This window comes from Mesorhizobium sp. M0244, from assembly GCF_040321795.1.
In the GTDB taxonomy this organism is placed as follows: Bacteria; Pseudomonadota; Alphaproteobacteria; order Rhizobiales; family Rhizobiaceae; genus Mesorhizobium.
Map to the genome: position 1 here is coordinate 114,732 of NZ_JAMYSE010000007.1, position 55,813 is coordinate 170,544.

Sequence of the window (55,813 nt, forward strand, 5' to 3'; positions counted from 1 at the left end):
CGAGGATCAGGAAGACGAAGACGATGGCGAGGCCGAAGACGACGGATGCGATCGATCCCGCCTTGAGCTCCTGATAGGTGATGCCGGTCCATTCGTAGCCGAAATCTCTCGGCAACGCCGTAGCGGCGGCACGTTCCATCGCCGCGACCGCCTGGCCGGACGAGAAACCAGGGGCGGCGCCGCCATTGATCAGGGCCGACGCATTGTTGTTGTAATGCGGCACGGTCTCTGGGCCGACGACGGGCACAAGCTTGCCCAGCGTGCTCAGCGGCACCATGCCGCCCGAAGCATTGCGGACATAGAGCCGCGAAATGTCGGCCGGACCGGCACGAGAGTCCTTGTCGGCCTGGATCGTCACCCGGAAGGTGCGGCCGAACAGATTGAAATCGTTCACATAGAGCGAGCCGAGATAGATCTGCAGCGTGTTGAAGACGTCCGGCAGGCTGAGCCCGAGCAGCTTCGCCTTGGCGCGATCGAGGTCGTAGTTGAACTGCGGCGTCGAGGTCGAGAACGACGAGAACAATTGCTGCGGATTGAGCTCTGGCTGCTTGCGCGCCTCGGCAATCACCGCTTGCGTCGCATCGTTGAGCGCCACGCTGCCGCGGCCGGTCAGGTCCTCGACCTGGAACTCGAAGCCACCGGTGGTGCCGATGCCCGGGATCGACGGCGGGTCGAAGCTCAGCGCAAAAGCCTCCGGAATTTGCAGCAGCTTGTTGCGCACGTCGGCGACGAGCTTCGAGGCGCTCTGGTCGGGGCCGCGTTCGTCCCATGGCTTCAGGATGGCGAATTCGACCGCCGAGTTCGACTGGGCGGCACTGGTCAGGAAGTTCAGGCCGCTGATCGAGCCGACGATGTCGACGCCGGGCGTGTTCTGCAGGATGTCGCGTGCCTTTTGCGCCACCGCGTCGGTGCGTTCCAGCGAGGCCCCGTCGGGGAGCTGGATGACGACGAAGAAGTAGCCCTGGTCCTCGACCGGAAGGAAGGTCGAGGGCAGGCGCTGCCAGACGAAATAGGTCGCGACAAGTCCGGCCGCGAACACGCCGAGCATGATCCAGCGCAGACGGATGAGAATGCGCACACCATTCGCATAGGCATGCGATAGCCGTTCGAAGCCCGTGTTGAACCAGCGGAACAGCACGAACTGCGTTTCCGGCCGGTGGCGCAGGAAGGCGGCGCTGAGCGCCGGAGTAAGCGTGAGCGAGACGAAGGCCGAGATGCCGAAGGAGATCGCGACCGTCAGGGCAAACTGGTTGTAGAGCCGGCCGGAAACGCCGGGGATGAAGGCGACCGGTACAAACACGGCCATCAGCACAGCGGTCGTGGCGATGATCGGGCCGGTGACCTCGGCCATTGCCGCGCGCGTGGCAGCCAGCGGTTTGAGGCCGGCCTCCAGCTGGCGCTCGACATTCTCGACGACGACGATGGCGTCGTCGACGACGAGGCCGATCGCCAGCACCATGCCGAGCAGGCTGAGCATGTTCAAGGAGAAGCCGAACATGTACATGACGACCAACGTCGACACCAGCGACACGGGAATCGCGATCGTCGGGATGATCGTGGTGCGCCAGCTTTGCAGGAAGATGAACACCACGGCGACGACCAGGATCAGCGCCTCACCGAGCGTGATCAGCACATCGTGCATCGAGGCCGAAACGAAACGCGTCGTATCGTAATGCATGGCGTAGCTGACGCCCTTCGGAAAGCGGGCCGACAGCTCCTGCATCTTGTCCTTGACGCGCTGCTGCAGATCGAGCGCGTTGGAGCCCGGCATCTGGTAGACCGCGAGCACCACCGTCGGATCCTTGCCGAAGAAGGCCGACGACGAATATTGCAGGGCGCCGAGTTCGATGCGCGCAACGTCGCGCAGCCTAACCAGCGAGCCGTTGGCGGTGTTGGCCCGCACGACGATGTCGCCGAACTCCTTGGGATCGCTTAGCCTGCCGACCGCGTTGACCTGCATCTCGAAGGCGGTGCCGGCCGGGGCCGGCGACTGCCCGATCTTGCCGGCCGCCACCTGGACGTTCTGCTCGGCGACGGCGTTTTGCACGTCGACGGCGGTGATGCCGAGATTGGCGAGCTTGTCGGGATCGAGCCAAATGCGCATCGAATAGCGCCGCTCGCCGAATATCTGCACGTCGCCGACGCCAGGCAGGCGCTTCAGCGGATCGACCACCTGCAGATAGGCGAGGTTGCTCAGCGCGACCGGGTTGACGGAACCGTCCGGCGAGGTGAGGTCGACGATCAGGACGAAGTTCGGGTTCTGTTTCATAATCGTTACGCCGCCCTGGTTGACGATGGCCGGCAACGAGGAAGCCGCCTGCGAAACGCGGTTCTGGACGTCGACGGCGGCGGTGCTCAGGGAATAACCGACCTCGAAAGTGATGGTGATCGTCGAGGAGCCGTCATTGGAGCTCGACGACGACATGTAGGTCATGCCCTGAACGCCGTTGATCTGCTGTTCGAGCGGCGTCGTCACCGTGTCGGCGACAACCTGTGCGCTGGCGCCCGGGTAATGGGCGCTGACCACGACCTGGGGCGGGGTGATGTCGGGAAACTGCGAGACGGGCAGCAGGAAATAACAGATCCCACCGGCGAGCACCATGATGATGGCGATCGCCGACGCAAAGATCGGACGATGGATGAAGAAGTTTACCATGAGATGCACGCCTCGCCCGATGCTCTGGCCCGGCCAAAGGCCCTGGCTACCCTGGACAGCCGCCGGCTGCGCGTTGAGCCGGAATCTTCGAGAAAGCCGAAATCTTCCAGAAGGCGTTGCGGCGCATTGCGGCGCTCGGCCTGCTCGTCCGCCAGTGCACGCAGCATCGCCTCGAAAGACCGCGGGTCGACGCGGTCGGCCTTCATCAGCATGCGGATCATCGGATCCTTCACGACTTCATCGATCGTCAGATCATTGCGCTGCGACATCGAAGCGGCTCCTGGTTTTGGCGATCCGCGGCACGCCGCGGATCGGGTGTTCTCTTGCTCGCCGGCGAGGCCGTAAGGTGCGGTTCGTCCCCTTGCCGATTGGGGCGGGGCTGATGGCCGGCACTTGCGAGTTTGACATGATGCAATGCGGGTGTTACAGGTAAGTAACATCTCTAACGTTACAGACCGGTAACACCCTAGTCAAGAGGTGTACCGAGGGAATTTCGGGAAACGCAAGCACGGAGGTTTTGATGACAGACGGTATTGTGGAGCGTGTTCGCCCCCGAGACAGGATCCTGGAGACGGCACGGGACATGTTTCACAAGCATGGCATTCGCGGCGTCGGCATCGACGCCATCACCGAGGCCGCCGGCACCAACAAGATGACGCTCTACCGGCATTTCGAGTCCAAGGACGACCTGATCATCGAATGTCTGCGGGCGACGGCCTGCAGCGCTAATGCGATGTGGGAAAAGTTCGAGGCCGAGCATCCGGGTGACAAACTGGCGCAACTGCATGCCTGGGTCCGGATGGCAGCCGATTGCCTGATGTCAGATCGTCGCGGTTGCGACATGGCCAACGCCGCCATCGAGTTGAGCGAGACCGATCATCCGGCAAGGCAAGTGATCAAGGAACTCAAGGAGGCGCAGCGCGAGCGTCTGGTCTTCTTGTGTCGCGATGCCGGCATCGGCCAAGCCGAACTTCTCGCCGATACGCTGTCGCTTCTGCTCGAGGGCGCCCGCGTCAGCCTGCAAAGTGTCGGCTCCGAGGGCCCGAGCGCGCAGTTCGTGCGCATGGCGGAAGGCCTGATCACGTCCTTCAGGGCCAGATAGACTCGCAAGCGGCGAAACGATCGATGGCTCGTTCGTTGCACGCCGCGCCGCCGCGTGCTCTTTTGTTCCGTTCGGGTGTGCCGTCATCACGCTCCTCCGTTGCCGGTCTGTCGCCGCACCATTCCCTGCGCGACGTGTTGGTTGTTGGTTGTCAGGCAGGATAGGGCCGATAGCGAATTGCTGAGGGTGACAAGTGTGACAGGATTCCGACGGATTCGCTGATCGCGGCTGCAGCATGCCCGGACACAGGCCGGTGGCGATCGCCGATAGTCATCGGACGCGGATTGACAATCGTGTTCGGTGATTAGTCATGACCCCAGCCTTTGCCCAATACCAGGAGCCGGAACGAAAAAGCCCGCTGCCGGGAGGAGGTGGCAGCGGGCTTGATTTTCGAATGCGGTGCGGGAGGAGGTGCACCGAATTCAACGTCGGCATCGCATCTGGGAGGAGTAGATGGCCGACGCTTATGAAGGTACTGGCTGCCCAATGATTCGGCAACCACAAAAGTTGCATAGCTGATGTGCAGATTTGCGGTATCAACCGAATTTTAACGATCGAGGCCGAGCGAACATAGCCCTCGCGCGGCATCACTGCACCGGGACATTTTCCTTGAAGATCAGGCGCGGCTCGATGAATTTCCGCGTCAGATAGGGCGCCGACGAGGCGATCGAGCCGAGCAGGCGAATGACCGACTGTTCGGCGATCAGCCGCGCATTCTGGTCGATGACGACGTCGAGCAGATCGTCGACGAGATAGCCGCGCGTTTCGCGCGTCAGATCATGGCAGATGAACACCGGCTTCTTCTGCGGCTTGGCTTCGAGCAACGCTTTCGCCACGCCCGAGCGCCCGGCGCCGATACAATAGATGCCGAGCAGCTCCGGCTCGTTGTGCAGCGCCTTCATGGTCGCGGTATAACTGACTTCCGGCTCATCATTGATCTCGACGGCGCTGGTGACGGTCAGATTGGGGAACTCTTCGCCAAGCACGGAGCGAAAGCCCATCTCGCGTTCCTCATGGCCGCGATAGGAACGTGAGCCGACCACCATTGCCAGATGGCCCTGGCGACCGCCAAGGAACCGTCCCATCAGCAGCGCCGCGGTGCGGCCGGCCACCCGGTTGTCGATGCCGACATAGGCCGAGCGGGGCGCGCCCGGAACGTCGGACACCAGCGTGACCAGGCGGATGCCGGCCTCGACGATCTCGCGCAAGATGTTGCGCGTTCTCGGATGATCGATGGCGATGACGCCGACACCGTTCGCCTTGAGCGAGAGGTTTTCGACAGCCGCCTGCAAGGCGCTCGGCGAGATGCCGGTGAGCTTGTGGATGCGGCAGGAGGCGACCAGCGGCAGGCGCGCCGCATAATCCTCGATGTGCCTGGCCAGATCGGCCATGAAGGCGTTGCTGCCGATCGGCAGGAAGAATTCGAGATGCGCCGGCCGCGAGGGCAACGCGACCTGGTCGACGACCGGTAGATAACCGAGTTGCTTGGCCGCCTCCATCACGCGCTGCCGGTTGGCGGCACTCGCCCCCGGCCGGTTGTTGAGCACGCGGTCGACCGTCGCGGTCGACAGGCCGCAGCTCCTGGCAATATCCGAAACGGTGGCTTTCATGTCGCAACCATATGGCGATGCGATCCAGTGCCTCGACGGTCAGCCGGCCCCGGCTGCTCAGCCGGGCCGTTGTGTGCCCTCGACCAGCGCGTCATGGATCTCCTTGTCCGACATGCCGGTGATGACGCGTTCGACTTCGGCGACGCTGGTCTTCTTCGGGTCGATGTCGTCGGCGACCACCTTGCCGCGGCGCATAACCACGATGCGGTCGACCACCTGAAAGACATGATGGATGTTGTGGGCGATGAAGATGCAGGAATGGCCGGAATCGCGGGCACTGCGCACGAAGCTCAGCACGCCTTGCGTTTCGGCAACGCCGAGATTGTTGGTCGGCTCGTCGAGGATGATGAGATCGCTGTCGAAATGCATGGCCCGTGCAATCGCCACCGCCTGCCGCTCGCCGCCGGAGAGCGAGCCAATCGGCGTCGTCGGCGGTATGTTCTTCGAGATGCCGACCTGCTTGAGCAGGTCGCGGGCAACCACGTTCATCGCCTCCTGGTCCATGCGGTTGAGGAAACGCGGCGGTCTGATCGGCTCGCGTCCGAGAAACAGGTTGCGGGCGATCGACAGCTGCGTCACCAGCGCCGAGTCCTGGTAGATCGTCTCGATGCCATGGGCGATGGCGTCGCTGGTGCTGCGCAGATTCACCTTCTTGCCGCGGATGAAGATGTCGCCGCTGGTCAGCGGAACCGCACCCGACAACACCTTGATCAGCGTCGATTTGCCGGCGCCGTTGTCACCGAGCAGGCCGACGATCTCCCTTTCGTTGACATGGAAATTGGCATCCACCAGCGCCTGCACGCGGCCATAGGACTTGCGGATGTTTGTCATGCGGATCAGTGGCTCGACCATCGTCTCAAGTCCCTGCCTGATGCCGGCGTTCCAGCCATGAGTGGAGCGCCATCATGCCGAGGATGATGGCGCCGATGAAGATGTTGTAGGCAAGGCCCGGCACGCCGATCAGCACGATGCCGTTGCGCATGACGCGCAGGATCAGGATGCCGAGCACCGTGCCGATGATGGTGCCGCGCCCGCCGGTCAGCGCCGTACCGCCGATCACCACCATGGCGATGACTTCGAGCTCGTAGCCGGTGCCGCTGTTGGGGTTGGCCGCCGAGGTACGCAGCGAGCTGATGACGCCGGCAAGCGAGGCCAGGATCGACGACAGGATGAACAAGCCGATCTTGACGCCGCTGACATTGACGCCGCGGGCCCTTGCAGCACTTGGGTTGCCGCCGGCCGCCTGGATCCAGTTGCCGGTCCGGCTCTGCGTCAGCACGTAGCCGAGCGCGATTGCCGCCGCGATAAACCAGAACAGCGACATATAGATACGGAACGGCCCGATGAAGAAATCGCCGACCAGCGCTTCCGCAAGCCAGCTGCCCTCGGCGCTCCAGGTCCGCTGCGGAAACCCGTTGGTGACGAACAAAGCGGTGCCGCGCACCACCAGCAGCATGCCAAGCGTCACCAGGAAGGACGGGATCTTGAGCTGCGTCACGAACCAGCCATTGACCAGGCCGATGAAGGCGGCGACCACCAGCGCAACGACGAAGCCTGCTTCAAGCGAGGTGACGCCGCTGTTGAACAACGTCCACATCAGGACCGGCGAGAAGCCGAACACCGAGCCGACCGAGAGGTCGAATTCGCCAGACGTCATCAGCAGTGTCATCGCCAGCGCGATCAGCCCGAGCTCGACCGTGAAGGCCAGCGTGTTTGAGATGTTCTGCGGCGACAGGAAGTCGTGATTGATGCCCCAGAACACGGCGATCTCGACGACAAGCAGCACGAACGGCCCGAACTCGGGCCGCGCGATCGAGCGTTGGATAAGGGAATGATTTTCCACCTTGGACCCGCGATAGGATTGGAACTGGCCGAGACCGCAGCCGGATTCGGCGGAATAATGAGGCAGTCACGGCCGCCGGAGCGGCCGTGACCAACTCGATCGCGGATTTATTTGCCGGACAGGATCTTGTCGTAGACTGCCGCGGTGTCCTTCTCGTAAAGCGCGCCGGTGATCACGTCGAAGCCGGGCGGAATACCGCTCGCCGCCATGTTGGCGAGCGAGAGCGCGACATAGCTGGTCGCCTGAGGATCCTGCCACTGCCCGGCATTGACGTAGCCGTTCAGCACTTCCTGGGTGGTGTCGAGCGAGTTGCCCCAGCCGACAACCGGGATTTCGCCCGGCTTGACGCCGACCTGGTCGAACACCCGCTTGATCGAACCGGTGACAAGGTCGCCAAGACCGATGACTGCCTTGACCTTGGCCCTGTTGGCGGTGAGGTAATCGACCATACGGTTGATCACTTCGGCCTGATCGAGCGTCGCTTCGGTGATTTCATAGGTGATGCCGAGCGGCTCGAACACACTCTTGATGCCTTCCTCTTCCTGGACGCCATAGGTGGCGCCGGGAATTTCAACCGGCATCCAGACGAAGTCGCCCTTCTTCACCAGGCCCTTGTCGACCAGGTACTGCGCCCAATGCTTGCCGAAGGTGACGTTGTCGCCGCCGACATAGGCGTTGAAGTCCGCCTTCGGGTCGGGCGTGTTGAAGTTGATGATCGGGATGTTCGCCGCCCGCGCTTCCTTGACGATCTCGACAAGGCTGCCCGGATCGGGGCTGGTCGTGGTGATGCCGTCGGCCTTGGCGGCGATTGCGGCGCGAACAGCCTCCTGTTGAGACGCCACGTCGCCATTGTGGAACGAGGTGTTGACGGTATTGCCGGTGTCCGTCGCCCATTGCTTGGCGCCGGCAAGGAAGTAGGTCCAGACCGGATCGGCCGGGCCGCCATGCGAAATCCAGTAAAACGTCTTGGCCTGTGCCGCGGCCGGAATGGCCAGCGCCACGATCAAGCCAAGTACAAGCAGTCTTAGCCTCGTCAGCATTTGATTTCCTCCCATTTGAACCGAACTCCTCCTCCGACGACGATCACGGCCAAAAACCGTGATCGCATTTTGCCAGCGTCGACCTGGGTGCATCAGAGCATCCCCTTTTTCGATTGATGGCAAGCCTCATCTGCAAGTGGTAGTTGGCGCAAACCAAGGCGCCATCAGCTCTTCCATCAGATTGCATCAGTTCGCGTGATATTTTCCAGGCAGGCGCCTGCCGGACAGCGGGAGCTTAGATCAGGTCGGCTCTGGCGAGGGCCCGCATCAGATGGCTTGCGCCATAGGTCCAGTGCGGGCAGTCGGGCGACAGCCGCACGCGGTTGACCAGGGCGCCGAACTTCTCCGACGAGATGGTGACGATGTCGCCGACCTTGTGGGTAAAGCCCTTGCCTTTTTCGCCGCGATCTTTCGACGGCACGAACATGGTGCCGAGATAGAGCGCCAGCCCGTCGGGATATTGATGGTGCGGCCCCATTGCGGCGGCGACCAACTCTTCCGGCGAGCGGCTGATCTCGGCCATCGAACTGGCGCCCTCCAGCGAAAATCCGTCCTCGCCCTCGACCTTCAGGCGCACGATCGCCTGCTTCACGTCGCCGATGGAAAAGGTCTCGTCAAACAGCCGGACGAAGGGGCCAAGTGCTGCCGAAGCGTTGTTGTCCTTGGCTTTTCCGAGCAGGAGCGCCGAGCGCCCCTCGACGTCGCGCAGATTGACGTCGTTGCCGAGCGTAGCGCCGACAATCCTGCCGCTGCTGGCGGCAATTACGGCAATCTCCGGCTCCGGGTTGTTCCATGTCGAAACCGGATGCAGGCCGACATCGGCGCCGAAGCCGACCGAGGCCATCGGCTGGCATTTGGTGAAGATCTCGGCATCGGGGCCGATGCCGACTTCCAGATATTGCGACCAGGCACCGCGAGCGATCAGCTTGGCCTTGATCTCCATCGCTTCTGGCGAGCCGGGCTTGAGCTTCGACAGATCGTGGCCGATCAGCCCGGCAATGTCGGCGCGAATGGCGTCGGCCTTTTCCGCCGAGCCGCGCGCCTGCTCCTCGATGACGCGCTCGAGCAGGCTGACGACGAAGGTGACGCCAGACGCCTTGATCGCCTGCAGGTCGACCGGGGAAAGCAGGTATGGTTTTTGTGGATCGCGCGCGGTCTCGAAACTGTTGACGGCAATGGCATCGAGCGGGCCGATCGGCCGCCCCTTGGCCGAGCGGACATGCCCTGCCGGATCCGGCAATTCGCAAACGTCGCGTATAGTCGGTGCCACAGGTGACGTAATGTCGAAGACAGTGCCGTCACGCACCGTGACCACCAGCGGGTGGGGAGCATCGCTCGTCATGGCACGGCCAAGGAAGAGGCCTTCGGATGGCAAGTGTGTGGCGTTCGTCATGGCTTACGGTTCCTGTTGTCTCGGTCCGGGTGTCGCGGTCGTTGCGGCCGATGAACGGCCGCAAAATAGGCTTGTCGTTCGACGGCGGCACTTTCACCAAATTCCCGCCAAAGGTCTATCCCGCTTCCAGGGCGAGCTTTGTCAATTCTTTCAAGCGGTCTTTGCATCGCTGGACCTTGATCGAGCCTGACGTGCGCCAATGGCGACGGAAAACGCTCTTTCAAAATAATGAAACCGTCGCTAGGGTTTTCACCGACTAAGATCCCTAGGTGACGCTTGCCCTTACGGTTTTCCGATCCAATCTGGCAGAAGTCGCGGACAGCCACCGCGTTCCAGTCGCTTTTTCCAGCCGGCCGACGCGCCGATGTCGTTATCGTCGGCGGCGGCATGATGGGGCTGTCGACCGCCGGGCACGCCGCCCGGCGCGGCCTTGCCGTCCAGGTGCTGGACGCCGGCGAAATTGGCAATGGCGCATCCGGCCTGAACGGCGGCCAGGTCATTCCCGGCCTGAAATACGATCCGGACTGGCTGCTGGAGCATTTTGGTCTCGAACGCGGCGAGGCGCTCGTCAACTTTGCCGCCTCGACCGCGAATGCCGTCTTCGAATTGATCCGCGATGAAAAACTGGCGGTGCCGTTCGTCCGCAACGGCTGGATTCAGGCCGCGCATACCGAGACCGCGTTGAAAGCGGCGGCGAACCGGGACCGGCAGTGGCGGGCGCGGGGCGCCGATGTCCGGTTGCTGAGCGCGACCGAGATTGCGACGATGACCGGCGCGCAAGGCTATCTCGGCGGCTGGCTCGACCGTCGCGCCGGTGTCATCGACCCGCTCGCCTATACGTCGGAGCTGGCGCGCATCGCTGCAGCGGCGGGTGTGAAGATCGCCGAGCGCCAGAACGTGATGCAGATCAGCAAAGATGCCGGCATTTGGCACGTTTCGACGAAAAGCGGCGCCGAACTCAAGGCCAAGGCGGTCGTCCTGGCGACCAACGCCTATACCGGCGGCCTGCTCCCCGGCCTCGCTGAGACCATCGTCCCGTTGCATTCCTTCCAGATCGCGACGGCGCCGCTGTCGTCCAATCTCGCGGCGGCGATCCTGCCGGAGGGGCAGGCGGTGTCGGATTCGCGCCGCATCCTCGTCTATTACCGCAAGAGTGCCGACGGCCGGCTGGTGCTCGGCGGGCGCGGCCGCATGGCGCTGCCGAACGGCCCGGCCGACTGGGCGCATCTCGAACGCGCACTGCTGCGGCTTTATCCGGCGCTGTCCGATGTTGCTATCGAAAAGCGCTGGTTTGGCCGGGTGGCAATGACACCCGACCATCTCCCTCACATCCACGAGCCCGAGAAGGGCCTGCTGGCGGTGGTCGGCTGCCAAGGCCGCGGCATCGGCCTGATGACCGCGCTTGGTGAGCGCATCGCCTCCTATCTGTCGAGCGGCGACATCAGGCAATTGCCGTTCCCGGTCTCGCCGATCCGGCCGATCCCGTTTCACGCCTTTCGACAGGTCGGCGTTGCCGCGACCATCGCCTGGTACCAAATGCTCGACGCGTTCGAACGCTGATTTCATACCCGAACGTGAAACAGCTTGACAGTTTCACGGATATGAAAAAGGCTTAGTCGATTTCAAATTCCGTGGGCAGTCGATGTCGACCATCGCCGTAACGCAGCCTCTGCCGGAAACCCGATCTTCGCCGGGGTTCCGTTTCGCCATGCTGCTGCCCGGCGGGCTGGTCACCTTTCTGCTGATCCTTTTCGCCCTTGGCCTGGTGTTCTTCCTCGCCTTTCGCGGCAATGACGGCTCGCTGCTCGGCGCTGGTTTCACCCTTGCGAATTTCGTCACTGTGGCCACCGATCCGCTGTACTGGACGGTGACGCTGCGCTCGCTGTGCATTGCCGGCCTGGTGACGCTGGCAACGGTCGTCACAGCCTATCCCGTCGCCTACTACCTTGCCTTCCATGCCGGGCGGCGGCGCGGGCTGCTGTTGTTTCTGCTGACCCTGCCGTTCTGGACCAGCTATCTCCTGCGTGTCTTCGCTTGGAAGATCGTGCTGGCTTATAATGGCGTACTGAACTCGGCGCTGATCGAAAGCGGCATCTGGTCGGAGCCGACATTGGCCTTCCTCAACACGCCGGCAGCGGTCGTCGTCACGCTTGCCCACGCCTATGCGCCGTTCGCCATCCTGCCTATCTACGTGGCACTGGAGACGATCCCGAAATCGCTGCTCGAAGCCGCTTCCGATCTCGGCGCCAGGCCGTTCACCAGCTTCCGCCGCGTCGTGCTGCCTAACTCGATGCCGGGCGTGCTGGCGGCTGCCCTCGTCGTCTTCGTGCCGACGGTCGGCGACTACGTGACGCCGGCGCTGGTCGGCGGCCCGGCAAGCACGATGATCGGTACGCTGATCCAGGCCGAGTTCGGCAAAGCCAATGACTGGCCGTTCGGCGCGGCACTCGCCGTCGCCGTCATGCTGGTCATCCTCGCCTTGGTGCTGGTCGTGCGCTTCGCCGACCGCAGATACGGCAGCCGCACATGAACACGGCGCGTATCGATGCAAAGCAGGGCGGCGGCTGGCTCGGCGCCTATGTCCTTGCCTATCTGGTGTTCCTGTATCTGCCGATATTGCTGATCCCGCTGTTTTCTTTCAACAATTCGATCCAGGCGGCATTTCCGCTGCAAGGCTTCACGCTTGAATGGTACGGCACGCTTTACGGCAATTCGGCGCTGTCCGGCGCGCTTGCCACCAGCCTCGTCATTGGCGCAGTTGCCGCCACCGGCGCAACGCTGTGCGGCATCACCGTGTCCTACATGGATCTCTATGGCCGCTCGCCGCTGGCCGCCACGATCAGTGCCATTGCCCGGCTGCCGATCCTGATCCCCGGTGTTATCGTCGGCATCTCGCTGCTGATCCTGGTCAACCTCATTGGCTTCGGGCCGTCACGCATTGCCATCGTGCTTGGTCACATATTGGTCGCGCTGCCGACGACGGTGGTGATCATGCGCAGCCGCTTCGCCGCCATCCCGAAGACCATCCGCGAGGCAGCACTCGACCTCGGCGCCTCCGACTGGACGACATTCAGGCGGGTGATGCTGCCGCTCAGCCTGCCCGCCATCGTTTCAGCATTCATGCTGGCCTTCCTGACCTCGTTCGACGAGTTCATCGTCGCCTTCTTCCTCGCCGGGAGCGAGCCGACGCTGCCGCTCTATATCTGGAGCCAGCTGCGCTTCCCGAAATCGCTGCCGACCGTCATGGCGCTGGGCACGGCAATCCTGGCCGTGTCCTTCGTCATCGCCGCACTTGCCGAAATCCTGCGCCATCGCGGGCTTGCTGCCGCTCAGCGGCCAGCCCCTGCTAACCTGTCAAAACCAGAAGAAACCGAAAGAGGAGAACTGCAATGGCATTCGACCTGAAATCGATGACTGCAAAGACAGCGCAAACCGGACTGGCCGCCTTCGCGCTGGCGCTTGCGTCGACCGCCGCATTTGCCGGCGACAAGCTGCAATATTTCACCTGGTCGGGCTACGAACTGCCCGACTTCAACAAGAGCTTCCTCGCCGCGCACCCTGATGGTGTGGAAGCCTCGATGTTCGGCGACGACGATGATGCCTTCACCAAGGTCAAGGCTGGCTTCCGCCCCGATGTCGCGCATCCCTGCTACGACAAGGTGGCGCGCTGGAACAAGGAAGGCCTGCTGCAGCCGATCGACACCAAGCGCATCAAGAACTGGGATTCGATCTTCCCCGTCTTCAAGAACCTGCCCGACCTGCAGGCTGGCGACGGCAAGGTCTGGATGGTGCCGTGGGACTGGGGCAACACCTCGATCCTCTATCGCGCCGATCTGGTGAAAAATCCGGAAGCCAGCTGGAACCTGCTTTGGGACAAGCAATATGCCGGCCGCATGGCGACCATCGATGCCGTGCACGATACACCGGTGGTGGCGGCCCTTCTTGCCGGCGTCAATCCGTTCGACATGACGGCGGAGCAGATGGACAAGGTTGCGGAAAAACTGCGCGAGCAGCGCCCGCTGCTCTCGAACTACACCACCGACATGACCTCGGTCGAACAGGCGCTGGCGAGTGGGCAGTTGGTCGCCGCCATGACCTGGAACGCCTCGGCCACCTCGCTGAAGAAGCAGGGCGTGCCTGTCGAGTTCATGAAGCCCAAGGAAGGCATGCTGACCTGGGCTTGCGGCTTCGTCATGCTCAAGGACGCCAAGAACGTCGATCTTGCCTATGATTTCATCAACAGCCGGCTGGAAACGGACTCGGGCAAATACCTGATCCAGGCCTACGGCTATGGCAGCTCGACCAGCTCGGCTTTCGCCGCCGTGCCGAAGGAGGAGCTGGAGAAACTGCAGCTGCCGTCCGACCCGGAAGTGATGCTGAAGACCACCGTCTTCACCGGGCCGATGAAACAGAATGACGAACTCGCCAAGATGTTCGAGAAGGTCAAGGCGGGCGGCTGAACCTGGTCTTCCCTTCTCCCCTTGTGGGAGAAGGTGGATTGGCGCGCAGCGCCAAGACGGTTGAGGGGTGTTGGAAGGAATGAGGCGTTGTTGTTTTCTGGAACACCCCTCATCCGACCGAGCTTCGCTCGGCCACCTTCTCCCACAAGGGGAGAAGGGAAGACCGCGCGGCGCCGGCCAAAAATACTGTAACGAGGTCGAACGGATGGACATGCTGGACGAAGCGGCTGAGAAGCCGAAGGACGACGCCGACGTCAGGGTCGGCCGGCGGGTGCGGGCGCTCAGGCTGGAGCGCAATCTCTCGCTGGCCGAACTTGCCGCCAAAGCCGGCGTCTCGATCGGTGCGCTGAGCCAGATCGAGCGCGGCATGTCGTCATTGCGGGTACGAGTGATCTGGCCGCTCGCCGCCGCGCTCGACATCGAGCCGTCGGCGCTGATTGCCGACGGTAACGATGCCGGCAACGATCTCTATTGCGTGCGCGCCAACAGCCGGCGGCAGATCCCGGTCAAGTCGGAAGGCATTGCCAAGGCACTGCTGTCGCCGCCGGCCGCCACGCTCACCGGCATGTTGGTGACGGTGGAAGCCGGTGGCGGCACCGCCGAAGCCTATGCTCATGCCGGCCACGAATTCGGTTTCGTCCTGTCGGGCGAGGTCGAGCTCGTGGTCGATTCAACCACCTATGGGCTGAAGGCCGGCGACAGCTTCGCCTTCAAGAGCACCTTGCTGCACGCCTTCCGCAATCCGGGCAGCGAGCGCTGCCAGATCCTGTGGGTCAACACGACCAAGCCGTCCGAGGTTCGCGATGGCGCCTGATCCTCTCGTCCGGCTGGACAAGGTCTCCAAGATATTCCTCGGCGGCATCGTCGGGCTCGAGTCTGTCGATCTCGACATTGCCCGCGGCGAGTTCCTGACCTTGCTCGGGCCGTCCGGCTGCGGCAAGACCACCAGCCTGCGGGTCATCGCCGGCTTCGAAAGCCCGTCGAGTGGCAGGGTTCTGCTCGAAGGCGGCGATATCACGGCACTCAGGCCTTTCGACCGTCCCGTCAACACCGTATTCCAGGATTACGCGCTGTTCCCGCACATGAACGTCGCCGAAAATGTCGGCTTCGGCCTGTCGCTGCGCAAGCTTTCCAGGGCAGAACAGGCAAAGCGCGTCGGCGAAGCGCTCGACATGGTCGGCCTTGCTGACAAGCTCGGCGCCCGCGTGTCGGAATTGTCGGGCGGCCAGCGCCAGCGCGTCGCGCTTGCCCGCGCCATCGTCTGCGAACCGCGCGTGCTGCTGCTCGACGAGCCGCTGTCGGCGCTCGACGCGCATCTGCGCGAACAGATGCAAGTCGAATTGAAGCGGCTGCAGTCGCAGCTCGGCACCACTTTTATCATGGTCACCCACGACCAGACCGAAGCGCTGTCGATCTCAGACCGCATCGTCGTCATGAACAAGGGCCGCATCGAGCAGATTGCGCCGCCGGCGACTCTTTACGATCGACCCGCCACCAAATTCGTTGCCAGCTTCATCGGTACCATGAACCTTCTGCAATCGCGCTTTGTCGGCCGTGATGGCGAGCGCTTGCGGTTCACCGCCGGCGCCCTGCCGCTGGAGGCCCTTTCGGAAACAGGCGAGTTGCCTGGCGAAGGCGCGGTGCGCACCATCGGCGTGCGTCCGGAGGATCTTTTGGCGGAGACCGAGGCCGCGGCCGGCACTGCACCGGTGCGGGTGAGCAGCATCGTCTTCCACGGCCGCACCTTGCGCCTGCATGCAGAGCTGGGGCAGGGGACACAGGTGGTGATCGACGCGCCGCGCCGGGCGGAGGGTTTTCAATTCAGCGTCGGCGACGTGGCGCATATCAGCCTGCGTCGTGGCGCCAACTGCCCTATGCTGCCCAGCTAGTCTGACTTTCAAACTTCCAGAAAACCGGAGCACGGCCCGTGAGCAATCATCTCAACTTCTTCATCGACGGCAAGTGGGTCGGTCCCGTGGTGGCGGCAACACTGGACGTGGTCGATCCGTCCACCGAAGAGGCCTACACGAAAATCTCGGTCGGTTCGAAAGCCGATGTCGACAAGGCCGTGGCGGCGGCCAAGGCGGCATTCCCAGCGTTCTCGCAGACCAGCAAGGCCGAGCGCCTGACGCTGCTGAAGCGCATCCTCGAAGTCTATAATGAGCGCTACGAGGATATCGCCCAGGCGGTCAGCCAGGAAATGGGCGCGCCGATCAGCTGGGCGCGCGAGGCGCAGGCCTGGGCGGGCAGGGCGCATATGGAAGCCACCATCAAGGCGCTGGAGGATTACGAATTCAGTGAGAAGCGCCGCGGCACCATGGTGGTCAAGGAACCGGTCGGCGTTTGCGCGCTGATCACACCGTGGAACTGGCCGCTCAACCAGATCGTCTGCAAGGTGGCGCCGGCGATCGCTGCCGGCTGTACCGTCGTGCTGAAGCCATCCGAGATCGCGCCTATCAGCGGCATCATCTTTTCAGAGGTTATGGAGGCTGCCGGCACGCCGAAGGGCGTTTACAACATGGTCAACGGCACCGGTCCCGATGTCGGCCAGGTCATGGCCGGCCATCCCGATGTCGACATGGTCTCGTTCACCGGTTCGACCCGGGCCGGCATCATCGTCGCCAAGACGGCGGCCGAGACTGTCAAGCGCGTTGCGCAGGAGCTCGGCGGCAAGTCAGCCAACATCCTGCTCCCCGACGCCGATTTCGAAGCGGCCGTGCTCCAGGGCGTCAACGCCTGCTTCGGCAATAGCGGCCAGTCCTGCGACGCGCCGACGCGCATGCTGGTGCCGGCCGCCCGTCACGACGAGGCGCTGACCATTGCCAAAAAGGCCGCTGAAGCGCACAAGGTCGGCGACCCGCGCTCGGAAGAGACCAGGCTCGGGCCGGTGGTCAGCAACATCCAGTTCGACAAGATCCAGCGGCTGATCGAGGCCGGCATCGCCGAGGGCGCTACGCTGGTCACCGGCGGCCCGGGCAGGCCGGAGCACCTCAATCGTGGCTACTATGTCAGGCCGACCGTCTTCGGCCACGTGACGCCCGGCATGACGATCGAAAAGGAGGAGATCTTCGGTCCGGTGCTGTCGGTCATCTCCTATGACGACGATGATGATGCGGTGAAGATCGCCAACGACACCGTCTACGGGCTGGCAGCCTACGTGCAGTCCCGGGATATCGACCATGCCCGGAAGATTGCCGGCCGGCTGCGCGCCGGACAGGTGTCGATCAACTATCCCGAATGGGACACGTTCGCGCCTTTCGGCGGCTACAAGCAGTCCGGCAACGGCCGCGAATATGCCGACTGGGCGATCCACGATTTCCTCGAGATCAAGGGCATCATCGGCTACGGCGCCTGAACCTTCGATATCCGGCAAGCTACCAACCGAAATGTGGTTGCGAGCGTTGGTGCTCCAGCACCAGCGCTCGCATCATTTCTGTTCGGCTGGGACGCTGGCAGCTGAACGGCCACGACGATTCCGTGGCCGCAATGTGAGCGCGAAGCAGGACCTCCTCAGATCGTCTTGACGTAGCCCGCCAGCTGATCCGCCACCGTGCCCCAGCCGTCGTAGAAGCCCATCTCCTCGTGGCTGTTGCGCGTGGCTTCGTCGCGGTGGATGGCGGTCGCCGTGTAGCGCGTCACCTTGCCCTCCGATTGCAGCGAGATGACCGCCGTGATGAAGGGGTCGCCTGACGGCCGGTAGCCGGGCAGCAGCGCGTCGGTCCAAACCAGCCGCTCGTTCGGGACGATCTCGAGGTAGCAGCAACGGCGGTCGTTGACCTCCTTGCCGTCCGGCGACTGCATGCGGGTCCGGAACAGACCGCCGGGCCGCAGGTCGATTTCGCAATCGGTGATGATCCACGGCTTCGGCGTGAACCATTGGCGGACATGCTCGGGCTTCGTCAGGGCCGTCCACAGCAGTTCTGGCGGCGCCTCGATCGTCCGTTCGAGCACGAGGTCGAGCTTCGGATTTAGCTGGAACAGCGGGACCATATTCATTTGTCTTTCTCCTTGAGTTTCAGGACGTAGTCGTCGAACTGATCTAGGCGGCGCTCCCACAGCGCACGCTGCTCCGCCAGCCAGTTTTCCGCGAGCTTCAGCGGCTCTGGCGCGAGCCGGTAGGTCCTGACGCGGCCGGCCTTCTCCGAACGCACCAGCCCGCAGCCTTCCAGAACCCTGAGATGCTCGATAAAGGATGGCAGGGCCATTTCGAACGGCTGGGCAAGCTCGCTGACCGAGGCGGGGCTTCGGTTCAGCCGCTCGACTACGCGCCGCCGGGTCGGATCGGCGAGCGCCCGGAAAATGCCGTCGATCGGCGGGGGGCTTTCGGTCTGCAGGCTCGTCATGGTCATTTCCTTGCGTCGGCCATTCCGCATGGCCAAAGTTAACTCGGGAATCACTTAGGGAAATTCCTTACTATTGGCAAGCGCGAAAATCACGGATGCCCGGCGAGGCCGCTGGAAAAGTGAGAGGCGCGGTTTTAGGGTGCCGCTAGATTCGACCGATCCGAGGATCCGTTTTGACGATCACCATGTACGGCATTACCAATTGCGATACGGTCAAGAAGGCGCGTTCCTGGCTGGCGAGCCATGATGTTGCCTATCGCTTTCATGACTACAGGGTCGAAGGGCTGGATGCGGATCGGCTGAACGGCTGGTCAAGCAAGATCGGCTGGGAAATCCTGCTCAACAAGGCGAGCACGACATTCCGCGAATTGTCGGACGAGGACAGGCTGGGTCTGGATGAAAAGAAAGCCAAGGCGCTGATGCTGGCCAAACCAACGATGATAAAGCGGCCGGTGCTGGAGCTTGGCGATAGGATTCTCGTCGGCTTCAAGCCTGATGTTTATCAGCAGGCGGTGAGTGGGTTGAAGGCGTAGCGGGACGGCGAGGCTTCGCGGCTTCGTTCCAGCTTGGGTTCCTCGCCCCCACGAAAGTGGGGAGAGGTGGCTCGGCGAAGCCGAGACGGAGAGGGGGAGCACTCGACGAAAACCCCCTCTCCGGCCGCTTCGCGGCCACCTCTCCCCCGCTTCGCGGAGGGCGAGGAACCCAAGTCTTGAGGGGTCGGAGGGAAGCACCCCCTCTGGCCGCCGCTACGGCTTTCGCCAATCTCCAAAGTCACGGGACGCAGGCTCGCGCTTCAATCCGTCCCGCGCAGATACGCCGCAAGCGCCACCGCATTATTGTGGTTCTCGTCATGCGCGCCGTAGAGCAGCGTCACCCGGCCTTTGCCCAGCAGAACGCGCAGCTGCCCGACCGCCTCGCCATTCCGGTCGAGCTCATCGCGGTATCGCTCCTGGAATTCTTCCCAGCGCGCCGGCTCATGGCCGAACCATTTGCGCAACGCATTGCTTGGCGCGATCTCCTTAAGCCAGACCGTTAGCGCGGCGTATTTTCCGCGGACGCCGCGAGGCCATATCCGGTCGACGAGCACACGCTGCCCGTCACCGGGCGCGGGCTGCTCGTAGATGCGCTTGACCGCGAGCTCCATTGCCAACTCCACATGGGCCAGCAGGCGCAGCTGCTTGCCGGCCCTATCTAGAGGCCCACTTGGCCTAGACCCACTCGCCCTTGCGCATCACCGGCACGCGGCTGCCATCCTTATGGACGCCGTCTATGTCGATCTTGTCCGAGCCGATCATCCAGTCGATGTGGATGAAACTCTTGTTGCCGCCGCGCGCCGCGATCTCGTCCTGGCTGAGCGAGGCGCCGTCGACGAAGCACTTCGAATAGCACTGGCCAAGTGCGATGTGGCAGGCGGCGTTCTCGTCGAACAGCGTGTTGAAAAACAGCAGCCCGCTCTTTGCGATCGGCGAGGAATGCGGCACCAGCGCCACCTCGCCGAGACGGCGCGAGCCCTCGTCTGTGTCCAGCACCTTCTGGAGCACATCCTCGCCCTTCGTGGCCTTGGCCTCGACAATGCGCCCCGCCTCGAAACGCACCGCAATGCCGTCGATCAGCGTGCCCTGGTAGGATAGAGGCTTTGTACTCGTGACATGACCTTCGACGCGCCTTGCATGCGGCGTGGTGAAAACCTCTTCGGTCGGGATGTTCGGATTGCAGGTAATGCCGTTCTTGGCGGTCGAGGCGCCGCCCATCCACTCGTGGCCATCGGCCAGCCCGACGGTCAGGTCGGTGCCGGGACCGGTAAAATGCAGCGCGTGGAAATTATGGCCGTTCAGCCATTCGGTGCGGCTCTTCAATGCCGCATTGTGTGCCGTCCAGTTACCGATCGGGTCGTCGACATCCACCCGCGAGGCGGCAAAGATGGCGTCGGCGAGCTTGGCCACGGCGACGTCTTCGGCATCGTCCGGAAATACCTGCTTGGCCCAGGCCTTATCGGGATACGCCACGATGTTCCAGTTGATGTCGAAGCCGGTGATCTTCTCCAGCGCCGGCTGGTAGGCCATCGAATTCGCCTTGTTGGCGCGCGTTACCTTTGTCGGGTCCTGCGCCGAAAGCAGCGAGGGATCCTCGCCGCGCACGGCAAGTCTCGCCGCATTGTTGGCGAAGGCTTTCGCCATGCCTTCATAGAGCCAGCCGGCGGCGCGGTCGAAGCCGGCGTCGGCGCCGTAGCGGAAGCGTGCCAATGTGATCTCGTCGTCGTTGAAGATCGGCGTCACCAGGCCCGCACCTGCCTTGTAGGCGTGCTCGACGATCCGCCGCGTCAAAGGCAGCGCCGCAATCGAGGAGGTCAGCACCAGATCCTGCCCCGGCTGCAATTGCAGCCCGACCTTGACGGCGACCTCCGCCAGCCTGTCGAGCTTCACCGGGTCGATGCTTGCGGAAACGCCGCGCGAATGTGTGGTCATGATCCTGCCTGCCGTGATTTGGGGACTGTTTCTTACATAGACCGGCATCGCGGCCCTTTCCACCGGTGATGTGTCGGCAGGCTTAGCCCGCGCTTTCGAGCGACCTGAACTGCGCCATCGTCGCCTCGATCTCTTCGCGGATCCAGATCTTGAAATCCCTGACCTTGCGGCTTTCGCTCTTGCTGGCCGAGGTCACCAGCCAGTAGCCGAGGCCGCTCTGCGCGCGCACGCCGAACGGCGCGACGAGACGGCCGTCGGCCAGTGCGTCGGCGGCCAGCAATTGCCAGCCGAGCATGACGCCGTGGCCGGCAATCGCCGATTCCAGGCACAGCATCGGATCGGTGAAGCGCGCGCCCTTCATGAAGGCGACCGGCTCGACCCCGGCTGCTTCGAACCAGCTTTCCCAGCTGATCATCGACCTTTCGTCGGTGATCGCACAGGTCAGAGCGAGGTCGTCGATCGTCTTCAGCCTGCTGGCGATCGCCGGCGAACAGACCGGGAAGATCTCCTGCGCGAGCAGCAATTCGGCCCGCCCGCCTGGCCATTTGCCGTCGCCGAGCCGGATGGCGACGTCGATGTCCGAACGATCGAGATCGGCAAGCCGCACCGAGGCATCGATGCGCAGGAGCACGTTCGGATGCCGGGCGAAATGCCGCGACAGCCGCGGCAACAACCATTTTGAGGCGAAAGCCGGCGCCACCGAAACCACCAGCGTGCATTCCGAAGTTTCGTCGGCAAGCGCCACCGCCTGCGCGAGTTCGCGAAACCCGGCACTGAGCCGCGCGGTGAAGACGGCGCCGAATTCGGTAAGCACGAGGCCGGCTGGCGTTCGTTCGAACAGCGCCCGGCCGAGCTGCTTTTCGGTCCGGTTGATCTGCTGGCTGACGGCGCTCATCGACACGTTGAGTTCGCCGGCCGCCGCCGCAAGCGAACCCAGGCGGGCGACGGTTTCGACGGCACGCAAGCCGTTGAGATGGACGCGGTTCAGCATAGCCATACAGTTTTTCTAAACTCGAACGGCTGAAATCTCAATTGCCAGACGCTGCCGAACGGCGGATTCTAGGCAGGCGATGCAAATTTGAGGAGGCGAAAGTGGTGAAGATTTTATCATGGCTCGGAGCCTTTTCCCCAATCGGAACGCAGCAGCGCCGACAAGATAGCCATGCCATCAGCTGGGTGGCCGATCCGCTGTCGCATCCGGTCCTCGATACCATGTCGGAACGCGAGCTCGCCGACATGCCGTTCCGGCTGACTGCCCGGCGAACAGCCTATGAGGAGACCTCGGCAGGAACCTGTTGCGGCTGAGCTTCGAGGAACGACGGCTCTCGGCTCGCCATCTTCTGCGCTTGGCGCCGCCGTCGAGCCCGACCGCCGACCGTGGTCGCGAACATTTCTGGCCCAACAAAAGGCGGATTGTCTCACAGGCGGGCGCACCTATTGTGCACTGCGATGAACATCGTTTCGCCTTTGCGCCTGGCAATCGCCGGCATGATTGCCCTGGCCGTCGCCATGGGCATCGGCCGCTTCGTTTATACGCCGATCCTACCCGGCATGATGGAAGAGCTTGGCCTGTCGCCGGCCGATGCCGGCTGGATCGCATCGGCAAACTATCTCGGCTATCTCATCGGCGCGCTTGCCGCCACCGGCGGCTGGGCGCAAGGCCGCGAGCGCCAGCTGATGCTGACCGGTCTGGCCGCCACTGCGATCCTCGCCGGATTGATGGGCCTGACCGGCACGATGGCCGCCTTTCTCGTGATCCGTTTTCTTGCCGGCCTCGCCAGCTCCTTCGTGCTGGTCTTCATGACCAGCATCGTCTTCGGCCACCTCGCAGCGGCCGGGCGAAACGACCTGCAGGCGCTGTATTTCGGCGGCGTCGGTCTCGGCATCGCGGCGTCCTCGGCCCTGTTGGCAGTCCTCGTCACCGAACATGCCGGCTGGGCGGCGGGCTGGCTGTGGTCCGCGGTGATTTCGGCCTGCGGCTTTGCCGCCGTTGCCTTGCTGGCAGGCAACACCTCGACCGCGAACAGCGCCACCGGCCGCGAGCCGGCGCTGCCGAAAGACAGCTCGCTGGTGAAGATCATCGTCGCCTACGGCCTGTTCGGCTTCGGCTATATCGTCACGGCAACGTTCCTGGTCGCCATCGTCCGCCAGGGCGGCGGCGGCCGCATCTTCGAGGCCGTGGTCTGGATGGTCACCGGACTTGCCGGTTTTCCCTCGGTCTGGCTCTGGCAAAAGCTCGCGGCCAGAATCGGGTTTTATGCCACCTATGCTTTGGGATGCCTGGTCGAGGTGGTCGGCGTCAGCGCCAGTGTCGCCATGGGCGGGCGCATCGGCCCGCTGCTCGGCGGTCTTCTCGTCGGCGGCACCTTCATGGCCATCACCGCGCTTGGTCTGCAGACCGGCAGACAGCTTGCTCCGCAAGCACCACGCCGGATGCTGGCGGTGATGACGGCCGCCTTCGGCCTTGGCCAGATCGTCGGCCCGATCGTCGCCGGGCTGCTTGCGCAGGCCTCGGGTAACTTTTTCCTCGCCTCGATCGTGGCTGCCGCCGTCCTGCTCGCGTCCGGTGCTATCGCCTGGTCGGCTGCGCCAAAATCGCCATGATTATGGTCTTGCTCGGTTGCGGGCATCGGGCACGGGCATTTTCTTTCCAGCTAATGTGTGACCTTATGCCCGCTGAACAGCAACGCCGCTGATTTGCGCACCGACCGAGGATTTCCCCACAGTGTTCGTATCCTTCTTCCCGCAGCCGAAGCTCTTTTTCACCTCGGCCGCCGTCTGGAGTGCGGTCATGGTGGCCGTGTGGTTTCTCGGCGGCGACCAGCTAGGCGCTTTGGTCGGATTGCCCCTTCCCGCAGTGGACGCGGCGCCGATCATTGGCGTTTCCGTTTTCTGGTCGCCTCCGTTCCTTTGGTTCTACATCTATTTTACCCTTGGTGTACTGCTCTTTTACGCCTTCTGGCATTGGTATTCCCCGCACCCGTGGGACCGCTGGTCAATCCTGGGTTCCTCGCTGATCTTGTTCACGACCTATTTTCAGGTTCAGGTGAGTGTAGCGATCAATGCCTGGTACGGGCCGTTCTGGGATCTGATCCAGGGCATTGTCAGCAAAAGTGTGAAGGCCATAGAGTATGATGTTTATGCGCAGTTAATAACTTTCCTCGGCATCGCTCTGGTGGCTGTTACTGTTTACGTTCTGACAAATTTCTTTGTGAGCCATTGGGTGTTTCGCTGGCGGACAGCGATGAACGACTACTACATGTCCTACTGGCCTAGGGTGCGGAGCATCGAGGGAGCTTCCCAGCGCGTGCAGGAAGACACGATGCGCTTTTCAAAGATCATGGAAGATCTTGGGACCAGCTTTATTGACTCGATAATGACTTTGATCGCCTTCATGCCGATTTTGCTTGCCTACTCAAAGCACATTACGGCATTGCCTTTCATCGGTCAGGTGCCGCAGCCGTTGGTTTTGGCTGCGATCTTTTGGGCAATTTTTGGGACGGTATGCATTGCCACCGCCGGCATAAAGCTGCCCGGTTTGCAATTTCGCAACCAGCGCGTCGAAGCCGCTTACCGCAAGGAACTTGTTTATGGTGAGGACGATCAGTCCCGAGCGCAGCCGCCGACCGTTTCCGAATTGTTCGGAAATGTGCGCCAGAATTACTTCCGGCTCTATTTCCACTACGTCTATTTCAATGTGGTCCGTTATCTCTACTTGCAACTAAATACCATATTCCCTCTTTTTTTGATGACTCCTTCGTTGATCGCCGGAACCTTGACGTTGGGTCTCGTCAACCAGGTCAGTTCCGCGTTCAGCCAAGTGACCAGCTCGTTCCAATATCTTGTTAATTCCTGGTCAACGATCGTTGAGCTCTTGTCAGTCCACAAGCGGCTGCGAGCGTTCGAAGCCACGATTAAGGGCGAACCGCTGCCGGAGATCGATCAGCACTATCTGGAACGGGAGCAAACTGGGCTACGGCCAGAGGACCAGCCGGCAAGCTGATGATGGCGGGCCGCGATCGCTGCGGCTCAGCCGCCCACCGCCGCTTGCTTTTCGTCTGCGCGGTGCCGCGAAATATAATCGCGAAAACTGATGCACTCGACGTCCGCCTTGACGCAGACCTCGCCGGCAAAGCGCTCCAGCGCGTTCCAGTAGGCGCCGTCGTTCATCAGCGTGAAGTGGAAGCCGAGCTCAAGCGGGATGCGCTTGCCCTGGTATTGCGCATCGAAGGCGGCGCGAAAGGCCTGATAGGTCCGGTCGGCGAACTCTTCTGCCATGCTCGGCCGCTCGAAGCCGCCGGAATGTCTGACATAGAGATTGTAATCCATGGCGATCACCCGCCTTGAACTCGGCCCTTCCGGGATCTGCGGCAGCGAAAAGCGCGTGATGCCGTTGACAGTCGGCGGCTCGACCGGCCCACGCGAAACGCCGCTTGCGTCGAGCAGGAAGCCGGCCACGGGCAGCGCCTCGTAAAGCGCCGTGTTTGCCGACAGATAGGGCGCGCGGAATCCGACCACTGCCTTGCCTGCGAAATCGCGCCAGCCCTTTGGTTCGGGTGCGATGCCGTTGATCGAATAGGCGTTTTCGAGAATGTGCTTGAACGAGCCGAACTCGCTCAGCCAGTCGGCCTTGCTCCAGTCCTTGCCATCGAAATGACCACAGCCATGGCTGCCGATGTCGTGGCCTTCCCTGGCGGCGAGGTTGATCTGCTCGAGCCGCTCGGCAACTTCCTGTTTGGAGGCGCCAAAGCCGATATTCGATTTGCCGGCCGTTTTGCCCGGCGCGGTGTATTCCTTGCGCGTCTCGGGTGACAGCAGGAACACGCAGGAGACGAAATAGGTGAAATGCGCGCCTGTGCGCTGGGCCAGCGCCCGGCTGCGCTGCCATTGCGAAATGTCGCGGGCGCTGTCGAACGAGATGATGACGGTCTGCTTCGGTTTTGCCGGCGCCGCCGGCGGGTCGGCAAAAGCCGCGCCGGTAGCAAGCGCGGCAATCGACAACGCAACAACGCGGGACAAACGGGGCAAAGGCATCTGACCGGATCAAGGAATATAGAAGCACCGCCTACCGGTGAAATATGGCACGGGTGCGATCGACCTGTGCGGCCGCCGTTGGCGGCGGCTGCCGCATGAATGGGCGATTTTCCTGCCGAACCCCTTCCATGCCGGCAAAATTTCGCTAAAACGCGGGCTCATCAACCGCCCCGCCCGGGGCATGAATGGTTTTGATCCATGTCGGACGACAGTTTTATCCGCGAAGTCAACGAAGAGATTCGTCGCGACCAGGCGCATGCGCTGTGGGACCGTTTCGGTCCCGCCTTGCTCGTGCTGGCTGTGCTGGTGGTGCTCGGCACTGCTGCCGTGGTCGGCTACCGCTATTGGGACGAGACCCGCGCCAACCGCTCGGGCGATGCTTTTTCGCAGGCGCTCAAGCTCGCCAATGACGGCAAGAACGACGAGGCGCTTGCCGCTCTGGAGGCGTTGGAGAAGGATGGCTACGGCGCCTATCCGCTGCTCGCCCGCATGCGCGCGGCAACCGTCAAGGCGGACAAGGGCGACGTCGACGCCGCCGTCAAGGATTTCGACGAGGTCGCCGCCGACACCAAGATCCCCTTCGGCATTCGCGACATGGCGCGCCTCAGGGCCGCGCTGCTTCTGGTCGATCACGGCTCTTTCGCCGATGTCTCCAGCCGCGTCGAGTCGCTCACCGCCGACACCAACACGCTGCGCCATACGGCGCGCGAGGCGCTCGGCCTTGCCGCCTGGAAGGAAGGCAAGGCGGCGGACGCGTTGAAGCTGTTCGACCAGATCGCCGCGGATGACGGCGCCCCGCGCAACACGCGCGAGCGGGCAACGTTGATGTCCGAGCTGATCCGCGGCTCGGGCGGTGTATCGTAATGCATGTCGCCCAAAAGTGCGCAGCGGTTTTGGGACAACGACATGCATAGCAGATGTAGGGCCGGATGACCTTCAAAGTCGCCATCATCGGCCGGCCTAACGTCGGCAAATCGACCCTTTTCAATCGGCTGGTGGGAAGGAAGCTGGCGCTTGTCGACGACACACCCGGCGTCACCCGCGATCGCCGTGTCCACGCCGCCAAGCTCTACGATCTGCATTTCGACGTTATCGACACCGCCGGCTTCGAAGATGCTGCTGCTTCGACGCTGCCCGGCCGCATGCGCGCCCAGACCGAGATCGCCATCCGCGAGGCCGACCTGATCTTTTTCACGATCGATGCCAAGTCCGGGCTGATGCCCGACGACAAGACCTTCGCCGAGATCGTGCGCAAATCCGGCAAGCCGGTTGTCGTCGTGGCCAACAAGGCCGAGGCGCGCGGCGCCCAAGGCGGCATGCTGGAGGCATGGGAACTCGGCCTTGGCGAGCCGATCCCGGTCTCGGCCGAACATGGCCAGGGCCTGCCCGATTTGCGCGATGCGGTGATCGCGGCACTGGGCGAGGCGCGCGCCTTCGGCGAGGACGAAGAGGCCGGCGAGGAGGAGATCGCCGCCAGCGAGGTGCTGATCGGCGAAGACATCACTGACCCGGACGCCGAGCCGAGCTATGACGATACCAAGCCGATGCGCATCGCCGTCGTCGGCCGTCCCAACGCCGGCAAGTCGACGCTGATCAACGCGCTGATCGGCGAGGAGCGGCTGTTGACCGGCCCCGAGGCCGGTATCACCCGCGATTCCATTTCTGTCGACTGGGACTGGCATGGCCGCCGGTTGAAACTGTTCGACACCGCAGGCATGCGCCGCAAGGCTAGGATCCACGAAAAGCTCGAGGTGATGTCGGTGCAGGACGGCTTGCGCGCCATCCGCTTTGCCGAGATCGTCATCATCGTGCTCGACGCGACTATTCCCTTCGAGAAGCAGGATCTGCAGATCGCCGACCTGATCATCCGCGAGGGCCGTGCCCCGGTGATCGCCTTCAACAAATGGGACCTGATCGACCATCCCCAGGAGTTGCTGGCCGAGCTGCGCGAAAAAACCGAGCGGCTGTTGCCGCAGGCGCGCGGCATGCAGGCGGTGCCGGTGTCAGCCGAGACCGGCCGCGGCCTCGACAAACTGATGGATGCGGTGATCAGGACGCACAAGGTCTGGAACAGCCGTGTCTCGACCGGCAAGCTCAACCGCTGGCTGGAAGGTATTTTGGCGCATCATCCGCCGCCCGCCGTCGCCGGACGCCGGCTGAAGATCAAATACGTCACGCAGGCCAAGACGCGGCCGCCGGGCTTCGTCGTCTCCTGCTCACGGCCGGACGCGATGCCGCAATCCTATGTCCGCTATCTCTCGAACAGCCTGCGCGAGGCTTTCGACATGCCTGGCGTGCCGATCCGCATCGCCTTGCGCACCTCGGAGAACCCGTTCGCCAGCAAGGCGAAGAAGCGCCGCTGAGCTGCGCGTCTTCTGGGCGCCAGCATCAGGCTACGCTCCGCAGGCCGCTCGCGGGCAGCGCCTGCACATTTTCGGGAAGGCGATTCCACCGACACCTGCAGCAGGATGTCGGCAAGTCGCGCCGCCACCGGGTCTGGCTCGGCCTTCCTTGCGATGCGGCAACAGGCCCATCTCAGGCAGTGCGGGCAGCCCGGCGATCTCCGGCGTCATCGCCCTGACGGTGGCCGGCGCGAGTGGGGGCAGCCTCTGCACCTAATGGGCGGTGTAAGCTCCGTCCACCAGATGGTAGCTCCCAGTGATAAAGCTGGCCTGGTCGGACAAGAGGAAGCATACAAGAGCCGCTACCTCTTCCGGTTTCCCGCGCCTGCCCATCGGCTGAAGACCTGCCATGCGCCGGCTGGCTAATGCCTCCATTTGCTCCGATAAAAGAGGCGTTTCGATCCAGCCGGGGCCGACTACATTGATCCGGATGCCCATCCTGGCATATTCGATCGCCGCAACTTTGGTTAGTCCAACGACTCCGTGTTTCGCTGCCGTGTATGCGGACGCAGTTGGCAAGCCGACGGAACCGAGAACGGAGGACATGTTCACGATGGCGCCTCCGCCTCGATCCAGCATCGCGGCGATTTCGTACTTCATGCTGTAGAAAACGCCATTAAGATTGACGTTTATCAGCTTGTGCCAGTTGTCGAGCGGATAGTCTGCCGTTGCTTTTCGAACGCCGTCGATACCTGCATTGTTTACCGCCATATCCAGTCCGCCGCATTTCTGGACAGTGAACTCGATCAGCTTTTCCACGGCTGCTGCATCCGTGACATCTACCGCAAAGTCGTAGGCCCTGCCTCCTTGCGAGCTTATTTCGGCGGCTTTGCACTGCGCGGCCTCGGCATCAAGGTCGGCGACAACAACCTCGGCTCCTCCTTGCGCGAGTTGCCGTGAAACAGCGGCTCCTATTCCGGAGCCTGCGCCGGTCACAATCGCGACTTTACTATGGAAGTCAGGCTTCATCGTCTCTGTCCTATGCCCATTTTGACATAACCGAAACAGAGGCAGACGGTTATCGCAAGAAGTTTCGCTCCAATTCGCTTGTCAATCCTGTGAATTCATTTTTGCCACCACACAGCGAGACTTGGCCCGCAGCCCTTGGAATGGTAGAGACGAGGGCGGCGGTAGATGACCAGTTTCCTAGCAGGTAGAAATGGAAGAACACCACATTGCGCGCCGGGGGCTCGTGCTGGGTAGTCTGGCTCTGATGGTCTCCGGATGTACGTCGATTTCATCCGCGTTCGGACCAAGGCGTGGCCTGAATCCTCGTTACCGACGGCAGCATGTGCGGTACGACGGAAACGAGCCGGCCGGAACAATCGTCGTCGATACTTCGCAACGTTTTCTCTATGCCGTCGAGACGGACGGGTGGGCGACGCGCTACGGCGTCGGCGTCGGCGAGCAGGGACTTTCGTTCAAGGGTACAGCGACCGTCGGCCGCAAGGCGGACTGGCCGTCGTGGACACCCACCGCCAGCATGATGAAGCGCAAGCCGCGCCTGGTGCAGTATGCAGGGGGGGTCCCTGGCGGACCAAACAACCCGCTTGGTGCGCGTGCCCTTTATCTCTATCGCGACGGGCACGACACCCACTTCCGGATACATGGTACAAACGAGCCATGGACGATAGGCACAGCGGTATCGAACGGGTGCATCCGTATGATAAATGACGACGTCATTGACCTCTACGACCGTACTCCTTTGGGCACGACGGTGGTGGTTGTTTGATGGTGGGCAGGCTTGATCTCCGTTGGATGGTGAACCCTGCCAGCACGTCACCGCAAAGGTGCCGCCGGCAACCGGGTGCCAACTGTGTCATTTCTGCACTAGGCGTTGGTGTAGATCGCAGCTAACTTGGTGGGGCTGCATATCGTTCTAGTTGTGGCGATTCTATAGGCTATTCCGCCCCCGGGGAAAGGATTGCTTGATGAACAGGATATTGATTGCAATGGTTACTGTGCTCGCCGTTGCCAGCCTGAGCGGCTGCGCGAACGACTGGATCGGCAAAGGAAAGGGTAAGGCTCCGGCACCCGCTCCGGTAGAGGAACCAGTGATTAAGTAAGGACCGGCTTGTATGGGGAAGGGGTGCCAAGCCCTTCCCCATATATACGCAGCCGGGGCTTTGGCCGGCTTCATAGCATACGGCGCGGTTGGCGGGCATAGGCCGTTATTAGGTCTGTGCTTCGTGAAGTTCGGGAATGGACGCGGCGATGACGCTTGTAAGTAGCCGTCTCTTGCTTGTGGCGTTGGTGGCCCTCCCGGCAGCGGCATGTCAGACGAAAGACCTGCCGCCCCAGCCGAATTTCGTATCTTATGCCGATGGCGGAGCTGCGCCTCAAAAAAACGACGAGCGGTACTTCATCGAGTTCCGCTCCCGCTACGCCCTAAGCTACGGCCACACCTACGCAGTTTTTGGGCGCCTGGACCGGGCCGGGAGAATGATCGATCCCCAAGTCGCGGGCCTTCACCCGGCTTCGAACAGTGCGGTTCCCTATGTTCTGGGCCATATCGTGCCGGTGCCAGCCGAAACCGGGTGGAGCGACGGTGATCTGGAAGAACCATACAGATCCGCAAGCTGGCAAATCATATTGACCCGGGCCGAATACGACAAAGTCGTTGCCTACATCCGCAAGCTGCAGGCGAGCTCGCATGTCTGGCAGGCGACGGTCTTGAACTGCAACGGCTTCGTGGCGGACATCGCTCATTCCATGGGATATAAGACTCCCGCCATTCAGCTCCGGCCGCAACAATTCATAACCGAGCTTCGGGAGATGAATACATAACCAAGATTCGAGGGATGAATGGGACCGAATGCGATCGGTACTGCCCCTCCGGCTTTCGCGTCTGCGGACTAACTCGGAGAGGATCGCTGCGCCTGAAGGTCGGCCGGTGACGAAATCGAGGCGATGGGTGAACTGGCCATACTCAGGGGCAACTGCTACAGTCGCGATCGCAGAAAGGGCGCTGGTGACCTGAAGTGAGCATTGCGGCAGCCTCACTTGGCGAGGTCATTTGGGTAATCGGCATCGTTGCTTGGTACGTGATCCGGTATCCCTTCGAGCGCCGGGCAAGGCGCGTGCGAATTGTAACTGGCTACCGCTCACGTTCCGACATCGTCGGGCTTGCATCTGCTCTGTTTGGCCTCGCAATCCTGCCTGCCTTCTATGTTGTCACCGGCATGCCCGCAGCGGCTGACCACCCGGCCAGCGCGTGGGCCGTGGCTCTCGGCACAATCATCTTCTGCTCCGCGCTATGGGTTTTTCGCAGGTCCCACAAGGAACTTGGCCGGAACTGGTCGATTACGCTGGAGATCCGCGAACGGCATGAACTGGTCAGCGCCGGGCCATACGCCTTGGTCCGTCACCCTATGTACACCTCTTTCCTGCTTATGGGGCTCGGCCAGGTCTTTCTGCTGCCGAACTGGATTGCGGGCATATCGGGTTTGATTGGGTTCGCAGTCCTTTTCCTGCTGAGAGTGGACGAGGAAGAGCGTATGATGCTGGAGAATTTCGGCCCGCAATACCGTGCCTATATGGAAAAGACCAAGCGAATATTCCCTTATCTTTATTAGAGGTACGTTTGATGCGAGGCCGAGCCCTCAAGCTTTCCGCGCCCCGGCGCCTTGTTGGCGATCTGATGAGGTTTTCGATCGGCGTGCCACGGGTCGCGGTGCAGCGTCAGATGAACCTCGGCCCACTCGTAAGGGCTAGGATGGCGCAGCAGGCCAGGCCCTCGTGGACCGCGATCTTCCTGAAAGGATATGCGCTTCTCGCCCTAGAGATGCCGGAGCTGCGGCGCGCCTATGTCAAGTTGCCCTGGCCGCAGCTTTACGAGTATCCGGCAAGCGTAGCCTCGATTGCCCACGAGCGCGAATATGATGGCGAGCCGGCCGTTCTGCTGAGCTGCATCAAGCGCCCGGAGCGCTACTCCATCACGGAACTTGAGGGATCCATCCACGCGGCTCGATCACGGCCGATCCTGGAGGTCCCGGAGTTCCGGCGTGCCTTGCGCATGGCAGGTGCGCCCGCGCCAGTCAGGTGGCTGCTTATGTGGCTAGGGTTGAACATCGCCCGGCAAAGGTCAAATTACTTCGGTACCTTCCAACTGTCCGTCTATTCTGGTCTCGGTGCGGAATCACTCAACCCGCTGACACCATTGACCACGCTTCTCAACTACGGTCCCATCGGCAAAGACGGATCGGTGAATGTCCGCATCCACTACGATCACCGGGTCATGGATGGAGCGAACGTTGCACGAGCACTGGAGAGATTCGAAAAGATCCTGAACGGCATTGTCGCCAATGAAGTGATGCTGCTCGATCAAAGTGTTGCCGCTCCTGCAGGACAGAGGAACGCGACATGATTTCGCGCTGTGAATTCCGGCCAGCCGTCGTCGTGATTGGCGGCTCGGGTGGAATTGGCCGGGCAATTGCGAGCGTCGCTGCACGGGAGCGCGGTGCGGTTGTGCTGGTTGCCCGCTCGCCCGAGGGTTTGGCCGCTGCGGCGTCTGAGGTTCGGGAGAGGGGTGGCGAGGCATTCACGCTCGAGTTGGATCTCGTGGCAGGCGATGCGCCAACGCGCCTGGAGGGCTTCCTGTCCGCACACGGCCTGGTCTGTGATGTCCTGGTCAACAGCGCCGGCTATGGCCTGCGGGGCGCGACGACGGCGCTGCCTATTGATGGTCAACTCGGCATCATCGATCTCAACATACATTCCCTCACAGAACTGACCCTCCATTTTCTGCCGGGAATGGTGGCGCGCCGACGGGGCGGGGTGCTCAATCTCAGTTCCGTGGCCGGGTTCGTTCCCGGGCCTTATATGGCTCTGTACTTCGCTAGCAAAGCTTTCGTGCGCTTCTTCTCAGAGGCGCTTCACCAGGAATTGCGCCGAACCGGTGTGACGGTCACATGCGTTGCACCAGGCCCGGTGTCGACGGAGTTTCTCGCAAGGTCAGGCGCCAATCAGACGGTGCTCTTCAACATCTTGCCCAAGGTGGATCCGGAGTATGTGGCTGAACGGGCGTGGCGAGGGTTCAAATCCGGTCGTCGCCTCGTCGTACCGGGAATCTCGGCCAAGTTGGCTGCCCTTGCGGCAGCGCTCCTGCCTTCCGCAGCGCTGCTGCCCCTGGTCGGCCGGCTGCAACGCGGCGGCAATGATCAATGTCCTTGCGGTTCAGGTATGAAGTTCAAGAAATGCTGCGGTACCCGCCAGATTCAGCTACGCCGGGGCCCTCGGGGAATTAGCCCCTGACCGCAGCACGCCACCGAAAAACCTCATTGAAGCAAGAGACCGCTCGCCGATGACGGGCGTCGGCTGAAGATCAAATATGTCACGCAGGCCAAGACGCGGCCGCCGGGCTTCGTCGTCTCCTGCTCTCGCCCCGATGCGATGCCGCAATCCTATGTCCGCTATCTCTCGAACAGCCTGCGCGAGGCTTTCGACATGCCCGGCGTGCCGATCCGCATCGCCTTGCGCACTTCGGACAACCCGTTCGCCGGCAGGGCCAAGAAGCGCCACTGAGGGGAGCTTTCAGGGGCGCTGCGCCTGCGCTCGGCTCGGGAGTAACGCAAGAGCGCCGTTGCGGTGCAGGATCTTTGCTAACGCTGGCGGGACAGCACCCCCTCTGTCCTGCCGGACATCTCCCCCGCAAGGGGGGAGATTGGATTTCGCGAATGCCTTCGCCAATCTCTAACGTTGCAAGAAAGGTGCCAAGAACGAAGCTGGCAATCTCCCCCCTTGAGGGGGAGATGTCCGGCAGGACAGAGGGGGGTGTGAAGAAATTCGACGCAGGATGTGCGGTTCTGGATCGCTGTGCCTTCGGAAGTCCTGCGACGTCGCCTCAAAACTGTCTTGTCGAAACCTAAGCGACGTCTCTTAGCCCCTCATCCATCCGCGCACCTTGCGGCAACGCTTCCAGCGCTGCCTGCAGCAGGATGTCGCCAAGCCGCGCCGCGACCGCGTCGGGCTCGGCCTCCTTGCGATGCAGGAACAGCGCCATCTTGGGCAAGGCGGGCAGCCCGGCGATCTCCGGCGTCATCGCCCTGACGGTGGCCGGCAGGCCGATATCGGTGCGGATCGTCAGTCCGAGTCCGGCGGCGACGGCTGCCCAGATGCCGCCAAGGCTCGGGCTGGAGAAGGCCATCCGCCATGACAGGCCGGCACGGTCCAGCGTTTCAGTCGCCACGCTGCGCAGCAGGCACGGCGCCTCGAGCGCCACCAGCGCTAACGGCTCGCCTTCGCGCAGGCTGGTTTCGATCTGTCTTGCCGGGCCGATCCAGCGCATCTGGACGTCGGCGACATGCCGGCTGCAAGGCAGCGTCGCGCCATTGTGCCAGGCAAGCGCGATATCCAGGCTGCCCGAGGTGATCCGTTCGGCAAGCTCGTAGCTGCGCGCAATCCTGGCTTCGATCTTGACCTTGGGATGGGCGCGGGCGAAGCGCCCGAGCACTTCCGGCAGCACCGCCTCGCCGAAATCCTCCTGCAATCCAAGCCGTACCCAGCCCTCCAGCTCCACATCGTGGATGGCGGAGGCGGCCTCGTCATTGAGCTCGATCAGCCGGCGCGCATAGCCGAGCATGGTCTCGCCCGCCTCCGTCAGCGCCAGGCCGCGTCCCGATTTGCGGAAGATCGGCGTCACCGCCTGCTCCTCCAGTTTCTTCAATTGCGCGCTGATTGCCGAGGTCGAACGGCCGAGCCGGTCGGCGGCCTTGGCGAAACTGCCCAGCTCCATGCCGGTGACGAAGCTGCGCAGGACATCGAGATCGAATGTCACGCGTCGCATGGCAATAATCCTGATATTTGGGACATTACGTCAAAAATTTCCTGATATTCAGTACGAAGCTATGGCGGTAGAGACAGCGCGTCAAGACCGAATGCAGCCGGCCCATGCAGGAGCTGAACCATGTCCGCTGTCGCCACACGAGCAGATTGCAAACCGCTTCGCCCGGCCGCCGTTACCACCCCGTCAGAGGCGGCGGTGCCTCGAGCCAATCATCGCTGGAAGGTGCTGGGCATCGGCGTCGCCGCCAATGCCTGCTTTTCCGCGACCTTCTCCGGCATTCCGGCGACGGCGGTGTTCCTGCGCTCGGGCTACCATCTCTCCAATGGCGAACTCGGCCTGGCGCTTGGCCTTCTCGGCCTGGGCGTGGCGCTGAGCGAATTGCCGTGGGGGCTGCTGACCGATCGCTGGGGCGACCGCCGCGTGCTGCTGACCGGGGTCGGCGCAACCGCGGTGTGGCTGCTTGTCATGGCCGCGCTGGTCGTGCCGTCACCAGCCCATATTCCCAGCATCGCGCTTCTGGCCGCTGCTCTGCTGGTCACCGGATTGCTCGGCGGCAGCGTCAACGGCTCCAGCGGCCGCGCCATCATGGCCTGGTTCGGCGAAGGCGAGCGCGGCTTTGCCATGAGCATCAGGCAGACGGCGGTGCCGCTTGGCGGCGGGCTTGGCGCGCTGGTGCTGCCGTCGCTCGCCTCAGTCCATGGCTTCGCGGCGGTGTTCGGCCTGTTGGCGGCTGCATCCGTCGTCTCGACCTCGCTCGCCTGGCGTTGGCTGCATCAGCCGCCGGCGCATGACGATGCCAATTCGGGCAGCACGGCATTGCCGGCTGGCCCGGCGCCACTGCGCAACCTAGCCGTCTGGCGCATCGCAACAGCCATCGGCCTGCTGTGCTTTCCGCAGGTGGCGGTGCTCACCTTTGCTTCCGTTTTCCTGCATGATTTCGCCGGCAGGGGGACAGCCGTGATCAGCGCCAGCCTGGCTGCCGTGCAGGTCGGCGCCATGGTGATGCGCGTCTGGAGCGGCCGCTACACCGACCGTCACGGCAACCGCCGGTCGTTCCTGCGTCTCTGCAGTATGCTGAGCGTGATCGCCTTCACCGTGCTTGCGGGGATGGTTCTGTTGTCCGCCACCACACAAGCACCGATGCTGTCGCCGGCGATCGTCGCGGTGCTGGTCGTGGCCGGCGTCTGCGTCTCCTCCTGGCATGGCGTCGCCTATACCGAACTGGCGACGCTGGCCGGCGCAAGCCAGGCCGGAACGGCACTCGGCCTCGCCAACAGCCTGGTCTTCATCGCGTTTTTCCTGGTGCCGATCGCCATTCCCGGGCTTCTCGTGCTCTGCTCGTGGGCAGGCGTTTGGCTGGCTGCGGCCATTTGCGCACTGATCGCCTGGCCGATCTTTCTTCCGTCAAGCGATGGCCGCAAAAGCGCCTGACTTCGACATGAGATGGGAAAACAACGTGCTAAGCTGTTAACGCCCCATCAAGGTTAATGCATCATTGTAGCTCTCCAGTGGGGTCCGTTGCGTTTCTGGAGAGTTCCGTGCATCGACGTGTTTTGACGCGGCTTATCGCCGCCGCCGGTGAGAAAAAGCGTTCCTTCCTGTCTCCGTTCATTATTGGCCTTGGCATCTGGGTCGGCTTTCCGACCGTCACCGCCTATCAGGACATGACCAGCCTGGTCTCCGGCCTCGAGGCGCCGAGCGTCCGCTGGAACGCCTATGTCGAGAAATCCGTCGCCGGTTCCGTCCACGCCGCCGAAATGCCGTTCGTCGATTCCAGCAGCACCGGCTCGCTCTCCGGCTCCGGCGTCCAGTTGCCGGGCATCGGTGCCGTGTCGTTTCGCGGCAAGGGCAGCGTCGCCGGCACGACGCCGGACGAGGACCGCATCATCCGCGCCGACAAGAAGGGCCGCATCATCCAGGTCTCGCCCGTCTCGCCGCCGAAGAACTTCAACGCCGGGTCAATCTTCGAGCGCACCTCCTCACTGCTCCGCCCAAGCATGGACAGCGGCCTGAGGATGGCTTTCGCCAAGCCCGAGATCAAAGGCAAGGAAATCCAGATCGCCGCAGCCTTCCACACGCGCGCCGACAAGAAGCCGGATCCCGGCGTGCCGGCGATGCTTGCCGCGCTGGTCAACAACGATCATCCCGACGTGCTGGCGACCGCCTATGCCTCGTCGGCCCCCGATTACGCCAAGGCGTCGCCTTTCGAGGCCTTGCTGCAGGACGAGGACCCGAACGATGGCCGCTTCATTCCACCGCTGAGCAAGGGCGATCATTCGTGGATGCAGACGCCGCTGCCGGCGAGCGTCTTTTCCGAACCGGAGCAGGCTTGTCTCGCCAACGGCATCTATTTCGAGGCGCGCGGCGAATCCGTGCGTGGCCAGGCCGCCGTCGCTCAGGTCATCCTCAACCGCGTCCGCAACCCGGCCTATCCGAACTCGATCTGCGGCGTCGTCTACCAGAACGACAACTGGTTCAACCGCTGCCAGTTTTCCTTCGCCTGTGACGGCAGGAAGAAGCGCATCGACAATCCCGCCTCCTATAAGACCGCCCAGGATGTCGCCATGGCCGTCACAGCCGGCAAGATCTTCATTCCGGAAGTCGGCTCGTCGACCCATTATTACGCCAACTACGTCCATCCGGGCTGGGCGCGGACGATGCAGAAAATGACCAGGATCGGCCTGCACATCTTCTACCGCACCTATGGCGGCGGCTGGAGCTGAGTGCTCGGGTAGCCCTTGCATCTTTCGCGCGAGAGCGGCCGATCGAAGACCCGTCGCCGTGGGGATTCGGCCGCAGCATGCCGGGGACCCGTGTCGGGCACGATGTCGCACCCAAGCAAGTAGCTGATTTATAACAAAAAAATACTTGAGCTTGAACGTCCGCCCGTGGCTTGACGGGCGCGGACCCTCTAACTATGTTGCCGGCGACTTTAAGAAGCGGACGGACGGTGACGGTCTGACCGGGCAGGGGGGTTGCGTGGCCGACAAGAATGGGCCAGACGGAACCGGAAAAACCGGCCGCGGCAAGCAGCATGAAGCCGACAACCGCGACGACGATCTTGAGCGCCGCCGGCGCGACCTTGAAGCATCGCTTGCGACAAGGCGGCCGGATCGGCTCGAGGGGAAAGACGACGCGAAAGCGGGCAGTGCGGTCGGGTACGGCCAGGCGCTCAAGCTGTCCAGCGAGTTCATCGCCGGGATAGTGGTCGGTGCGGCTCTCGGCTGGTTTATCGATCGCGTGGCGGGGACATCGCCATGGGGTCTGATAGTCGGGCTGCTGCTGGGTTTTGGCGCAGGCGTGCTCAATGTCCTGCGTTCAGCCGGGCTTGTGTCGGAATTCGGAACGGGCGACAAGCCGCGCGATCCGAAAGAATGAATTGAGGCGCCGCATGCCGGCGCATTGAACAGGACGCTAAAGCCGCGTGCGGCTTTTGATGGGGATGTGAACGTGGCTGCTGACAAGGTCGATCCGATCCACCAGTTCCATATTACCAAGCTGATTCCGATCAATATCGGCGGTTACGACCTGTCCTTTACCAATTCGGCATTGTTCATGGTTGCGACGGTTGCTGTCGCATCGGCGTTTCTCTATCTCAGCACATCGAGCCGCAGCCTCGTTCCGGGCCGCCTTCAGTCGGTCTCGGAAATGGCCTATGAATTTGTCGGCAATATGCTGAGGGACGCCGCGGGAACGCAGGGCATGAAGTTCTTCCCCTTCGTGTTCTCGCTGTTCATGTTCGTGCTGGTCGGCAACCTGCTTGGGCTGTTCCCGTATTTCTTCACCGTCACCAGCCACATCATTGTCACCTTCGGCCTTGCGGCGCTGGTGATCGGAACGGTCGTCGCTTACGGCTTCACCAAGCACGGTTTTGGCTTCCTGAAGCTGTTCGTCCCGCATGGCGTGCCGGTTTACCTGCTGCCGCTGGTGGTGCTGATCGAAGTGATTTCCTTCGTCTCGCGCCCGGTCAGCCTCTCGGTTCGTCTGTTCGCCAACATGCTCGCCGGTCACATTACGCTGAAAGTGTTCTCGGGCTTTGTCGTCAGCCTGAGCGCGCTCGGCGCGGTCGGCGTGGCGGGCTCGGTTCTGCCGCTGGCGATGGCCGTGGCGCTGACGGCGCTGGAGCTGCTGGTCGCCTTCCTGCAGGCCTATGTCTTTGCCGTGCTGACCTGCATGTATCTCAACGACGCCCTGCATCCCGGGCACTAACAACGTTTCCGGCATTGCCGCCGGATGGAATTTGCAACGGAATTTTAGATCCAAAGGAGTTGAACAAATGGACGCAGAAGCAGCAAAGTACATCGGCGCCGGCATCGCATGCCTCGGCATGGGCGGCGCGGGCATTGGCCTCGGCAACATCTTCGGCAGCTACCTGGCGGGCGCGCTGCGCAACCCGTCGGCGGCCGACGGCCAGTTCGGCCGCTTGATTTTCGGCTTCGCCGTGACCGAAGCGCTGGGAATCTTCTCGCTTCTCATCGCGCTTCTCGCTCTGTTCGGCTGAATACTGCGAAGAATTGAACGGGCCGGCCGCGATCCTGCGGCGGGCCTGAATTTCGGGGATAGTCCATGTTCGTGACATCTGCCTTTGCGCAAGAGTCCGCGCCCACCGCAACGGAAGGCGACACGCATTCCGCCACCGGCGTGCCTGCCGAGGCGCATGGCACGTTTCCGCCATTCGATCCGGCGACGTTCCCCTCGCAGCTTCTGTGGCTGGCGATCACCTTCGGGCTGTTCTATCTCTTTTTAAAACGGGTAGTGATGCCGCGCGTCGGCGGCATCATCGACGTTCGCAACGACCGCATCACGCAGGATCTCGACCATGCTGCCCGGCTCAAAAGCGAGGCCGATGCCGCCGTTGCCGCCTATGAGCAGGAACTGGCGGAAGCCAAGGGCAAGGCCAATGCAATCGGCCAGCAGGCCAACGATGCCGCCAAGGCGGAAGCGGAGGCTGCCCGCAAGACGATCGAAGCAGCGCTTGACCAGAAGCTTGGCGAGGCCGAGGCGCGCATATCTTCCATCAAGGCCAATGCCATGAAGGAAGTCGGCACGATCGCCGAGGACACCGCTTCGGCCATCGTCGAGGCGCTTGTCGGCGGCAAGGCCAGCAAGGCCGAGATCGCGGCCGCGGTCAAATCCGTGGCCGGGTGAGGAGCGCATCATGGACGCAACATCTCTCGCGACGCTTTGGGCAACCGTTGCCCTGATTATTTTCCTCGGCATTGCCGTCTACATCAAAGTGCCGGGCATGATCGCCAAGGCGCTCGATGCCCGTGCCGACAAGATCAGCAGCGAGCTCGAGGAAGCGCGCCGGTTGCGCGAAGAGGCCCAGCAACTGCTCGGCCAATACCAGCGCAAGCGCAAGGAAGCCGAGCAGGAGGCCGCCGACATCGTCGCCGCCGCCAAGCGCGAGGCCGACATGCTTGCTGCCGAGGCGCACAAGAAGACCGAGGACTATGTCGCCCGGCGTACCGCCTTGGCCGAGCAGAAGATCGGCCAGGCCGAGCGCGAGGCGATCAGCGAAGTGCGCGCCAGCGCCGTCGACATCGCGGTGGAAGCGGCGCGCTCGCTGCTGGCCGGCAAGATCGACGCCAAGGCCGGCGCCGACCTGTTCAACGCCTCGCTGCAGGATTTGAAGTCGAAGCTGAACTAAGTGACTTCATCGAGAATTCATCGAAAGCCGCCTGGGAAACCTGGCGGCTTTTTTAGCGAAACCGGCTGAGCGCGTAATCTCCCCCCTCGAGGAGGAGATGTCGCCAAAGGCGACAGAGGGGGTCGGTACGTCCTGGCACGACATCAAAGCCAGATGTGGCGTGCCGGAATAAAAGACCATGAAGAAATTCTTGTTCTTACTGTTAGCCATCGCCACATTATTCGGAACGCTATCGTTTATATTTATATATAGCCCCGTATTGATTCGAATTGACAGAAACAATTTTATTGGAGGAACCCTTTCGTCGGAGATACGAACTTTGTGGAACAGCAAGGGTCAGGCAGAACGTTTCACGTTATTTATATTTCGTCGATACGGACATTTCTGTCGCATGTGGAGATGGCGCGAATAAATCAATCGATCACGACGGACATCTAACTCCGCAAGCTCAATGGTATGTGAGCGTGAAGCTCATCGATTGCTCTTTAGATGATTTTAAGTACATATTGTGATGCTGTGACGAAGACTTAAAAAAGTAGAGGCCGATTGTGAGGCGATCGGCGAAGTGTGCGCCAGCGCAGTCGACATCGCCGTCGAAGCCGTCCGCACACTGCTTGCCGGCAAGATCGACGCCAAGGCCGGCGCCGACCTGTTCAAATCCTCGCTGCAGGATTTGAAGTCAAAGTTGAATTAAGCGGAGCGTAATCTCCCCCCTCGAGGGGGAGATGGCCGGCAGGCCAGAGGGGGTAGCAGCGCGTGGAGCGCCAACCCTCTCCTTCGTCCCTCATGGCGTCGCGCCAGGACGTACCGACCCCCTCTGTCGCCTTCGGCGACATCTCCCCCTCGAGGGGGGAGATATACGGCTAGCCGCTTTCACCTCAATCCAGGCCCGAAAGGCTCTCTTCCTCCAGCACCTCAGTCCCGCCGAACCGGAACGGTGCGAAGGAGGCGCGGTGCAGCCGTGCCACCGGCCCATGCAGATCAATCGCCGTGCGATGGCGCACAGTGGCGTAGCCCATATGCAGCTCGAAGCCATAATGCGCATGATGGCTGCCGCAGCCGCACATCATGCGGTCACGCATCACCTTGGCGACGATCGAGGCTGCGGCGATCGACTGCGAGCGCTGGTCGCCCTTGATCAGCGCTCTGCCCTCGCAGGGCAGGCCGGGCGGCACGTCGCGGCCATCGGCCAGCGCCAGCTTCGGCCGGATTGACAGGCCGGCCAAGGCACGGCGCATCGCCTCTAGGCTGGCCTTGAGGATGTTGCTGGCATCGATGCCTTCCGCGCTGACCGACGCCATCGACACGGCCAAGGCCGAGCCGAGGATTTTCAGGAACAGCGCCTCGCGCTGCAAATGCGTCAGCCGCTTGGAATCGTCGAGCCCATCGGGGATGTTGGCAGGATCGAGCACCACCGCTGCCGCAACGACCGGCCCGGCGAGCGGGCCGCGACCGGCCTCGTCCATCCCCGCCACCGGCCACAGGCCTTCGGCCATCGCCTTCGTTTCGAAGGAGAAGTCGGGTTTCTCGACGATTTCGAAGAGAAGCGGAGAATCGGAACGCGCGCGAGCCATGGTGCGGCGAGGTTCGCATCGGCTCCGATTCTCCGCAAGTCCCTCTGGGTCGGGCGGGGCACCGGACCCGGAGGGTTACCGTCTGAAGCCCGGGGACAGGACAGGCCGGACGGGATTTTTCGCCCCAGCCAATGGCGGCCGGCGCCAACACTGCATGTCGCCCAAAAGTGTGTCGCGGTTTTGGGAAAACGACATGCATAAACAAAGACTTCACAGCAGCATCAGCTGCTCGGTTGCCTTGGCAGCGGGGATGAACTGGTCGGTCCGCAGCGAGCGCCGCTCGGCATTGAGGCCGAGCCGCTTGGCGGCGATCTCGAAGCGCCGTCCGATCTGCCAGGCATAGGGGCCGGAGCCTTTCATGCGCTTGCCCCATTCCGAATCGTAGTCCTTGCCGTCGCGCATCGAACGGATCAGCGACATGACGTGGCGATAGCGGTCAGGATAGTGGCGCAGCAGCCAGTCCTTGAAGATCGGCGCGACCTCCAGCGGCAGGCGCAGCAGCACATAGCCCGACTCGCGCGCGCCTGCGGCCCGCGCCGAATCGAGGATGCGCTCCATCTCCGGGTCGGTCAGTCCGGGGATGATCGGCGCGACCATGACCGAGGCCGGAATGCCGGCATCCGAAAGCTGCCGGATCGCCTCCAGCCGCTTGGTCGGCGTCGACGCGCGTGGCTCCATCGTTCTGGCCAACATCCGGTCCATTGTCGTCACCGACAATGCCACCTTAGCCAGCCCGCGCTCGGCCATGCGCGACAGGATGTCGATGTCGCGTGTCACCAGCGCCGATTTGGTGACGATGCCGACCGGATGCCCGCGCGCCTCCAGCACTTCGAGGATCTCGCGCATGATCCGGTATTGCTTCTCGATCGGCTGATAGGGATCGGTGTTGGTGCCGATGGCGATGGTGCGCGGCTGGTAATTATCCTTCGACAATTCCTTGTCGAGCAGCCGCGCCGCATCCGGCTTGGCGAACAGCTTCGATTCGAAATCCAGCCCCGCCGACAGGCCCATGAAGCTGTGCGTCGGCCGTGCGAAACAATAGACGCAGCCATGCTCGCAGCCGCGATAGGGGTTGATCGAGCGATCGAAGGAGATGTCGGGCGATTCGTTGCGGGTGATGATGGTGCGCGGCTTCTCGACCTGTACCTCGGTCTTGAAGGGCGGCAGCTCCTCCAGCGAATTCCAGCCGTCGTCGAACACATGCCGGCTGACCGGCTCGAAACGGCCGGACGGATTGATGCCCGCCGACCTGCCGCGATTGCGTTCCGGACGCACGCGCATGCCGCTCTGCTCGATCATCGCATTCGCCATCTCGGCCCTGCCAGCTCCGAAGGCTGCAATATCGGCACGCACGATCTGTTCCATTTTGGCCCTCTCCCAGGGACTGTCTGCCCGCTGTCGAATCGCTCTGCTCATGGAAACTATTCCTATTTGATTGGTGAGAACAAAGCAAGAACTTTTTAGCGGCACGCCGCAAAAACTGGCGCAGCCCAGCGCTTTCCGCTATTCGGCTAAAGATGCTCAGCGTTCTGATCGAAACCCTGAATGACGAGGAGGGCCTTGCCCGCACGCTCGCCTCGCTGATCGGCGGCGCGGTCGAGGGCGTGGTGCGCGACGTCGTCGTCTGCGACACCGGCTCGACCGACCAGACGCACCGCGTCGCCGAACATGCCGGCTGCCACTATGTCAGCGGCGGCATCGCTGCCGGCATCAGGCAGGCCAAAGGCGAGTGGCTGCTTTTGCTGGAGCCGGGAGCGCGGCTGGGGGAGGGCTGGATCGACGAGGTCGTCGCTCATACGGCGAGGCAAACCATGGCGGCGCGGTTTTCGCGGGCACGCGGCAGCCGCGCGCCGTTCCTGTCGCGCGTCTTTGCCGGAAATCGCGCTCTCGCCGAAGGCTTGGTGATCAGCAAGCGTCAGGCCGCGGCGCTGTCTAAGAGCGCCCGCAGCGCCGAAGCGATTGCCCGCGGCCTGGCGACAAGAAGGCTCGACGCCGAGATATGGGTGGCGCCGCGGAAGTGACGCCTTACCGTCTCGGTTCGGGGAACTGCCGAAGCGAATTTTTGCCGAGGTTTCATTTATTGTGCATTGCACAAAACGTGGCTGGGGGGTACCATTCCCGGCGAAACGGGCGAATAGGGTTTGGGATGTGCCGGAGCGGCGACGACTATCGTCGATGCTGTTCCCCAGACATTTGAGGACCCCGATGACCCTTTCAAGCCCTGACAAATCCGGCGCTGCAAGCCTCGAGGCGATCGCACGCAACGGCGGTACGCTGCGCCGCATCGCCGCCCGGATCCCGACCTACCTGTCCGACCTTCGCGAGAATCCGGCATGGTTGCCGATGTTCATGCTGGCGCGCACCATGCCGGCGCGGCGGCTGCACTGGCGCGGTGCAAAGCCCGTTCCGCCGGCGCGCAATGTCGGTGAAACGATGTTCGCCGGCGTCGACCGCGATGCCGTCGTCGGCGCGCTGCGCTCCGAGGGGCTCTATTCGGGCCTGACGCTGCCGGCCGCCATCCATGAGGAGATCGCCCGCTTCGCCGAGCGCACGCCATGCTTCGGCAATTTCGACCGCCGGCTCGAATTCCTGCCCGAAAAACACGCCGATGCCGAAAAGCATTTCGGCCGACCGCTGCTCAGCGGTCACTATTTCGAGCGGGTTCTCGACTGCAGCGCTGCGGTCGCCGTGCAGCGCGATCCGCTGCTTCTCGACGTCGCGGCACACTATCTCGGCAGCCAGGCCAAGCTGATCACGACCCGCGTCTGGTGGAGCTTTCCGACCGGTGGCGTCTCGGACGCCGACAAGAACATGGCCTCGCTCGGCAAATACCATTTCGACCTCGACGACTGGCGCATGCTGAAGTTCTTTTTCTACCTGGTGCCGGTCGACGCCGACACCGGGCCGCATGTCTATGTCCGCGGCTCCCACAACCGCCGCATCCTGAAGCATCAGCTGACGCTGCTGGTCGGCCACTCGGCGGAAGAGGTGCTGGGCGTCTACGGCGAGCAGAGCCCGGTCACGCTGACCGGGCCGGCCGGCCTCGGCTTTGTCGAGGATCCGTTCGGCTTCCATATGGGCACCGTGCCGACGCGCACGCCGCGGCTGATGATGGAAGTCGGCTTCGGCGTCTCGCCGCCGTCGCGCCGGCGCTTTCACGGCGAGCCGGTCATTCGCTGAGGCGGTGTCGTCCGGCCGATACCTCGCTCCGTCTCAGCCGCGCCGCAAATGCTCGTCCAACCGCGGCATGATCTCGACGAAGTTGCAGGGCATGTGCCGGTAGTCGAGCTGCGGCTTCAAGATGCCGTCCCAGGCGTCCTTGCAGGCGCCGGGCGAGCCCGGCAGCACAAAGACGAAGGTGGCGTTGACGACGCCGCCAGTTGCCCGGCTCTGGATCGTCGAGGTGCCGATCTTGTCGTAGGAGATGCGGTGGAACACTTGGGAAAAGCCGTCCATGCGCTTTTCGAAGATCGGCTCCAGCGCTTCAGGCGTCACATCGCGGCCGGTGAAGCCGGTCCCGCCGGTGGTGATGACGACATCGATCGCATCGTCCTTCGACCAGCCCAGGACTCTGTCGCGGATCTTTTCCAGGTCGTCGGTGACGATGTCGCGGGCGGCGAGAACGTGGCCGGCCTTCGTGATGCGGTCGGCCAGCGTCTGTCCGGATTTGTCGTCGGCGAGGCTGCGCGTATCGGAAACGGTCAGCACCGCGATGCGCACGGGAACGAAGGGGCGGCTCTCGTCAATCCTGGCCATGGGCCTCAGCCTCCGAGGTCAGGCTTCGCGTTGCTGCGACAAACCAGTCGGGATGGCGGCCGCGGATATCGACGGCCGCGCGCTTGGCCACATTGCCGGTCTCGAACAGCCCGAAGCAAGTGGCGCCGGAACCCGACATCCGGGCAAAACCGGCTCCGGCCTTGTTCAGCACGGAAAGCGCCTTGCCGATGGCCGGCTGGATTGCGCGCGCCGCAGGCTCGAGATCGTTGCGGGTGATCTCCAGCCAGTTGCGGATGCCGTGGAAGTCGACAATGCGCGGCAGCGGCGGCAGCCCCGCATTGTCGCGGCGGCCAAGCGCGTCGAACACTTCGGCCGTCGAGACGGCAGTGCCGGGATTGACGAGCACCAGACCCAGGGCCGGGAAACCCGGCACGAGCGTCAACTCGTCCCCGACGCCGCGCGCGATCAGCGGTTTGGCGGCGAGGCACATCGGCACGTCGGCGCCTAGCGACAGGCCGATCCGCGCCAGTTCGGCGTCGCCGACATCAAGTCCCCAGGTCTGGACCAGAGCGCGCAACACCGCCGCCGCGTCGCTCGACCCGCCGCCGACGCCGGACGCAACCGGCAGGTTCTTTTCGAGCCTGATGGCGACAGCCGGCGCATGCTGGGAACCGGCCTCGCGCCGCAGCGCGTCGCGCGCCCTCACCACCAGATTATTGTCGTCGGCCGGTACCGCGGCGGCGTATTTGCCGGACACGGAAAATCCGTCGCCGTCGGCAAGTTCCGTCTCGATCCGGTCGCCGAAGCGCGTGAATACAGCCAGGCTTTCGATCGTGTGATAACCGTCGGCGCGCCGGCCGGTGACATGCAGCGCCAGATTTATCTTGGCGTGCGCATGCGATGCCCGGATGCTGGCCTCGGAGTTCACTGGCTCGGCCGCGAGGGGGACGACGGTCAATCCTTGGCCAGACGGTATTCGCCGGTCTTCGGATCCTTGACCAGCGTTCCCATCGTGCCGTTGGCGGCCTGCTTTTCGGTACGTCGCACCTTGGCGGTCACCCGGTCGGCTTCCCTAACGAAGGAGCGGTAGCCGAAATAGGCGGCAATGCCGACGACGGCGAAGAAAATGATCTGCGGCATGTCAAACTCCTCCCTCGCAAGGCCGGCAAGGCGGCCGGTCGGGTCGGTTGATGATTTATGCTAGACGCTTTCACCGGCTTTTCAAAGCCCGAAGCGCGCCCAAAGTGCGCGCTCTTCCGCCGCATCGATGACGCCGCTTGCAGCCGCGGCGGCAATATCGGGCGCCGAAAAACTCGAGCCGAAAAGGCCGAACCGGCCGAACAGGCCGCGCGGCGCGGTGATCAGCTTGAGCTGGGTTTTCGGCCCGAAACGGCCCTTCAGCACGCTGCGCATGTCGCCGAGCGCATCGACGAGCCCGAGCTCGAGCCCCTTCTTGGCCGTCCAGAACAGGCCGGTGAACAGGTCTGGATCGTCCTTGAGCTTGGTGCCGCGCCTGTCTTTGACGACGTCGATGAACGTCTCGTGGACCTCGAGCTGCAGCGCCTTCAGGCGCTCGACGTCTTCCTTCTTTTCCGGCTTGAACGGGTCGAGCACCGCCTTGTTCTGGCCGGCGGTGTGGACGCGGCGCTCGACGCCGATCTTCTTCATCAGCTCCGGAAAGCCGAACGAGGCCGACACCACCCCGATCGAGCCGACGCTGGAGGACGGGTCGGCAAAGATCTCGTCGCCGGCGACCGCGATCATGTAGCCGCCCGATGCCGCCACGTCCTCGACGAAAACCAGGACTTTCTTGTTCTTCTCCGTCGCCAGGTCGCGGATGCGCCTGAAGATCAGCCGCGACTGCACCGGCGAACCGCCTGGCGAATTGATCGAGATGGCGACCGCCGGCGCTTCGAAGGAAAACAGCTTTTCGATGAGGCCGGCGGTCGACGCTAGCGACAGGCTCGGCCGGAATTGACCGCTGCTGGCCATGATCGTGCCGTGCAGCCGGATGACCGGAATGGTGACGACGGTGGAGCGCCAGGATTTCGGCAGCAGGCGATTGAAAAGGCGTTTCACGAGGGGGCTGTCTCCGGTCGATTTGCTTGAGGCATGTAGGAATTCGCCGGCCAACGGCAATGCCGTCACGCCGGCAATCAAAATGGATCAGTCTCCGAACAGCGATGCCAGCCCGTTATTGATCAGCTCTGTCCGCTCCGAGGGGCCATTGCCTGAATATGCATGCAGCATCAGCGGCGGCTGGATCGACAGCTTTCCGCGTGCGCCGAGAATTGCTCTGACGACGATACGGATCGCCTTCGCCTCGGGGCGAGGGTGGACGGCCAGCATCTCGGCATCGCCGAAGCGGCCGGCGATGGCATCGAGGATGGCGCCGAGCTGTTCCGGCCTGGCGATGACGGCCAGCCCGCCGCCCGGCCTGACCACCGCGGCCGCGCTGCGGACCCAGCTGTCGAACAATCCATCCTCCGAGACGTGCGCGGCCTTTCTCAGCGGATCGGGCGTCGCGCGATCCTCGGCGGCATTGAACGGCGGGTTCATGATGACGAAATCGAAGTTGTTGTCCTCAAGGCCGGCGGCCGTTCGCGCCCGGCCCGACAGCGCGACATCGGCAACGAGCACGGAGGCGCGGTCGCTGAGATGCGCATTGCCGGGATGAGCAAGCGTCGTTGTGGCGAAGGCCGCCATTTCCGGGGAACGCTCGACGAGCACTGCCTCGGCGCCGGGGCAGCGCGATAGCACCGCCAGGCCGGCCGCACCGGCACCCGCGCCAAAGTCAGCAAGCCGCCCGGCGAAGGAGGACGGCACGGCAGCCGCCAGCATCATCGCATCCATGCCGGCGCGGTGGCCTGCCTTTCTCGGCTGCACCAGCCAGAAGCGACCGCGATGAAAGGCATCGACCGTATGAGCCGGCATGTCCGGGACAAGGGCAGCGGGCGACGCGGACATTATTTTTGGCGGATCTCGTTGGCGATGCCGGCATCCGTCAGGATGCGCCGTGCAGCATCGGCCTTGTCGGCGTCCACCATGACACGGCGGGGCAGGATGCCGATCGAGCCGTCGAGCACGCTCATGTTCTGGTCGGCGACGAAACAGCCGATACCGGCATCGCGCATCAGCGATTCGACAAACGAAATGATGACGGCGTCGTTGGTGCGGATGAGCTCTATCATCGGATGAAACTCGCAGTTTGCGGCGTTGATGTAAACGTGGACGTGATCATGTACCAGAGCCGCCGCGCCAATTCGCCTCTTGCCGCATCGGTGGGTGCCGCCCTAGAGTCTGTCCAGGGACCATGTTGCCGTCGTGCATATCGAGGTTGGGAGTTTTGCCGTGGGTGTCGTTCTCAACATTGAAAACGGGAAGCGGGAAGCCGCCTCGATCAAGGATCTCATCGACCTGACCGCAGCCGATATGGGACGCGTCAACGAACTGATCCTGTCGAAGGCCGGGTCCGACGTCGAGATGATCCCGGAGATCGCCAACCATTTGATCTCGTCCGGCGGCAAGCGGCTGCGGCCGATGCTGACGCTCGCCGCCGCCCAGATGTTCGGCTATTCCGGTGACGGCCATGTCAAGCTCGCCACATCGGTCGAATTCATGCATACCGCCACGCTTCTCCACGACGATGTCGTCGACGAAAGCGGCATGCGGCGCGGCAAGAAGACCGCCCGCATGATCTGGGGCAATCAGGCAAGCGTTTTGGTCGGCGATTTCCTGCTCGGCCAGGCTTTCCGCATGATGGTCGATGTCGGCTCGCTGGAGGCGCTCGACATCCTGTCGAGTGCGGCCTCGGTCATCGCCGAAGGCGAGGTGATGCAGCTCGCCGCGGCCAAAAACCTCGAGACCACCGAGGACGAGCATTTCGCCGTGATCAAGGCCAAGACCGCGGCGCTGTTCTCGGCCGCCGCCGAAGTCGGGCCGGTTATCGCGCTCGCGACGCGCAACGATCGCGCCGCGCTGCGCTCCTATGGCATGAATCTCGGCCTTGCCTTCCAGCTGATCGACGACGCGCTGGATTACGGCGGCACCAGCAAGGACCTCGGCAAGAATGTCGGCGACGATTTTCGCGAGGGCAAGGTGACGCTGCCGGTGATCCTCGCCTATCGGCGCGGCACCAAGGCCGAGCGCAGCTTCTGGAAACGCGCCATCGAGGACAATGCAGCCGACGATGCCGGGCTGGAAAAGGCAATCGGCCTGATGCTCCGCCCCGGCGCGATTGCCGACACCATCGGGCGCGCCCGCCATTTCGGCGAAATCGCTCGTGACGCGCTGGCGCCGCTCGAGGCGACGCCGCAAAAGTCGGCGCTGATCGACGTCATCGATTTCTGCATCAGCCGGGTGAACTGAGAGACGTCGCCGGTATGTGGCCGGCATGGCGCCCGCCCGTCATTTTGGTTTCCCCGGAAGAACCATTGCAGCGAGCAGGCTGACGACGATACCTGCCGCGGCGAGCCAGAAGGCGACCTGGATGCCGTCGGCGACGGCGATCTTCAAGGCATCCCCTGTCAATCCACCGACATGGCGGTTGGCAATCGCGATCAACACCGCCATGCCGATCGCATTGCCGACATTGAGCATGGTGGAGGCCATTCCCGACGCGACACCTTGCTCGTCATGGGAAACACCCGAAGCGGCGGCGATCCACATGGCGGTCCAGACGATGCCTTGTCCGACACCGGAGATGATAAGGCCAGGCACGAGGGACAGATAGCTGCTGTCGGCGTTTGCACCGGATACCATCACGGCCGTTCCGATCGCGCCGCCAATCATGCCGCCGACCAGCGTGGCGCGTGTCGAAAAACGCGTTGCCAGACGTTCGCCGACCTGCGTGCCGGCCGCGATGGCGACCGATGGCACGAGAAACGCAAGGCCGGCCTGCAAGGCGGTGAAGCCATGCACGTTCTGTAAAAGCACGGTGAGGAAGTAGGGCAGGGCCCCGAACGTCCCCATGAAGAGGAAGGTGATCGTCATGCCGGCGACGAGGCTGCGGTTGTGGTACAGGCGCAGCGGCATCAGCGGGTCGGCGCTGCTTGCCTCTATCGCTGCGAAGGCGATCAGGAAGAATGCCGCCAGTGCGGCACTGACGATGATCGCGGTCGAACCCCAGCCATATTCAGGCCCCTGAACCAGCGTGAAGACGAGCAGCGTCGCGCCGGCGGTGACGGTCAGCGCGCCCGGCAGATCGAAGCTGCGATGTTCATGCCGCTGGCGGTCACGCGGAATGATGGCGAAAGCTGCGATGATGGCGACCCCGGCCAAAAGCACGTTGACATAGAACACGGAGGGCCAGCCGAAGGCGCTGGTGAGAAGCCCTCCCGCCAGCGAGCCGAGCGTCAGGCCACTTGCTCCGGCGCCGCCCCAGACGGCGAGCGCCCGGTTGCGTTCCGGCCCTTCGGCAAACAGGCGATTGATCAGCGACAGCGTGGCCGGGAACAGGAACGCAGCGCCGATACCTTGCACCGCACGGGCCGCGATGATCATTTCCGGCGACCAGGCGAGGCCGCCGACCAGCGACGAAAGCGCATAGAGCCAGAGCGCGAAAATGAAGACCCGGCGCTGGCCGATCAGGTCGGCGGCCCTGCCGCCGAACAGCAGGAAGCCACCGGTGAAGACGGTGTAGGCGCTGACCACCACTGCAGGGTTTGGCCCGAAAAGCCCAGCCCCGCGCCGATTTCCGGCAACGCCACGAAGACGATGTTGAGGTCGAGCGCGATGATAAGCTGCGCGAAGGAGAGCAGCGCCAGCGTTGCACCGCGCCTCGCTCCGACCCCTCCTGTTGCCGCGGCGCCGAACGGCGCGCTTTAATCCAGTGAACTCATGTCAATCTCCATTTGCAGTGATTCTTTATCGATCGACAAAGAATTAAATTTGCAATCCGAAGTCAAGCGGATTATTTGTTGATTGATAAAAAATGGAGGTCGCAATGGCAGGACGGCCAAGGGAGTTCGATCGGGATCAGGCGCTGGAGAAAGCGCGCGACGCCTTCTGGACGCGCGGCTATGAGGGGACCTCGATGGCCGATCTCGTGTCGGTGCTTGGACTGGCCTCGCCGCGCATCTATGCCGCGTTCGGCTCGAAGGAGAACCTGTTTCGGGAAGCTATCGTTCTGTACGAGACCAAAGAAGGAAGCTTTGCCAGCCGCGCGCTTGCCGAGGAGCCAACCGCCCGGCGGTTTGTCGAACGATTGCTGCGTGATGCAATCGAAATCTATGCCCGGCCGGGCCTGTCGCGGGGCTGCATGGTTGTCTCGGCCGCGACCAACTGCGCCGTTGAAAACGACGGTGTGCTGCGCTGGCTGGCCGAGCGTCGCCACGCGCGCAATGCACTGATTGTCGAGCGCCTGAGAAAGGGCGTTCGGGACGGCGAACTCAAACCGGGCACGGACCCGGAGGCCCTCGGCGATTACTACACCACGCTTTTGTTTGGTCTGTCGGTGCAGGCGCGCGACGGCGTGCCGAAAGAGCGGCTGCACGCTCTGGTCACCGTTTCGATGCAGGCGCTGGACGCACGTCTGTCGCTGGGGTCCTGAGTTTCGTGCGCGGAGCGGAAGCGCCGAAGCGGACGCCATGCGGTCGAGGGCCGCAGTTAGGCCCTTTCGGCATGGTTTATTAATTGCTTGACCCGATTGTGAATTCGGGCCGGGTTGAAGCCCGACCCCAAAAAGGCCATGCTTTACCTGGAAAGATCGAGTCTACGGCGATCCCGCTGACGCGGGACATCGCGTTTGGCTGAAAGGGATACGATGCGGCAAGGATGTGCGCGCTGGCTGACTGGGCTGGCAATAGTGACGGGCATGGCGATCTCGGCTCTGCCGGCTCATGCCAAACAGACCAGCGAGCCGGTCAGGATCACGTCCTTCTCGGGAGCCTATCTCGCCGCGCGGATTGCCGAAGGCGACAACGATCTCAACAGCGCCATCTCCTATTACAAGCAGGCGCTCGCCTTCGATCCGAACGATACGGGACTGCAGCAGAGCCTGATGCTGTCGCTGATCGCGCAGGGGCGCTTCGATGAGTCCCTGGTCTATGCCGACAAGCTCAAGGCGGTTCCCGACGTCGAGCGCTTCTCGCGCCTGGCGCTGGCCATCGATTCCTTCCACAAGAAGGATTTCTCGAAGGCCGAATACTGGCTCAAGCTTTCGCTGGAATCCGATCTTGACCGGCTGATCTCCGGCGTCATGACCGGCTGGGCCAAGCAGGGTGCGGGTGACGCCCGCGAGGCCATTGCTTCAATCGACAAGCTGCAGGGCCCCGACTGGTTCGGTCTGTTCAAGTCCTTCCACCGTGCGTTGATTGCCGACGCCTCCGGCCTGCCCGACAGGGCGGATGCGCTCTACACCGCCACCCTGCAGGACACGGCGGCCGGTGGCGCCGCTCCCGAAACATGGATGCGCAACGCGCAGGCCTATGCCTCTTTCCTCGCCCGCAAGGGCGACAAGGCCAAGGCGCTGTCGGTGCTCGACCAGGCCGAGACGTTTGCGCCCGGCAAGATCGAGATCGCAGCGCTTCGCAACAAGATCAACAAGGGCGAAAAGATCGAACCCTTCGTTGCCGGTCCGTCGGACGGCGCCTCGGAAATCCTGCTCGATCTCGCCACCGCGCTCAACCGCGGCGGCGGCGAGCCGTTCGTGCGGCTTTATCTGCAATATGCCCTGGCGCTGAGGCCCGACAACGACGCGGCGCTCGTTCAGCTTGCCGCCGTTGCCGAGCAGTTGAAGGACGGCGAGGGGGCTATCGCCCTCTATCGCCGCATTCCCGCCGGCTCGCCGCTGAAGGAGCTTTCGGACCTGCAGCTTGGCCTCAACCTTGCCGATCTCGACCGCAAGGACGAGGCGATCGCCTACCTCAAGGCCATCGTCGATGCGCATCCCGACGATATGCGGGCCTATCTGGCGCTCGGCGGCGTCTATTCCTCGAAGGAGGATTTCCGCTCCGCCGCCAACCTTTACGACAAGGCGGTCGAGGTGCTGAAGACCCCGACCAGCGCCAACTGGAACATCTTCTACCAGCGCGGCATCGCCTATGAGCGGCTGAAGGAATGGCCGAAGGCCGAGCCGAATTTCCGCAAGGCGCTGGAACTCTACCCCGACCAGCCGCAGGTTCTGAACTATCTCGGCTATTCCTGGGTCGACAAGAACATGAACCTCAAGGAAGGCCTCGCGATGATCCAGAAGGCCGTCGACCTGAGGCCGAGCGACGGCTACATCGTCGATTCGCTGGGCTGGGCTTATTACCGCCTGGGCCAGTTCGATGACGCGGTGCGCGAAATGGAACGCGCCGTTTCGTTGAAGCCGGAGGATCCGGTGCTCAACGATCACCTCGGCGACGTCTACTGGCGCGTTGGCCGCAAGCTGGAAGCCACCTTCCAATGGAACCAGGCCCGCGACCTGAAGCCGGACCCGGACGTGCTTGCCGCCTTGCAGCAAAAACTGATGAAGGGCCTGCCGCCGATCGAATCCAACACGGCGCAGGAAACCCCGAACGTGAAGCCCGAGCCGGCGCCCGCCCCGAAGGGATAACCCGTCGCCTTGACGGTCGCGGAGCGGCACTTTACGAGGTGCCGCATCCCGCCGCTCCGTCGAGGCCGCCGTGACCGCTGATATCCCTGCCCACATGCATCCCAGCCGCTCGTTCCAGGGGCTGATCCTGACTTTGCATAATTACTGGGCGGACTACGGCTGCGTCGTCCTCCAGCCTTACGACATGGAAGTCGGCGCCGGCACATTCCACCCGGCCACGACATTGCGCGCGCTCGGCCCAAAACGCTGGAACGCGGCCTATGTCCAGCCCTCTCGCCGGCCCAAGGACGGGCGCTATGGCGAGAATCCGAACCGGCTGCAGCATTATTACCAGTACCAGGTGATCCTGAAGCCCAATCCGCCCAATTTGCAGGAGCTTTATCTCGGCTCGCTGGCGGCGATCGGCATCGATCCGCTGCTGCACGACATCCGCTTCGTCGAGGACGACTGGGAAAGCCCGACACTGGGCGCTTGGGGGCTGGGCTGGGAGTGTTGGTGCGACGGCATGGAGGTGTCGCAGTTCACCTATTTCCAGCAGGTCTGCGGCATCGAATGCGCACCGGTGGCCGGCGAGCTCACTTATGGGCTGGAGCGGCTGGCCATGTATGTGCAGGGCGTCGACAATGTCTACGACCTCAACTTCAACGGCCGCGAAGGCGCCGACAAGGTGACCTATGGCGATGTCTTCCTGCAGGCCGAGCAGGAATATTCGCGCCACAATTTCGAATTCGCCAACACGGCAATGCTGCTGCGCCATTTCCAGGACGCCGAGGCCGAGTGCAAGGCGCTGCTAGAAGCCGGCGCGCCTATCTCCCCCCTTGAGGGGGAAATGCCCGCGAAGCGGGCAGAGGGGGTCATCTCTGAAGGCACCTCAAGCCAGGCATCGAGCACTGCGCGGGCGACCCCTCCCGGCCAGACTTTGTCTGGCCACCCTCCCCTCAAGGGGGAGGGATACCACCGCATGGTATTCCCCGCCTACGACCAGTGCATCAAGGCCAGCCACGTCTTCAACCTGCTCGATGCACGCGGCGTGATTTCCGTCACCGAGCGGCAGAGTTACATCTTGCGGGTGCGCAATCTGGCCAAAGCCTGCGGCGAGGCGTTTCTGCTGACGCAGGCGGGCGGGCTTGCGGCCTAGCTCCAGGCGATTTCGGCAGGAGCGCTGATTGGCAATACGCCCTGGCCGCTGGAGCCGGCCATT

At 63.0% G+C, this 55,813-nt stretch carries 58 protein-coding genes and 2 pseudogenes (2 of these 60 only partly in view); 35 read left to right on the forward strand and 25 right to left on the reverse strand.

The window, feature by feature from the left end:
* Both NKJ08_RS08230 and NKJ08_RS08235 read right to left on the reverse strand, forming a co-directional pair.
* Positions 1-2,656, reverse strand: the 5' portion of a protein-coding gene (locus NKJ08_RS08230; RefSeq protein ID WP_352781622.1) for an efflux RND transporter permease subunit. The gene continues 524 nt to the left of window position 1, outside the view; 2,656 of the gene's 3,180 nt are visible here — the first part of the coding sequence; it begins with the start codon at positions 2,654-2,656; the stop codon falls past the left edge of the window.
* A complete protein-coding gene (locus NKJ08_RS08235; RefSeq protein ID WP_352527694.1) occupies positions 2,650-2,925 on the reverse strand; it encodes a hypothetical protein in 276 nt (91 codons plus the stop codon). Before NKJ08_RS08235 ends, NKJ08_RS08230 begins: the two co-directional genes overlap by 7 nt.
* Before the next feature lie 251 nt (positions 2,926-3,176).
* Between NKJ08_RS08235 and NKJ08_RS08240 the strand changes: the two genes are divergently transcribed.
* Positions 3,177-3,758: a TetR/AcrR family transcriptional regulator gene (locus tag NKJ08_RS08240; protein WP_352527692.1), complete on the forward strand. Its 582-nt coding sequence runs from the start codon at positions 3,177-3,179 to the stop codon at positions 3,756-3,758.
* A 587-nt stretch (positions 3,759-4,345) separates the two neighbouring features.
* Here NKJ08_RS08240 and NKJ08_RS08245 read toward each other — a convergent pair.
* The 5 genes from NKJ08_RS08245 to NKJ08_RS08265 all read right to left on the reverse strand — a co-directional run bounded on the left by NKJ08_RS08245 (position 4,346) and on the right by NKJ08_RS08265 (position 9,644).
* Complete coding sequence (locus tag NKJ08_RS08245; RefSeq protein WP_352527690.1) at positions 4,346-5,368, reverse strand: LacI family DNA-binding transcriptional regulator; 1,023 nt, start codon at positions 5,366-5,368, stop codon at positions 4,346-4,348.
* Positions 5,369-5,425: 57 nt separating this feature from the next.
* A complete protein-coding gene (locus tag NKJ08_RS08250) occupies positions 5,426-6,220 on the reverse strand; it encodes an ATP-binding cassette domain-containing protein (protein WP_352527688.1) in 795 nt (264 codons plus the stop codon).
* Positions 6,221-6,224: 4 nt separating this feature from the next.
* Positions 6,225-7,211, reverse strand: coding sequence for an ABC transporter permease (locus tag NKJ08_RS08255; protein WP_352527686.1), 987 nt, complete (start codon positions 7,209-7,211; stop codon positions 6,225-6,227).
* 107 nt (positions 7,212-7,318) lie between these two features.
* A complete protein-coding gene (locus NKJ08_RS08260; RefSeq protein ID WP_352527684.1) occupies positions 7,319-8,251 on the reverse strand; it encodes a substrate-binding domain-containing protein in 933 nt (310 codons plus the stop codon).
* Positions 8,252-8,486: 235 nt separating this feature from the next.
* Positions 8,487-9,644 carry a fumarylacetoacetate hydrolase family protein gene (locus tag NKJ08_RS08265; RefSeq protein ID WP_352527682.1) on the reverse strand — a complete coding sequence of 386 codons (1,158 nt, stop codon included), beginning with the start codon at positions 9,642-9,644 and terminating at the stop codon, positions 8,487-8,489.
* Positions 9,645-9,920: 276 nt separating this feature from the next.
* On the opposite strand from NKJ08_RS08265, the gene NKJ08_RS08270 reads away from it, so the two are divergent.
* From NKJ08_RS08270 to NKJ08_RS08300, 7 genes are all read left to right on the forward strand, one after another.
* Positions 9,921-11,204 (forward strand): NAD(P)/FAD-dependent oxidoreductase, encoded by a 1,284-nt coding sequence (locus NKJ08_RS08270; RefSeq protein WP_352781623.1) that lies wholly within the window; start codon positions 9,921-9,923, stop codon positions 11,202-11,204.
* An 82-nt stretch (positions 11,205-11,286) separates the two neighbouring features.
* Entirely contained in the window at positions 11,287-12,174 is an 888-nt protein-coding gene (locus NKJ08_RS08275; protein WP_352527678.1) for an ABC transporter permease, read from the forward strand.
* Complete coding sequence (locus NKJ08_RS08280; RefSeq protein ID WP_352527676.1) at positions 12,171-13,049, forward strand: ABC transporter permease; 879 nt, start codon at positions 12,171-12,173, stop codon at positions 13,047-13,049. Before NKJ08_RS08275 ends, NKJ08_RS08280 begins: the two co-directional genes overlap by 4 nt.
* A complete protein-coding gene (locus NKJ08_RS08285) occupies positions 13,034-14,104 on the forward strand; it encodes an ABC transporter substrate-binding protein (protein WP_352527674.1) in 1,071 nt (356 codons plus the stop codon). Before NKJ08_RS08280 ends, NKJ08_RS08285 begins: the two co-directional genes overlap by 16 nt.
* A gap of 205 nt (positions 14,105-14,309) precedes the next feature.
* Positions 14,310-14,918 carry a cupin domain-containing protein gene (locus NKJ08_RS08290; RefSeq protein ID WP_352527672.1) on the forward strand — a complete coding sequence of 203 codons (609 nt, stop codon included), beginning with the start codon at positions 14,310-14,312 and terminating at the stop codon, positions 14,916-14,918.
* Positions 14,908-15,993, forward strand: a complete 1,086-nt coding sequence (locus tag NKJ08_RS08295) for an ABC transporter ATP-binding protein (protein WP_352527670.1) — start codon at positions 14,908-14,910, stop codon at positions 15,991-15,993. Before NKJ08_RS08290 ends, NKJ08_RS08295 begins: the two co-directional genes overlap by 11 nt.
* Before the next feature lie 38 nt (positions 15,994-16,031).
* Positions 16,032-17,459: an aldehyde dehydrogenase family protein gene (locus NKJ08_RS08300; protein WP_352781624.1), complete on the forward strand. Its 1,428-nt coding sequence runs from the start codon at positions 16,032-16,034 to the stop codon at positions 17,457-17,459.
* Between the two features lie 155 nt (positions 17,460-17,614).
* On the opposite strand, the gene NKJ08_RS08305 is transcribed toward NKJ08_RS08300, so the two are convergent.
* Both NKJ08_RS08305 and NKJ08_RS08310 read right to left on the reverse strand, forming a co-directional pair.
* Positions 17,615-18,100, reverse strand: a complete 486-nt coding sequence (locus NKJ08_RS08305; protein ID WP_502896022.1) for an SRPBCC family protein — start codon at positions 18,098-18,100, stop codon at positions 17,615-17,617.
* Positions 18,097-18,447 carry an ArsR/SmtB family transcription factor gene (locus tag NKJ08_RS08310; protein WP_352527666.1) on the reverse strand — a complete coding sequence of 117 codons (351 nt, stop codon included), beginning with the start codon at positions 18,445-18,447 and terminating at the stop codon, positions 18,097-18,099. The genes NKJ08_RS08305 and NKJ08_RS08310 overlap by 4 nt, the downstream gene beginning before the upstream one ends.
* A gap of 173 nt (positions 18,448-18,620) precedes the next feature.
* Here NKJ08_RS08310 and NKJ08_RS08315 point away from each other — a divergent pair, with 173 nt between their 5' ends.
* Entirely contained in the window at positions 18,621-18,980 is a 360-nt protein-coding gene (locus NKJ08_RS08315) for an ArsC family reductase (RefSeq protein ID WP_352527664.1), read from the forward strand.
* A gap of 260 nt (positions 18,981-19,240) precedes the next feature.
* On the opposite strand, the gene NKJ08_RS08320 is transcribed toward NKJ08_RS08315, so the two are convergent.
* From NKJ08_RS08320 to NKJ08_RS08330, 3 genes are all read right to left on the reverse strand, one after another.
* A complete protein-coding gene (locus tag NKJ08_RS08320; protein WP_352781625.1) occupies positions 19,241-19,597 on the reverse strand; it encodes a DUF488 domain-containing protein in 357 nt (118 codons plus the stop codon).
* A gap of 58 nt (positions 19,598-19,655) precedes the next feature.
* Positions 19,656-20,912: an aminopeptidase gene (locus NKJ08_RS08325; protein WP_352529304.1), complete on the reverse strand. Its 1,257-nt coding sequence runs from the start codon at positions 20,910-20,912 to the stop codon at positions 19,656-19,658.
* An 82-nt stretch (positions 20,913-20,994) separates the two neighbouring features.
* Entirely contained in the window at positions 20,995-21,909 is a 915-nt protein-coding gene (locus NKJ08_RS08330) for a LysR substrate-binding domain-containing protein (RefSeq protein WP_352529302.1), read from the reverse strand.
* Between the two features lie 98 nt (positions 21,910-22,007).
* Between NKJ08_RS08330 and NKJ08_RS08335 the strand changes: the two genes are divergently transcribed.
* The 3 genes from NKJ08_RS08335 to sbmA all read left to right on the forward strand — a co-directional run bounded on the left by NKJ08_RS08335 (position 22,008) and on the right by sbmA (position 24,915).
* Positions 22,008-22,217, forward strand: coding sequence for a hypothetical protein (locus NKJ08_RS08335; protein WP_502896026.1), 210 nt, complete (start codon positions 22,008-22,010; stop codon positions 22,215-22,217).
* A gap of 144 nt (positions 22,218-22,361) precedes the next feature.
* Entirely contained in the window at positions 22,362-23,516 is a 1,155-nt protein-coding gene (locus NKJ08_RS08340) for a YbfB/YjiJ family MFS transporter (RefSeq protein WP_352781626.1), read from the forward strand.
* 121 nt (positions 23,517-23,637) lie between these two features.
* Complete coding sequence (gene sbmA / locus NKJ08_RS08345; RefSeq protein ID WP_352779319.1) at positions 23,638-24,915, forward strand: peptide antibiotic transporter SbmA; 1,278 nt, start codon at positions 23,638-23,640, stop codon at positions 24,913-24,915.
* Between the two features lie 26 nt (positions 24,916-24,941).
* On the opposite strand, the gene NKJ08_RS08350 is transcribed toward sbmA, so the two are convergent.
* Entirely contained in the window at positions 24,942-25,940 is a 999-nt protein-coding gene (locus NKJ08_RS08350; RefSeq protein ID WP_352529314.1) for a polysaccharide deacetylase family protein, read from the reverse strand.
* A 204-nt stretch (positions 25,941-26,144) separates the two neighbouring features.
* Here NKJ08_RS08350 and NKJ08_RS08355 point away from each other — a divergent pair, with 204 nt between their 5' ends.
* Positions 26,145-26,810 carry a tetratricopeptide repeat protein gene (locus tag NKJ08_RS08355; protein WP_352529296.1) on the forward strand — a complete coding sequence of 222 codons (666 nt, stop codon included), beginning with the start codon at positions 26,145-26,147 and terminating at the stop codon, positions 26,808-26,810.
* A 65-nt stretch (positions 26,811-26,875) separates the two neighbouring features.
* A complete protein-coding gene (der, locus tag NKJ08_RS08360) occupies positions 26,876-28,309 on the forward strand; it encodes a ribosome biogenesis GTPase Der (RefSeq protein WP_352529294.1) in 1,434 nt (477 codons plus the stop codon).
* 252 nt (positions 28,310-28,561) lie between these two features.
* Here the strand turns inward: der and NKJ08_RS08365 are convergent, their stop codons facing one another.
* Positions 28,562-29,317 (reverse strand): SDR family NAD(P)-dependent oxidoreductase, encoded by a 756-nt coding sequence (locus tag NKJ08_RS08365; RefSeq protein ID WP_352449941.1) that lies wholly within the window; start codon positions 29,315-29,317, stop codon positions 28,562-28,564.
* Between the two features lie 190 nt (positions 29,318-29,507).
* Here NKJ08_RS08365 and NKJ08_RS08370 point away from each other — a divergent pair, with 190 nt between their 5' ends.
* From NKJ08_RS08370 to NKJ08_RS08400, 7 genes and pseudogenes are all read left to right on the forward strand, one after another.
* On the forward strand, positions 29,508-30,080 hold the full coding sequence (locus NKJ08_RS08370; RefSeq protein WP_352449940.1) for a L,D-transpeptidase: 573 nt from the start codon (positions 29,508-29,510) through the stop codon (positions 30,078-30,080).
* A gap of 199 nt (positions 30,081-30,279) precedes the next feature.
* Positions 30,280-30,414: an ABC transporter gene (locus tag NKJ08_RS08375; protein ID WP_352449939.1), complete on the forward strand. Its 135-nt coding sequence runs from the start codon at positions 30,280-30,282 to the stop codon at positions 30,412-30,414.
* Positions 30,415-30,562: 148 nt separating this feature from the next.
* Positions 30,563-31,135 (forward strand): hypothetical protein, encoded by a 573-nt coding sequence (locus tag NKJ08_RS08380; protein WP_352529312.1) that lies wholly within the window; start codon positions 30,563-30,565, stop codon positions 31,133-31,135.
* 200 nt (positions 31,136-31,335) lie between these two features.
* On the forward strand, positions 31,336-31,923 hold the full coding sequence (locus NKJ08_RS08385) for a protein-S-isoprenylcysteine O-methyltransferase (RefSeq protein ID WP_352449963.1): 588 nt from the start codon (positions 31,336-31,338) through the stop codon (positions 31,921-31,923).
* A gap of 11 nt (positions 31,924-31,934) precedes the next feature.
* Positions 31,935-32,714: a hypothetical protein gene (locus tag NKJ08_RS08390; protein WP_352449938.1), complete on the forward strand. Its 780-nt coding sequence runs from the start codon at positions 31,935-31,937 to the stop codon at positions 32,712-32,714.
* A complete protein-coding gene (locus NKJ08_RS08395; RefSeq protein WP_352449937.1) occupies positions 32,711-33,601 on the forward strand; it encodes an SDR family NAD(P)-dependent oxidoreductase in 891 nt (296 codons plus the stop codon). The genes NKJ08_RS08390 and NKJ08_RS08395 overlap by 4 nt, the downstream gene beginning before the upstream one ends.
* 39 nt (positions 33,602-33,640) lie before the next feature.
* A pseudogene (locus tag NKJ08_RS08400) lies at positions 33,641-33,871 on the forward strand (ribosome biogenesis GTPase Der); the annotation flags it as partial.
* Between the two features lie 340 nt (positions 33,872-34,211).
* Here the strand turns inward: NKJ08_RS08400 and NKJ08_RS08405 are convergent.
* On the reverse strand, positions 34,212-35,132 hold the full coding sequence (locus NKJ08_RS08405; RefSeq protein ID WP_352529292.1) for a LysR substrate-binding domain-containing protein: 921 nt from the start codon (positions 35,130-35,132) through the stop codon (positions 34,212-34,214).
* Positions 35,133-35,252: 120 nt separating this feature from the next.
* Here NKJ08_RS08405 and NKJ08_RS08410 point away from each other — a divergent pair, with 120 nt between their 5' ends.
* From NKJ08_RS08410 to NKJ08_RS08445, 8 genes and pseudogenes are all read left to right on the forward strand, one after another.
* Positions 35,253-36,563, forward strand: a complete 1,311-nt coding sequence (locus NKJ08_RS08410) for an MFS transporter (RefSeq protein ID WP_352781627.1) — start codon at positions 35,253-35,255, stop codon at positions 36,561-36,563.
* 107 nt (positions 36,564-36,670) lie between these two features.
* A complete protein-coding gene (locus NKJ08_RS08415; RefSeq protein ID WP_352529288.1) occupies positions 36,671-37,855 on the forward strand; it encodes a cell wall hydrolase in 1,185 nt (394 codons plus the stop codon).
* A 256-nt stretch (positions 37,856-38,111) separates the two neighbouring features.
* Positions 38,112-38,510: an AtpZ/AtpI family protein gene (locus tag NKJ08_RS08420; RefSeq protein ID WP_352529286.1), complete on the forward strand. Its 399-nt coding sequence runs from the start codon at positions 38,112-38,114 to the stop codon at positions 38,508-38,510.
* 72 nt (positions 38,511-38,582) lie between these two features.
* Positions 38,583-39,341 carry a F0F1 ATP synthase subunit A gene (locus NKJ08_RS08425; RefSeq protein WP_352529284.1) on the forward strand — a complete coding sequence of 253 codons (759 nt, stop codon included), beginning with the start codon at positions 38,583-38,585 and terminating at the stop codon, positions 39,339-39,341.
* A gap of 67 nt (positions 39,342-39,408) precedes the next feature.
* Entirely contained in the window at positions 39,409-39,633 is a 225-nt protein-coding gene (locus NKJ08_RS08430; RefSeq protein WP_006206606.1) for a F0F1 ATP synthase subunit C, read from the forward strand.
* A gap of 65 nt (positions 39,634-39,698) precedes the next feature.
* Positions 39,699-40,280 (forward strand): F0F1 ATP synthase subunit B, encoded by a 582-nt coding sequence (locus NKJ08_RS08435; protein WP_352529282.1) that lies wholly within the window; start codon positions 39,699-39,701, stop codon positions 40,278-40,280.
* 10 nt (positions 40,281-40,290) lie between these two features.
* Positions 40,291-40,782, forward strand: a complete 492-nt coding sequence (locus NKJ08_RS08440; RefSeq protein WP_352529280.1) for a F0F1 ATP synthase subunit B — start codon at positions 40,291-40,293, stop codon at positions 40,780-40,782.
* Between the two features lie 538 nt (positions 40,783-41,320).
* Positions 41,321-41,476, forward strand: a pseudogene (locus NKJ08_RS08445) (ATP F0F1 synthase subunit B); the annotation flags it as partial.
* 184 nt (positions 41,477-41,660) lie between these two features.
* On the opposite strand, the gene rnhB reads toward NKJ08_RS08445, so the two are convergent.
* Positions 41,661-42,356, reverse strand: coding sequence for a ribonuclease HII (gene rnhB, locus NKJ08_RS08450; protein WP_352779332.1), 696 nt, complete (start codon positions 42,354-42,356; stop codon positions 41,661-41,663).
* Between the two features lie 210 nt (positions 42,357-42,566).
* On the reverse strand, positions 42,567-43,721 hold the full coding sequence (locus tag NKJ08_RS08455; protein WP_352529276.1) for a PA0069 family radical SAM protein: 1,155 nt from the start codon (positions 43,719-43,721) through the stop codon (positions 42,567-42,569).
* A gap of 152 nt (positions 43,722-43,873) precedes the next feature.
* Between NKJ08_RS08455 and NKJ08_RS08460 the strand changes: the two genes are divergently transcribed.
* Both NKJ08_RS08460 and NKJ08_RS08465 read left to right on the forward strand, forming a co-directional pair.
* Positions 43,874-44,377 carry a glycosyltransferase gene (locus NKJ08_RS08460; protein ID WP_352529274.1) on the forward strand — a complete coding sequence of 168 codons (504 nt, stop codon included), beginning with the start codon at positions 43,874-43,876 and terminating at the stop codon, positions 44,375-44,377.
* Between the two features lie 184 nt (positions 44,378-44,561).
* Positions 44,562-45,536: a phytanoyl-CoA dioxygenase family protein gene (locus tag NKJ08_RS08465; RefSeq protein ID WP_352529272.1), complete on the forward strand. Its 975-nt coding sequence runs from the start codon at positions 44,562-44,564 to the stop codon at positions 45,534-45,536.
* Between the two features lie 33 nt (positions 45,537-45,569).
* Here the strand turns inward: NKJ08_RS08465 and moaB are convergent, their stop codons facing one another.
* The 6 genes from moaB to NKJ08_RS08495 all read right to left on the reverse strand — a co-directional run bounded on the left by moaB (position 45,570) and on the right by NKJ08_RS08495 (position 49,264).
* Positions 45,570-46,112 carry a molybdenum cofactor biosynthesis protein B gene (gene moaB, locus NKJ08_RS08470; protein WP_352529270.1) on the reverse strand — a complete coding sequence of 181 codons (543 nt, stop codon included), beginning with the start codon at positions 46,110-46,112 and terminating at the stop codon, positions 45,570-45,572.
* Positions 46,099-47,001 (reverse strand): 4-(cytidine 5'-diphospho)-2-C-methyl-D-erythritol kinase, encoded by a 903-nt coding sequence (locus NKJ08_RS08475; RefSeq protein WP_352529310.1) that lies wholly within the window; start codon positions 46,999-47,001, stop codon positions 46,099-46,101. Before NKJ08_RS08475 ends, moaB begins: the two co-directional genes overlap by 14 nt.
* Before the next feature lie 26 nt (positions 47,002-47,027).
* The gene (locus NKJ08_RS08480; RefSeq protein ID WP_352529268.1) at positions 47,028-47,213 is read right to left on the reverse strand and encodes a hypothetical protein; all 186 of its coding nucleotides are present in this window, start codon (positions 47,211-47,213) and stop codon (positions 47,028-47,030) included.
* 81 nt (positions 47,214-47,294) lie between these two features.
* Positions 47,295-48,152: a S49 family peptidase gene (locus NKJ08_RS08485; RefSeq protein WP_352781629.1), complete on the reverse strand. Its 858-nt coding sequence runs from the start codon at positions 48,150-48,152 to the stop codon at positions 47,295-47,297.
* Positions 48,153-48,239: 87 nt separating this feature from the next.
* Positions 48,240-49,040, reverse strand: a complete 801-nt coding sequence (locus NKJ08_RS08490) for a tRNA1(Val) (adenine(37)-N6)-methyltransferase (RefSeq protein WP_352529264.1) — start codon at positions 49,038-49,040, stop codon at positions 48,240-48,242.
* A complete protein-coding gene (locus NKJ08_RS08495) occupies positions 49,040-49,264 on the reverse strand; it encodes a putative signal transducing protein (RefSeq protein ID WP_023674082.1) in 225 nt (74 codons plus the stop codon). The genes NKJ08_RS08490 and NKJ08_RS08495 overlap by 1 nt, the downstream gene beginning before the upstream one ends.
* A gap of 160 nt (positions 49,265-49,424) precedes the next feature.
* Here NKJ08_RS08495 and NKJ08_RS08500 point away from each other — a divergent pair, with 160 nt between their 5' ends.
* Positions 49,425-50,441 (forward strand): polyprenyl synthetase family protein, encoded by a 1,017-nt coding sequence (locus NKJ08_RS08500; RefSeq protein WP_352781630.1) that lies wholly within the window; start codon positions 49,425-49,427, stop codon positions 50,439-50,441.
* Between the two features lie 39 nt (positions 50,442-50,480).
* Here the strand turns inward: NKJ08_RS08500 and NKJ08_RS08505 are convergent, their stop codons facing one another.
* Positions 50,481-51,728: an MFS transporter gene (locus tag NKJ08_RS08505; protein WP_352529260.1), complete on the reverse strand. Its 1,248-nt coding sequence runs from the start codon at positions 51,726-51,728 to the stop codon at positions 50,481-50,483.
* 289 nt (positions 51,729-52,017) lie between these two features.
* Between NKJ08_RS08505 and NKJ08_RS08510 the strand changes: the two genes are divergently transcribed.
* The 3 genes from NKJ08_RS08510 to NKJ08_RS08520 all read left to right on the forward strand — a co-directional run bounded on the left by NKJ08_RS08510 (position 52,018) and on the right by NKJ08_RS08520 (position 55,750).
* The gene (locus NKJ08_RS08510) at positions 52,018-52,623 is read left to right on the forward strand and encodes a TetR/AcrR family transcriptional regulator (RefSeq protein WP_352779341.1); all 606 of its coding nucleotides are present in this window, start codon (positions 52,018-52,020) and stop codon (positions 52,621-52,623) included.
* Between the two features lie 213 nt (positions 52,624-52,836).
* Positions 52,837-54,612, forward strand: coding sequence for a tetratricopeptide repeat protein (locus NKJ08_RS08515; protein WP_352781633.1), 1,776 nt, complete (start codon positions 52,837-52,839; stop codon positions 54,610-54,612).
* Positions 54,613-54,682: 70 nt separating this feature from the next.
* Complete coding sequence (locus NKJ08_RS08520) at positions 54,683-55,750, forward strand: glycine--tRNA ligase subunit alpha (protein WP_352529254.1); 1,068 nt, start codon at positions 54,683-54,685, stop codon at positions 55,748-55,750.
* Here the strand turns inward: NKJ08_RS08520 and NKJ08_RS08525 are convergent.
* Positions 55,747-55,813, reverse strand: the 3' end of a protein-coding gene (locus tag NKJ08_RS08525) for a hypothetical protein (RefSeq protein WP_352529252.1). Its footprint extends 107 nt past the window's final position; only the last 67 of its 174 coding nucleotides appear in the window; its start codon lies beyond the right edge, outside the window — the gene reads right to left on this strand; its stop codon occupies positions 55,747-55,749. The genes NKJ08_RS08520 and NKJ08_RS08525 overlap by 4 nt on opposite strands.

Bases quoted from the DNA above. Each gene is read 5' to 3' on its own strand.
- NKJ08_RS08480 (WP_352529268.1), bottom strand. From the start codon at position 47,213: ATGCCGCAGATCATTTTCTTCGCCGTCGTCGGCATTGCCGCCTATTTC.
- NKJ08_RS08390 (WP_352449938.1), top strand. From the start codon at position 31,935: ATGCGAGGCCGAGCCCTCAAGCTTTCCGCGCCCCGGCGCCTTGTTGGC.
- NKJ08_RS08305 (WP_502896022.1), bottom strand. From the start codon at position 18,100: ATGAATATGGTCCCGCTGTTCCAGCTAAATCCGAAGCTCGACCTCGTG.
- NKJ08_RS08235 (WP_352527694.1), bottom strand. From the start codon at position 2,925: ATGTCGCAGCGCAATGATCTGACGATCGATGAAGTCGTGAAGGATCCG.
- NKJ08_RS08340 (WP_352781626.1), top strand. From the start codon at position 22,362: ATGAACATCGTTTCGCCTTTGCGCCTGGCAATCGCCGGCATGATTGCC.
- NKJ08_RS08275 (WP_352527678.1), top strand. From the start codon at position 11,287: ATGTCGACCATCGCCGTAACGCAGCCTCTGCCGGAAACCCGATCTTCG.
- NKJ08_RS08515 (WP_352781633.1), top strand. From the start codon at position 52,837: ATGCGGCAAGGATGTGCGCGCTGGCTGACTGGGCTGGCAATAGTGACG.
- NKJ08_RS08370 (WP_352449940.1), top strand. From the start codon at position 29,508: ATGGAAGAACACCACATTGCGCGCCGGGGGCTCGTGCTGGGTAGTCTG.
- NKJ08_RS08245 (WP_352527690.1), bottom strand. From the start codon at position 5,368: ATGAAAGCCACCGTTTCGGATATTGCCAGGAGCTGCGGCCTGTCGACC.
- moaB (WP_352529270.1), bottom strand. From the start codon at position 46,112: ATGGCCAGGATTGACGAGAGCCGCCCCTTCGTTCCCGTGCGCATCGCG.
- NKJ08_RS08365 (WP_352449941.1), bottom strand. From the start codon at position 29,317: ATGAAGCCTGACTTCCATAGTAAAGTCGCGATTGTGACCGGCGCAGGC.
- NKJ08_RS08440 (WP_352529280.1), top strand. From the start codon at position 40,291: ATGGACGCAACATCTCTCGCGACGCTTTGGGCAACCGTTGCCCTGATT.
- NKJ08_RS08435 (WP_352529282.1), top strand. From the start codon at position 39,699: ATGTTCGTGACATCTGCCTTTGCGCAAGAGTCCGCGCCCACCGCAACG.
- NKJ08_RS08430 (WP_006206606.1), top strand. From the start codon at position 39,409: ATGGACGCAGAAGCAGCAAAGTACATCGGCGCCGGCATCGCATGCCTC.
- NKJ08_RS08460 (WP_352529274.1), top strand. From the start codon at position 43,874: ATGCTCAGCGTTCTGATCGAAACCCTGAATGACGAGGAGGGCCTTGCC.
- NKJ08_RS08510 (WP_352779341.1), top strand. From the start codon at position 52,018: ATGGCAGGACGGCCAAGGGAGTTCGATCGGGATCAGGCGCTGGAGAAA.
- NKJ08_RS08410 (WP_352781627.1), top strand. From the start codon at position 35,253: ATGTCCGCTGTCGCCACACGAGCAGATTGCAAACCGCTTCGCCCGGCC.
- NKJ08_RS08375 (WP_352449939.1), top strand. From the start codon at position 30,280: ATGAACAGGATATTGATTGCAATGGTTACTGTGCTCGCCGTTGCCAGC.
- NKJ08_RS08295 (WP_352527670.1), top strand. From the start codon at position 14,908: ATGGCGCCTGATCCTCTCGTCCGGCTGGACAAGGTCTCCAAGATATTC.
- NKJ08_RS08465 (WP_352529272.1), top strand. From the start codon at position 44,562: ATGACCCTTTCAAGCCCTGACAAATCCGGCGCTGCAAGCCTCGAGGCG.
- NKJ08_RS08405 (WP_352529292.1), bottom strand. From the start codon at position 35,132: ATGCGACGCGTGACATTCGATCTCGATGTCCTGCGCAGCTTCGTCACC.
- NKJ08_RS08265 (WP_352527682.1), bottom strand. From the start codon at position 9,644: ATGACGAACGCCACACACTTGCCATCCGAAGGCCTCTTCCTTGGCCGT.
- NKJ08_RS08325 (WP_352529304.1), bottom strand. From the start codon at position 20,912: ATGACCACACATTCGCGCGGCGTTTCCGCAAGCATCGACCCGGTGAAG.
- NKJ08_RS08285 (WP_352527674.1), top strand. From the start codon at position 13,034: ATGGCATTCGACCTGAAATCGATGACTGCAAAGACAGCGCAAACCGGA.
- NKJ08_RS08280 (WP_352527676.1), top strand. From the start codon at position 12,171: ATGAACACGGCGCGTATCGATGCAAAGCAGGGCGGCGGCTGGCTCGGC.
- NKJ08_RS08355 (WP_352529296.1), top strand. From the start codon at position 26,145: ATGTCGGACGACAGTTTTATCCGCGAAGTCAACGAAGAGATTCGTCGC.
- NKJ08_RS08380 (WP_352529312.1), top strand. From the start codon at position 30,563: ATGACGCTTGTAAGTAGCCGTCTCTTGCTTGTGGCGTTGGTGGCCCTC.
- NKJ08_RS08455 (WP_352529276.1), bottom strand. From the start codon at position 43,721: ATGGAACAGATCGTGCGTGCCGATATTGCAGCCTTCGGAGCTGGCAGG.
- NKJ08_RS08330 (WP_352529302.1), bottom strand. From the start codon at position 21,909: ATGGCTATGCTGAACCGCGTCCATCTCAACGGCTTGCGTGCCGTCGAA.
- der (WP_352529294.1), top strand. From the start codon at position 26,876: ATGACCTTCAAAGTCGCCATCATCGGCCGGCCTAACGTCGGCAAATCG.
- NKJ08_RS08260 (WP_352527684.1), bottom strand. From the start codon at position 8,251: ATGCTGACGAGGCTAAGACTGCTTGTACTTGGCTTGATCGTGGCGCTG.
- NKJ08_RS08290 (WP_352527672.1), top strand. From the start codon at position 14,310: ATGGACATGCTGGACGAAGCGGCTGAGAAGCCGAAGGACGACGCCGAC.
- NKJ08_RS08495 (WP_023674082.1), bottom strand. From the start codon at position 49,264: ATGATAGAGCTCATCCGCACCAACGACGCCGTCATCATTTCGTTTGTC.
- NKJ08_RS08395 (WP_352449937.1), top strand. From the start codon at position 32,711: ATGATTTCGCGCTGTGAATTCCGGCCAGCCGTCGTCGTGATTGGCGGC.
- NKJ08_RS08240 (WP_352527692.1), top strand. From the start codon at position 3,177: ATGACAGACGGTATTGTGGAGCGTGTTCGCCCCCGAGACAGGATCCTG.
- NKJ08_RS08310 (WP_352527666.1), bottom strand. From the start codon at position 18,447: ATGACGAGCCTGCAGACCGAAAGCCCCCCGCCGATCGACGGCATTTTC.
- NKJ08_RS08250 (WP_352527688.1), bottom strand. From the start codon at position 6,220: ATGGTCGAGCCACTGATCCGCATGACAAACATCCGCAAGTCCTATGGC.
- NKJ08_RS08490 (WP_352529264.1), bottom strand. From the start codon at position 49,040: ATGTCCGCGTCGCCCGCTGCCCTTGTCCCGGACATGCCGGCTCATACG.
- rnhB (WP_352779332.1), bottom strand. From the start codon at position 42,356: ATGGCTCGCGCGCGTTCCGATTCTCCGCTTCTCTTCGAAATCGTCGAG.